Consider the following 55,191-nt stretch of genomic DNA (forward strand, 5'->3'; position numbering starts at 1 on the left):
TCAGCGGTGCAGGAACACTGAACAAAAGCGGTGCAGGTACGCTGACGCTGGCTGGAACCAACGGTTTTGCCGGTGGCCTGGCCATTAATGACGGCACGGTGAGAGCGGCGGGTGACGCGAATGTCGGCACCGGCACCATCCGCATCGGCAATGCCACGCTGGCAGTCACCGCCGATGGCGACATCGACAATGGTGTTGCCCTGAACAGCGCCGCATCCACGGTGAACACCGGCGGCAACGATGTTGCCCTGTCGGGTGCGGTGAGCGGCAATGGCACGCTGAACAAGAGCGGTGCGGGCACGCTGACGCTGGCAGGCGCCAACGACTTTGCCGGTGACCTGGCCATTAATGGCGGCACGGTGAGAGCGGCGGGTGACGCGAATGTCGGCACCGGCACCATCCGCGTCGGTAATGCCACGCTGGCGGTCACCGCCGATGGCGATATCGACAATGTTGTCGCGTTGAGCAGCGCCGCGTCCACCGTGAATACCGGCGGCAACGACGTTGCCCTGTCTGGTGTGGTGAGCGGCGAGGGTACGCTGAACAAGAGCGGTTCGGGTACGCTGACGCTGGCAGGAGCAAACGACTTTGCCGGCGGCCTGGCCATCAATGACGGCACGGTGAGGGCGGCAGGTGACGCGAATGTCGGCACCGGCGCCATCAGCATCGGCAATGCCACGCTGGCGGTTACCGCCGACGGCACCATCGACAATGGCGTTGCACTGAGCAGCGGTCAGTCGACCGTGAACACCGGCGGCAACAATGTTGCCCTTTCGGGTGCGGTCAGCGGTGCGGGTACGCTGAACAAGACGGGCAGCGGCATGCTGCTGCTGAATGGCACCAACAGCCAGGCGGCCACCATCGTTCGTGGCGGCACACTGATCGCCGCGACCAACGAAGCGCTGGGCGCCAGCGATGGCGACCTGACCATCGGAGCCGACAGCCGTTTCCTGACGGGTCAGAACATGGCCATCAGCCAGCGTCTGCACGTCGCAGGTGACAATGCCGTGTTCGATACCGGGGCCAATAACGTCGTCCTAACGGGTGGCGCGGACGGCAATTCCTGCCTGAACAAGCGGGGCAGCGGCCGCCTGTCGCTGCAGTCGGCGGCGTCCAACGACATCGGTGCCTGCGTGTTCGAGGGAACGCTGAGCTTCAACGACGAGTTCGACGGAAAGGTCTGGGTCTATGATGGCGGCGTTGCCAGCGGATCCGGCGAGATCGACGGCAATATGGACGTTTACGGCGTCCTGGCGCCGGGCAATTCGCCGGGCCAGCTGACCATCAACGGCAGCGTGACGCAATTTGCCGGCAGCACCCTGTCGCTGGACATCGATGGCCGCACCGCAGGCAATGGCGCCGGTTTCCACGATCAGCTGATCCTGGCCGGTGCGGACAGTGTCTTTACGGCAGGCGGCACGATTGCCCCCATCGTTCGCGACATTACCGGCGACGCAACCAACAGCTATACGCCGGCAATCGGTTCCCGCCACACGGTGGTCATCGCAGAGGGCGGCGTGACGGGCACGTTCGACAGCATCCTGCAGCCGACCAGCGGCATGATCGGGACGTCGCGTTTCGATGTGATCTACAATCCCCGCAACATCATCCTTTACGTGACGCCGAGCGATTTCGGCACGATGTTCGGATCGGGCAGCATGCGCAACGCAGCGGCCGTGGGTGCGGCGATCGACGATTTCCGCGCGTCACCCGGTGCGATAACCGCTGGTGCCGGTGGTGCCCTGTTGAGCGGACTGTATCCGCTGAACGAGGTCGCCGTGCGCCGTGCCCTGGAGCAGGCATCCGGTGGCATCCATGCCGCCGCCACGGATTCCGTGATGCAGACGACGCGTGCGGCCCAGGCGTCGGTTTCGGATCGCCTGAACATGGCGGTTCACCCGGAAACGCCGCTTAGCCGCCGTATCTGGGGTACCATCACGCATGACGTGAACAAGGTGAAGGGCGATGAATATGGCCAGGGCTATCGCGCCGGTGCCATGAACTTCATCATCGGTGCGGACCGCGCATTCGGCGAAAACGTCGTCGCCGGTCTGGCCTTTGCCTATGGCCGGGGCGAAACCTCCACCGACAGTGCCGGTTCGGCGGTCGCGAAAAGCTATCACGGCATCCTGTACGGCAAGTACGACACGGCAAGCTGGTACACCAATGCCATGGTGTCGGTCGGCGTCGACCGGTACGAGGTAGACCGCGCGGTGCAGCTGGCGGATCAAATTGTCGAGCTTTACGGCAAGAATGACGGCCACACCGTGGCGGGCGATGTCGAAGCGGGTTACAAGGTCCGCTTTGGCCAGGCGACGCTGACCCCTGCCGTCGGCGTATCCTATGGCCAGGTAAACCGGGACGAGTTCACGGAATCCGGCCGGGCCCTGGCGGCGCTGACGTTCGACGATGATGATCGCCGCTCTATCGTGGGCCGTGCGGGTGCCCGCCTGAGCATCGTCTATGCCACGAAAGGCATGGCGTTCATGCCCTATGCCGCCGCCTTTGCGACGCATGAGATGGACGAGCCGTCCGCAACCTTGACGCCCAGCCTGCACGGCGAAAGCTTCAGCATCACCGCGCCCAACCCCGGCCGGACCGCGGCGCGGCTGGATGCAGGTATGGACGTCATGTTGAACCCGGAGGTAACGCTGAGCTTCAACTATCGTTATGGCGATGCCGGCAATCTGAGCAGCAACGCAGTATCGGGTGGCCTCAGCATCCGCTGGTAAAGAATGCCTGATTGACAGCGGGAGGACGGGGCCGTTCCTTGGGGACGGCCCCGTTTCTCTGTCCGGCGTCTTTCTGCCCGGCGATTATCGAAAAGGATCATATCATGTTTTCCGTCCTTGCCGCTTCCCTCCTCGCGCTGGCCCAGGCGCAAGCGGCCGCTCCACCCGCCGCGCCCAATGCGCCGAATGCGCCGATCACAACGGAGGAAACCCCCTATCAGGCGTGGATGATGCGGTGCGAAACGCGCGCACAACCACAGCCGGAGACGACGCTGTGCGGCGTGACCTCAACCGTCACGGCGCAGGTGCAGGAAAATGAGCAGCCCGTTATCCTGACCAAGATCCTGCTGCGCCCGGCGAAAGAGGGCGCCTATCAGCTTTCCTTCGAACTGCCGCTGGCCGTCCTGCTGCCAGCAGGCGCGCAGCTGACCGACGCGCAAGGGGAGGAAATCATCCGCCTGCCCTTCATCACATGCCAGCAGACGGGATGCGAGGCAGGAGCGGTTCTGACGCCCGAACAACTGCAGCAATGGCTGACCAGTCCCGAAAAGGCGACCGTGTTCTATTCGCTGTCGAACGGAAAGCGCATGAAGCTGGATTTCTCGATGGCCGGGATGGACCAGGCCTTTGCCCATCTGGAGCGGGCGACCGCGGAAAATTGATTTCCGCGGCGAAGCCCGTCAATCTCTCGGCTTCCGAGCCTCGAGAATGGAGACACTGATGATCGCCCTCGCTCTTGCCCTTGCCGCAGCCACGCCGAACGGGGGGCAGGTGGAACTGACATTCGATGGGGTAACCACCTCCCACTCCGCAGCGGCTTGCACTACCGAAGCGGAGGGCAGCATGCCCTCGCGCCTGCTGGTCCAGGACATGGACGTGACGCTGAACGCCGTGCGCTCCGACGAAATGCAGATGATCAGCCTGATCAAGGACAATCAGAACTGGGGCGCCACCCGCCTGTTCAACGGCGACAGCTGGACCGACAAGGGCCAGCCGGGGGAGCCTATCGTCCAGGAATGGGGCGAGACCATCCGCGTTGAGGCCGTATTGACCTCTACCCAGGCGGACGGCGAGAAAAACGTGACGCTGGTCGCCCGCTGCCCGTAAACCCCGGTTCCCGCGAAAGCATGCCCCGACCTGATGGGCGCGAGGTATTCGAGGCCGCCTGCCCGGTCGGGCATCCGCGCCTCAGGGCTTGCGGAACGTTGCCCAGATCGTCGGTTCGGGAAGGCCTTCGCGGATGTCGTCGGCGGGATTGGGGTCGATGCCGTTCCCCTGCCGGTGAAGATGCGCCTTCGCGATCATGTTGGCCGTAATCGGCGCCGCGATGAACAGGAACAGCGCGATCAGCAATTCGTGGGCGGAAAAATGCCCCTCATAAACCGGAAAGTAGACCATCGACGCAATGAGGGTGCCGCCCACGCCAAGCGTCGTTGCCTTGGTCGGCCCATGCAGACGGGTCATCAGCGAAGGCAGGCGGACCAGCCCCCACGAGCCGATCAGCGCAAAGGCGCCGCCCAGCAGGATCAGGAGAGAAATGGCGATTTCGGCGATCTGTTCCAGCATCCGTCTACTCCACTATGTCGCCGCGCAGGAGGAACTTGGCATAGGCCACGGTGCCGACGAACCCGACCATCGCCAGCAGCAACGCCGCCTCGAAATAGAAGGTCGTACGCTCGTAGATTCCAAACAGCACGATGACGGCGATGACGTTGATGACCATCGTGTCCAACGCCAGAATGCGGTCGCCGCGCGTCGGCCCCGCGAACAGCCGCCACGCGTTCATCAATATCGCCAGCGCGATCATTGCGAATGCGGCGTAAAGTGCAAGGCCGATCATTGAAATATCCTTATCAGCCGCGCCTCGTAGCGTGACTTTATCCTCGCCACCTCCGCCTCTCTATCGGCGACGTCGAGCGCGTGAACCAGCAGGGAGCGGCCGTCGGCGGACACATCCGCCGAAACGGTGCCGGGCGTCAGACTGATCGTTCCGGCAAGCGACGTGATCGCTTCGGGCTGCCGAACCTCCAGCGGAATGACCAGCCAGGAGGAGCGCAAATCGCGGTTGCGGCGGAAGAGGATGAGCCAGGCAACCTGGAAATTGGCGATGAGAATGTCCCAGATCACCACCCCCAGATAGTCGATCATCCGCCAGCCGAACCTGATCCTGGGCTTATCCTGCCAATAGGTTGAGGTGAACAGAGGCACGACGAACCCGACGACGAATGCGAAAAGGACAGAGCCGGCCGACAGGTTGTTCTGCAACAGCAGCCAGACGAGTACGAGAAGCCCGCTGAGCCCCGGATGCGGAAACAGGCGCGCGATCATATGTCCCCCCTCCGTTCGCCGAGCACCGCGTCGATATAGCCATCAGGTGCGAAGAGCTGCCCCGCCGCCGCCGCCGCATAATCCGTCGCCGGTCCCGCAAAGATCGTCAGTATCGCCAGAAGCGCGAAGATCGCCCAGGCCGGCCCCGTCGTCCAGCGCCTGGGCGGCGACCGCACTTCCGCCGCGCCGACTTTCCAGAACACTACACTACCGGCCCGCGCGAGGCCAATCATCGCGAGGAATGTGGTGACGAGGATTGACCCCCAGATCCACGGCGCGGCAGGCGAGGCACTGGCGGTGGAAAGTATCAGGAGCTTTCCTATGAAGCCCGACAGCGGCGGCAGACCCGCAAGCGCAATCGCCGAGAGCAGGAATAGCAGAGAGAGCTGTCCCCTTCGCGCGAAAGTGCGGCCGGGTTGCAGCCGGTCGTCGAGATCGCCGCGCGCGCGGCCGACGAGGTCCGCGACCAGAAAGAGGATTGCACCCGCAAGCGTCGAATGCGGCAGATAATAAAGCGCCGCAGCAACTGCATCGCGGTCGAACAGGGCCACCGCGGCAAGTAACGTCCCCGTCGACCCGATGACGCCAAAAGCGGCCAGCACGCGCAGGCGGCGCGCGGCCAGCACGCCGATGAATCCGGCGGTAAGGCTGAGCAGCGCGAGCGGCAGCATCCAGCTTTCCGGGGCCCATGCGACCGCACCGGCATCTGCGCCAAAGACCAGGGTCGTCACTCGCAGGATCGAATAAACGCCAACCTTGGTCAGGATCGCGAACAGCGCCGCCACCGCGCCGGACGTGTTCGAATAGGCGCGCGGCAACCACAGATGCAGCGGCAGCAACGCCGCCTTCAGCGCGAAAACGGCCATCAGCACCTGCGCGCCGACGCGGATCAGCGCCTGGTCGCCAACAGGCGCTGCCGCGATGCGAACCGCCATGTCGGCCATGTTGAGCGTCCCGGTGACGCCATAGAGAATGCCGACGGCGACCAGAAACACCGTCGACCCGACCAGATTGACGATGACGTACTGCACGCCGGCCTGCAGGCGGGCGGCGCCCTGCCCGTGCAGCAGCAAGCCGTATGAAGCGATCAACAAAACTTCAAAAAACACGAACAGGTTGAACAGATCGCCGGTCAGAAATGCGCCGTTGAGGCCCAGCAACTGAAACTGGAAAAGCGGATGGAAGTGCCAGCCGCGCCGGTCGAGGCTGGTTGCCACCCCATGCGCGAGCGCGGCCGCCGCCAGCAGGCTGGTCAACAGGACCATCATGGCGGAAAGGCGGTCAAGCACGAGGACGATGCCGAAGGGCGCGCGCCAGTCGCCCATTTCATAAACACGGATGGTGCCGTCCGAAGCGGTGAGGAAGAGCGCCACGGCGATCCCCACCTGCGCGACCATGGCGGCCACCGACAGATAGCGGCCAAGCTGCGTCGCGCGCGAGATTCGCAGCACGCCCAGGGCGGCGATGATGGCCGGCAACAGAATTGGCGCCACGATCAGATGCATGAGGCGCCGCCCTCCTGATCGGGGTGCGTATCCTCGACCTCCGGCGTGCCATCGACATGCTCGGACCCGGTTTCGAGGTAAGTCCGCAAGGCGAGGACGACGACCAATGCCGTCATGCCGAAGGCGATCACGATTGCGGTCAGGACCAGTGCCTGCGGTAGCGGATCCGTGTATTCGGCGCCCGTTTCATAGATGGGCGGCAGGTCGACCTTCAGGCGCCCCATGGCGAAAAGAAACGCATTGATCGCGTAGGACAGCATCGCCAGCCCCAGCACGACCGAGAAGGTTTGCGCCCGCAGAACGAGGTAGATGCCCGCCGCCGTCAGGACGGCAATCGCACTGGCGAGAAGAAATTCGATGCTCATCGCTTTTCCTCCACCGTCCGGCTGGGATCGATGTCCATGGGCTGATCGGAATGTTCCACCTGCTCCGCACGCTGTGCCGCGTTCGACAATTGCCCCAGCGCAAGCATGACCGCCCCCACCACCGTGAGTCCGACGCCGATATCGAACAGCAGCGCGGTTGCCAGTTCCACCTCACCCACCAACGGCACATGAAAATAGTCGAACCCGCTGGTGAGGAAAGGCAGGCCGAAGGCGATCGCCCCCGCCCCCGTCGCCGCAGCGATGAGGACGCCGGCCGAGATCAGCGCATGGCGTTCCGTTTGCCGGCGCTGCTCTGCCCATTCGAAGCCAGACGCCATGAACTGGATCAGCATGGCGATCGAATAGACAAGGCCCGCGATGAAACCGCCCCCGGGCATATTGTGCCCGCGAAGGAATATGTAGAGCGCGACGACGATCGCCATCGGCAGGATCAGCCGACTGGCGACCACCAGCATCATCGGATGACGCTCTGGCGAGCGGATCAAGTCCGGTATCCAGGCGCGCAGGCGCTTCCCCGAGACGCCCCATGGTGCCGTTTGCAGCAGGGCGTAAATGCCGAGCGCCGCAATGCCGAGGACGATAATCTCTCCAAAGGTGTCGAAGCCGCGAAAGTCGACGAGGATGACGTTGACCACATTGGTCCCGCCGCCGCCCGGCTTTGCCTCCGCCCAGTGGAAGGCCGAAATCGGATCCCTCGGCTGGCGCGTCATGACGGACCAGGCAGCCCACCCAACCGCGCCCCCGCCGAGCACGGCGACAGCGCCGTCCCGTACGCGGCGCACGAGGCTGCCTGTCGAGGGCGGCACCTTTGGCAACAGGTTGAGCGCGAGCAGGAGGAGGAGGATGGTGACCACCTCCACCGAAATCTGCGTCAGGGCCAGATCCGGGGCGGAGAGGTAGACGAAACCCAGGGAGACGACGAGCCCGATTACGCTGATATAGATCAGCGCCAGGAAACGGCGCGTTTCGGACATGACGACCGCGACCGTGGCCGCAAGAAGTGCCAGCCAGGCCAGAATCGCGACCGGCGAGGCCGCGAGCGTTTCCCGCGTTCCGGGTTCGTATCCCCCGGCGCTGATGCCCTCTATACCGAGCGCGATCGTGGCGAGGAAGAAAACGAGCAAAGTACGCTGAAGCGAACCGTTGGTGACCGCATCGGTGACCTTGCGGCTGATCGCGACGAGCGCCCCGATGACATGGTCGAACAGGCGCTTGGCCACCGGAACCGGCAGATGCTGCCACACGCGTTCGGCAGGCGCATAACGCCACAGCAGCAGCGCGCCCCCCAGTACCGCCAGCACGCTCATGAAGAGGGCGGGCGTAAAGCCGTGCCACATCTTCAGCGCGAAATAGGGCGGCTCCGCACCGATCACGGCGCCCGACACTGCCTGTACGAGCGGCCCGGCAATCGCGGCGGGAAAAAAGCCGATCAGGACCACCAGCACGACGAGGACAGCCGGCGGCCCCCACAGGCCGATCCCAGGGTCGTGCGGTGGTTTGGGATAATCCTCCCGCCTGGGCCCGAAATAGACGTGAACGACATAGCGGAGGGAATAGGCGACGGAGAGGAGCGCGGCGAGCGTCGCGAGTACAGGAACCAGCCAGCCCGATTCGCCCCAGACGGTATGCGCCGCCTCCTCCAGCATCATTTCCTTGGACAGGAAGCCATTGAACGGGGGCAGTCCGGCCATGGAAAGACCCGCGATCACCCCCAGCGTCGCGGCAATCGGCATGAAGTGCATCAGTCCGCCCAGCCGCCGCGCATCGCGTGTGCCCACTTCATGATCGACGATCCCGGCGTTCATGAACAGGGCCGCCTTGAACGTCGCGTGATTGATGATGTGGAACACGCCGACCACCGCCGCCATCGGCGTGCCGAAGCCGAACAGCATCGTCAGCAGGCCGAGATGGCTGATCGTTGAATAGGCAAGCAGCGCCTTCAGGTCGTCCTTGAACAGCGCGATCGCCGCGCCCACGAACATCGTGACGAGCCCGGTCGTGGCGACGAGATAGAACCACAGATCCGTGCCCGAAAGCACCGGCCACAGGCGCGCGAGCAGGAAAACCCCTGCCTTCACCATCGTCGCGCTGTGCAGATAGGCGCTGACCGGCGTGGGCGCGGCCATTGCGTGCGGCAGCCAGAAATGGAACGGAAACTGCGCCGATTTGGTGAAGCAGCCGACAAGGATCAGCACCAGCGCGAGCGGATATTGCGGCGAGGCCTGGATAGCCTCCCTGGCGGTCAGGATTTCGGTCAACTGATAGGAACCGGCAATATTGCCGAGAACGAGCATCCCCGCGATCAGCGCCAGACCGCCGCCGCCCGTTACCGCCAGCGCCATGCGCGCGCCCTGCCGCCCCTCTGGCAGGTTCTGCCAGAATCCGATCAGCAGGAAGGAGGAGAGGCTGGTGAGTTCCCAAAAGACCAGCAACAGCAGAATATTATCCGAAATGACGATCCCGAGCATCGCCCCCTGAAACAGCATCAGAAAGCTGAGGAAGCGCGCCGAGGAGTCCGCCGCGGACAGATAGAAGGCGGCATAGACGATGATCAGCAGGCCGATTCCCAGGATCAGGCCGGCGAACATCAGGCCGAGGGGGTCGAGGAAATAGCTGGCGTTCAGCCCCAGGGCAGGCACCCATTCCACCTGCGCCGTAAAGACCCGTCCGCTTAATACGGCCGGCGCCTTCGCCAGAACCATCAGGAAAGCGGCAAGATTGAAACCGCCAGCAATCACCGCATGTGCGTTGCGTCCCCTGCGTGCGGCCAGCCCGACTGCAAGAGCCCCCAGGAAAGGGAGCAATGAAATCAGGATCAAGTCCAAAAGATCACTCCCACAAACAAGCTTCGACGCTGCAGAGACTGAGCGGCACCGTGCAGGCTCATAAACTGCGAGGGCCAGGCAGGGCCCGGTCCGTCGACGGTGAGGCCCAGCACCCCCTGCCGGAACCCCCTGCCAGCACGCCAAGGACAAGGCAACTGGTCAGGGTCGCGTCCCGAGGGCTCCCCATGCCATTTCGCATGGAATCAGGCGCGAAGGTGGCGCATCCGACAGCGCAAACGGAATTTTTGGACCATCCGGCACTGCCGCGTCAGGATCGCAGCGCCCCCGATCGCCATGATAAGAGGCTTCTTCCCGGTCGCTGCCGCTTCAGGATCATTCCGGCAGCGGCGCAGCAGGGTTGACCAGTCCGGCCTCCCTCAGTTCGCGCCAGAATTGGGACGGAATCACCTCTTCCAACGCGGCGCGGTCCTCGGCGATGCGGCTGGGGCGGCTTGCTCCGGGAATGACCGCAGCCACAGCTGGATTGGCGAGACTGAAATGTAGCCCCGCCGCCTTCATGCTGACCCCATGACGATCTGCGATCGCCTTGATACGCGCCACCTTGTCGAGAATTTCGGGCGGAGCCGGGGCATATTCGAAATTCGGGCCGCCGACCAGCGCGCCCGAACTGTAGGGACCACCCACGACAATGCCGAAACCACGCTCAGTGGCCTGGGGCATCAGGCGCTGAAGCGCCCGGTCGTGATCGAGCAGCGTATAACGGCCCGCGAGTAACGAGCCATCCGGGCGGGGGCCATCGAGGTCGAGCAGCAACTCTATGGCTTCGACGCGGTTTACGCCAAGCCCCCAGGCCTTGATGACCCCCTCGTCCCGCAGGCGGTCGAGCGTCTTGAACGCGCCCTGCCGGGCAGTCTCGAACATCCCGATCCACTCATCGCCATAGAAATCCTGCGCAAGGTCGTGGACCCAGACGATATCTATATGATCGGTCTGCAGGCGCTTCAGGCTGTCCTCGATAGAACGCAGGGTGGCATCGGCGGAATAATCGTTGATCACCTTGTTGGAGCGGCCGTGTTCGAACACGGCACCTTTTTCGCCATTGTCGCGAGTGCCCTCCTCGAGTTCGTCGAGCACGATGCGACCGACCTTTGTGCTGATCACATATTCATCGCGCGGCTTGTTCCTGAGAGCTTCGCCCATGCGGATCTCGGCCAGGCCCGCGCCGTAAAAGGGGGCATTGTCGAAATAGCGGATGCCCTCGTCCCACGCCGCCTCGACGGTGGCGAGGGCCTCTTCCTCCGGAATCGCGCGAAACATGTTGCCGAGCGGCGCGGCGCCGAAGCCCATAGGGCTGCCGATAATGTCCTTGAGTGCCATATATGTTTCCTCTCCACCCCGCCGATAACCTGTCAGGCCGATGGTGCAAATGCCCGCCTGTCGTGCCAGCCCGATTTCGCCCGCCCTGCCAGCACGAGGACGGAGCCTGCCCGCTATACTCCGGAATTCAGCCGCAGCGGCATCGAGGTAGCGCCGCTCACCATGCCGCTGAGGAGCGGCGTCTATGATTTTCCGGCACTGAACCACGAAACGTTCAGAGGTCTGCCAGGAATGCTGGCCGATAGCCTGCCCGACAAGTTTGGCAACGCGCTGATCAACCGCTGGCTCGCCGAACAAGGAAGAACGGCAGACAGCTTCGATCCGGTCGAACGGCTGTGCTACACCGGGCGCCGGGGCATGGGCGCGCTGCAATTCGAGCCCGCGACCGGTGAACGTCGCGAACAGGGCGGTCCCGTCGATATCGCGCCCCTCGTCGACCTCGCCAACAGGGTCATCGCCGCACGTGAGGTGCTGGTCGGCGTTCTCAAAGGCGAAGATGATCGCCATGCACTCCAGGAGATCCTGCGTGTCGGTACTTCCGCCGGCGGTGCGCGGGCAAAGGCCGTGCTCGCCTGGAATGAACAGACCGGAGAATCTCATTCTGGTCAGCTGGCGGCAGGCCCGGATTACACCCAATGGCTCGTCAAGTTTGACGGTGTCTCTGGCAATGCCGACAAGGAGCTCGCCGACCCCATGGGCTTCGGCCGCCTCGAATACGCGTGCTATCTCCTGGCTAAGGAAGCCGGGGTCACCATGGCCCGTTCACGGCTGCATGAAGAAGGCGGCCGAGCACATTTCATGACAATGCGCTTTGATCGCACCACCGACGGCAAGAAACTGCATATGCAGTCGTTATGCGCTATGCGCCATTTCGATTTCAATCTGGCCCGCGCCTTCAGCTACGAACAGGCAATCGAGACAATCCGCATGCTCGGCATGGGTCGCGAAGCCATCAGGGAGCAGGTGCGGAGGGCTCTGCTAAATGTTTTCCTTCGGAACCAGGACGATCACACCAAGAATATCGCCTTCCTTATGGACCGCTCGGGGCGCTGGAGCCTCTCCCCAGCTTTCGACGTCGTGTACGCCTATAATCCAGAAGGGGACTGGACCAACGAGCACCAGATGTCGCTTGCCGGCAAGACGGATGGCTTCGGACTGGCCGAGCTGCTGGAATTTGGGAAATTTGCCGACCTCAAGACGGGCGAGGTCAAGTCGATCATCGACGATATCCGAAAGGCAGTCGGCAAGTGGGAGGCATATTGCGAGACTGCTGGCGTACCCATTGGGATGGCCCGCAAGGCAAAGCGCGGATTTCGCGAGATCTCCTGACCTCCCGTTGGCGCATTAAAAGACCTGCCGCTCGTAGGTCAGGCCGGATTTGAGCCTTTGACCGAATCTCATGATAGCGAGCACTCGGAATGCATCTCAGGCCCAACGACCGACTTGGCGATCTCCACCAGATGCGGATGGTGGGTGAAAAAACACCTGGGTCGTCCTTGCGACCTTGGCCAATACCCTGAAACCGGCCTCAGCCCGCTGATCATCGAAATTCACGAAGAGGTCATCCGCCAGGAAAGGCAGGCAGTTCCAGCTGGCGGCTGGCCGACCGGAGAAGCACCCGGGATCGAAGCTCAGTTCGCCGAAGCGGGAGTGGCTGCAATGTTGGACACTGGAGACTGTCGGGATTTGGACGGACGGAGCCGAAAGCTGCCCTTCGTTCAGCCGAGCAAACTGAGCCAGCGAACGACGGCTTCGTCGGACGAACCGGAACGGCAGCTTACAAGAGCACCCAGAGAGATAGCGGACGTTTAGGCAGCGATCCAGCATGTCCGCTTCGCGCCCTAATCTCGGTCATTCGAAGAGTCGCCGACGCGACTTGAAAGCCGCCGTTCATCCAAATGGAGCGGACGGCAGCTTTTGGCCCGTGCTGCTCGCAGAGATGCGCATACCGAGCATCTGGATCAGCTTCAGGTCTTCATCGTCCGTTTCGAACTGTCAAAGCCCATCGGCGATGTTCACGGCTTGCTCGACCACGTCCGCATGCAGGCTAAAGCAGATCATGACTGGTCCGCAGCGGTCCGAAGCCTAGATGTCCCGTCCAGTGTGCTGCTTGATCAGCGCGGCATGGGTATGGGGCCGCTCCCGCATTGCCGATCCGAAAATTACCTCTTGAAGACACCTTGCCACGATGACCTCAAGATCGCGCGTCGCGTCTTCCTCATAGCGTTCGTAGTATCGATGATAGTCGCTGGACTCGTAGACATTCGGGGCACCCCCGTGGATGACGCTCGCCCGCAGGCCGAGCAAGAGCTTCAGCCGCTCATAATCGTAGGCCGGACCCATGATAGGCCCGACAGCATCAATGACGCTCTGCGTGGCCCTTCCGGCGTCCCCGTAGATGGCGTCGAGCGCTCCGAACAGCGTTGGAAAACGGCGCGTCGGATCGGGCACCCAAGCGCGGTAGAAATACTCCAGCGCTCGCATTTGGCGCTTGTCGACCTTCACCGGCGAGACGATCTTTTCGGCCAGCACGACCAACCACGCGTGATCTGCGCTTCCGATCACAACGTCCTCCGATAGTGCCGGAGTATGGGGGTCGCTGCTCGTCATGCTTAGTGAGCCGTTGAATGTGGAGAGGCCGCCGAACAGCTTCCGGCCGGTGAAGAGATAGCGTTCGAAGCGGTGAGGCAGGAGCGCGACCGCGCCTAAGATGGCCGCCCGGTTCCGCTTCGCCACCTCTAGGGTGCCTGCCCGCACGCCGAGCCATGACGCCGGAGAATTTCGAACACCATCCCAGCGCCGGAAGGGCGGGAAGCTCTCAACCTGTAGATCGGCATCGACATAGCCCGGTGGCAAGCGATCAAGCGTCAACCCTTCGGGTTTAACGAGGAGGAACTCCGGGCAGTCGAACTCCTGATCGACGCGCACGACCACCAATGGGAAAGCGAAGAGATGGCGAGGTTCGGTAAAGAGATCAGACGCAGATATCGCATCAGCCAGACGCTCCTTCGTGGGCTCTGTAACGAAAGTGGAGAAGGGTGCATCGCTTGCTTGGCCGAGCCCTAGAAAACAACCGTCCCATGCCTCATTGCCGATGATCCAGAAATTGTCGCTGATGAAGTCCGTGAGGGCGCGCTCGACGTCGCTCACAGACAGCGATCGGAGATGCGGTGCCGCGTTTCGACGCATGAAGAGTGCCGCCTGAAGCAGTCCGCGAATGTCGTAGTGCACCTCAAAGCCGGCACCGCCCATGAAGGGGGACCGTCCGGGCTGACTATACATGAAGCTGTGCTGCCGCCGATCGGCGTGGCGTTGGCAAAACATAGCGGCCAGCATTAGATCGATCGCGCGGCGGGGATTGGAGCTTGTCATAGCTCGGGCAATAGCGGATCGAGCGGGGAATGAGACCCCACCCCTACCTAGACCCGCCTACCGCAGCGATGATCCGCCTGGCGGAGCAGCGGCTACGACTGATGTTCAACGAGCCTTCTGAATATCATTCTCTCATCGCGAAGGGGCTCAGCTTCCGCCACCGGCCGAACTCAACCGAGAAGCTGAAGCTTTCCGAGCCCGGCTACTTCTCGCTTGAGCTGTTCGAAGCGCTCATCTGCGGTGGAGAGTCTTACAAGACGGGGCCGCTGAATTTCATCTGGCAGCGGCTAGTCGCCGCTCGCATCGTGCTGCCCGCCTTTGGCCACATGCCGGGTGCGTTCGTGGACCACGCGATCGATACTCCGACCTTGCTGGAGCACTTGCGGGGCGACACGTTCCAAAACCTCTTCGCACCGCCCGCCGCCCTCGCCGATCGCTACAGTGGCGCGCTTCTGGCGATCGACGTGCTGAAGGATGGTGAGCTGTATCGGGGGAGCGGATTCATCGCGCAGACCATCCACGAAGGCACCCCGTTCGTCGTCACCTGTCGTCACAATCTTGATCCGGCCGCGGGCATCGAGATGCAGACGATCACAACAGCTTCAGGCCAAACGGTAGTCACAGGAGAGCCGATCTTTTCTGACCGTTACGATCTCTGTCTGTTGCCGCTGGTCGACAGCGTGCCCGCTCCAACATTCAGGTTCAGCAGTTCAGTGGCCATGTTCGATGAAGTCTACACGCTGGGCTATCCGAACTTGCCCGGTGCATTGCCAGTCCTGATGGGCCACCGCGGCGAGGTGAATGCGGTTGCGGACCTTTATCTTCAGAAGTCGCCGGCGATCATTATCTCAAACTTGGTCGCGCCAGGCAGTAGCGGTTGCCCCGTGCTCCTATGTGACGGGCGCTGTGTAGGTATGACAATCTCTTGGCTGGAAGGAGAGGGTGACGGCGGCGCTAAAACCCGTTTCTCAGCAGCGTTGCCTGCGGAGAAAATCTTAGAATTCGCGACACATCGGGCTTAGCGAAATGCGCATTTGGGGTCTGTTTGCTGTCAGAAGTCGCGCTCCTTAAAGCCGCCTGTCAGCTACCGGCCCAGATCCTGATCGGCAGCAATGCGCCCTAATATTGGACATTTGATCGGTCTCGTCGCGATCCTGAAACCTGCCACTGGACTAGGTAGTAGCTGAGGGCGGCTTCGTGCCCTCAATTCGGAAATCGGAGATACAAATGCCGATCTCGAAAGCCGACATTCTCCAAGTGCAAGGCAGACTGTTCGCGTAAGGCTTTTGACAACACCAGATCAATGATCTAGCAGTTTGACTTCGGGCACTTATTCCGGCGCCCGGTAAGGCAATGCGCCCAAGTCCGGCTCGATGAGCTGTGTGCGAAGGACGCGTTGATGAATTCTCCCGCTAATTCAGGTTCCGTAGAACAAACTCCGATCCCGTTTTCCGAAGGGGTGCGTGTCTGGGCGCGCGTGGCCGCGTTGAGCTTTGGTGGACCAGCGGGCCAGATCGCGGTGATGCACCGCATTCTAGTCGATGAAAAGCGCTGGATCGGGGAGAACCGGTTCCTGCATGCGCTCAATTACTGCATGCTCCTGCCCGGACCGGAAGCCATGCAGCTTGCCACCTATATTGGCTGGTTGCTCCACGGCGTTCGCGGTGGCCTCGTCGCAGGATGCCTGTTCGTCCTTCCCGGCTTCCTCAGCATTATGGCGCTTAGCGTGCTCTATGCCAGTTTTCAGGAGGCCAGCTTCGTCCAGGCGATTTTCTTCGGCATTAAGGCGGCGGTGCTCGCCATAGTCATCGAGGCCCTGCTGCGCATCGGGAAAAGGGCATTGAAAACTTGGCCCATGTATCTGATTGCCGCCGCAGCCTTCGTGGCGATATTCGCATTCGATGCACCTTTCCCGCTGATTATCGCGGCCGCCGCGCTGGTCGGTTTTCTTGGAGGGCATTTCGATCCTGCACGGTTTCTGGTCATTCGCGCCCGTGAAACGACCGAGGACGGGGAGAGCGAGCCGGAAGCCGTGCTTCATACAGGCGGTATGGCGAAAGCGCAGCCTACATGGCGCGGAGCAGTCCGCACGGCCTTGATCTGGGGCAGCATCTGGGCAGCTCCCATAATTGCGCTGATCCTTCTTGTTGGCCCAAATCACGTGTTCACGGAACTGGCGGTTTTCTTCTCCAAGCTCGCGGTCGTGACATTCGGGGGCGCGTATGCCGTGCTGGCCTATATGGCGCAGGAAGCCGTGCAGACGCATGGCTGGCTTGCCCCCGGTGAAATGCTCGATGGGTTGGGCATGGCGGAGACCACGCCGGGTCCACTGATCCAGGTCGTCCAATTCGTGGGGTTCATGGGGGGATATCGCGAAGCAGACATGTTAGGCCCGGTGGCTTCGGGCATCGCGGCTTCGGTCATCGTCACGTGGGTCACGTTCGTGCCGTGCTTCCTATGGATTTTCCTTGGTGCGCCATTTATCGAAAAACTGCGCGGCGTGAAGCTTCTGACAGCGGCGCTTTCGGCGGTGACGGCAGCAGTCGTCGGTGTGATCCTAAACCTTGCCATCTGGTTTGCGCTGCACGTTGCCTTCGCACGGCTTGACGAGGTTCGAGGTTACGGCGCACGCCTGCTCGTGCCGGACTTCGCCACGATCGACGTCGCCTCCGTCGTCATTGCCGCTGCGGCCCTGATCGCCATGCTGCGCTTCAAGATCGGGATGTTGCTCGTTCTCTTCGTGAGCGCACTCATTGGGTCGCTGTATTACCTCGCAATGATGGCTGGCACCTGAAATCACATCCAAGGAGAACTAAGATGAAGCAATTACGCAGAACATTGTTCGTCGGCGGCTTGGCTCTATCGCTATCAGCGATGTCGGCGGCTCTTCACGCGCAGGATAATCTCGGCAATCTCGAGGCACTGATTTTCGAGGCATCGCACTCGGAGGTCACCATGACCGACGATGGGGTCGCACGCATCGGTTGGACGCGCGCCGACGTGCCGGTGATGGTCGACGGCATGCGCCTCGATCCCCCGGCAGGTCTCGGCTCATGGGCTGCCTTCAAACCCGTCGATGGCGGAGTGATGGTCATGGGCGACACGGTCGTATTCGAGGATGAGATAACAGCCGCGATGGACGCTGCCCTCGCCAACGGGTTGACCGTCACCGCGCTGCACAATCATTTCATATTCGACGATCCGCCGGTCTATTTTATGCATATCGGCGGGCATGGGGAAACCGCCAAGATGGCAGCGGGTGTAAAAGCCGTCTGGGATGCCATCAAGGAAGTGCGCGCCGCCTCGCCGACGCCGCAGCGCAGTTTCGGTGGCATGACGCCGGATGCAAACGGCACGATCGAAGCCCTGGCGCTGAGCGAAATCTTGGGCACCGAGCCAAGCATCGCCGATGGTGTCGTGAAATACACCTTCGCTCGCCAAGGCCGCATGCACGGCGTTGAGATCGGTGGTTCGATGGGGCTTACGACCTGGGCGGCGTTCTCGGGCACCAACGACCTTGCCGCCGTGGATGGTGACTTCATCATGACCGAGGACGAAGTCCAGCCCGTGCTCCGCGCACTGCGCGAGCGGGATATCCATATCGTAGCATTGCATAACCACATGATCGGCGGTGAACCGATGTTTTACTTCCTCCACTACTGGGGAGTGGGTCCAGCAAAAGAGCTTGCAGCGGCGATTGCTGCTGCCCGTAACGCACAGGCCGAAACCGGATAGGCGCAACCATTCCGATAAAAATCAGTAAGGCAGCGATCGCTTGCACCTCATTGCGACAGGCATTGTCTTCGAAATGGCAGGGAACGTGAGTTATGTCGCTAGCTGGTGGGCTTGTCTTTGAATGCGATGTGGATGGGACACGGCGCCGCGATTTGAATCGCGACCGGATTGTCCGTTTTCTTAGGAAAGCTCCCGAAACCAGACTGTCTCGAAGCGGCCCCTTTGCAGTCATCGTCGAGCCCCTGAATGTATGGCAGCTTTCGGGGAGCTAATCCGGAGCCGGGAATGACGGCTTTGTTCGCGGCATTGGCCTTGGTAAGTATATGCGGTAAATGGCGGCGATCAGCAAAACGACTTCCCGCAGGCGCTTGCACCCTTATCGCTCCGGCTTTTGCGCGTCCCACCGTTCGAAATGCGGTTTCAACGGGCCGGGCAGCGCCTCGTAAAAGGCGTTGTTGAGCCGATAATGCGGCATGGTCTCCCAGACGGCGTTGAGGAGGGCCATGCCCTGCTTAAGATCCTTTGGTTTCTTCTGCGGATTTCGCTCGGGTTTCTCCGCCATCCAAAGCTTTTGCAGCGCAAACCACCGTGGATCCGGGACTACCATTCGCGCGGCGCCGCCGTCCCGAACGCCGACGATGCGGTCGATCGGTCGGCCGTTGAGAAGCCATTCTTGCTCGGGTAAAGGAACGGGGCGAGGCTTGTCACGCGCAACCTGTCCACCAATCCGGCTGGGAGCAGCCAAAATCTCCATTTCATAGGCCTTGGAATTGCGCGCCTGGAAGGGACGTTCGGCATTGACCGAATAGGTGGTGTCGACCTCTTTCAGCACCTTCCACAAAGTCGGGCGTTGGTCGTCGGCTTCAATCGCAGTCAGGGCCATGTCGAAGTCCATCGTCTCGCTTGGAGCATCCCGGATGAATCCATTGGCCTCCAGCGCATAGGCGGCCAGTGCATTGGTACCTACAACCATAGCTTGAGTGCCCAAAAAGCGCAGTCGATCCGCCTCTCGCAGAATCTTGCCTGCTTCTGCTGGCAGCATCGGAAGGCGCAGCGCTCGGTACAGGCTGCCCTGTTCCTTGAGGGCCGCCTGGCTCTGGGAAAGCCGATCCTTCAGCTCCGCCTTTTCCGCCTTGTATTGATCGAATTCGGCCTGCTTTTCGGAGTTCAGCGGTCCTTTGCTTTTCATGTTTCCGAGCCGGTCCGTCACCTCATAGAGATATTCGCGGCCTGATATTTCCTTGATGCGCATATTATAGGGCAGATCGTTGAGCACACGAAGACTGTCCATCCAGACTTGATACGTCTGTTCGAGGTTGACGATCACTCGGGATTGTTCATCGGAGAAAGGCTGGACTGTCATGGTTTACCCTGCAAATGGGTCGTTGTCATAGTCTACAGGGTAAAATATGTGGATTCAATCGCCGAACACAAGTAAGCTGATCATCAGCACGCTGCTCAAGCCGGCGGCGAAGACGGGACCCTGTCTATCTTCCTCAGGCAAATAGGGGGCAGCCTCAGTTCGACGGCGAGCGACTTTTTGTGCTCAGCGCTCATAATGGCTGCCCTTCGCGCGCCACGTTTGTAAGCAAGCCCGCATGCTCATCTGCATCCGAGCAGCGCAAGGGCAAAATACTAACGAACTCGTTAGTTTCCTCGGCTAATTGCCCCGTGAGCCGCCGCATTTTTGCGCGTGATTTTCGCCAATCTGCGCCTTCATGAAGTATAACAAGGACATCCCAATCACTGTCTGATCCAGCATCACCGCGTGCATGCGAGCCGTAGAGGTAGGCTGCGTCCAGGTCGCGGCCTAGCGCTGTCTCAATTAAATAGCGAATTCGGCTGCGAAGGGCAGCGCTGCCACGAGGCGCCATGATACGGTCGCTCATTTTGCACCTCCTTACATTTGCTTTTCCTACGTACTGTGTATGCGTCAAGCGGATAGGGAAGGGCTCGACCAGGGATTACTAGTCGGTCTTTCAATTCCCCGCGGCACTCACCCATCCGGCTGGGCAGCTGTCGATCAAAGCTTTTGAGATGTAAATCTCTCTGAGCCAGACCAGCTCAACTCCCATATGGCACCCTGTCGGATGTTCTGCACCATCGTCGTCCAAAAAGCGGCCAGGCATACACCGCCTTCGTAACGAACAGAGGGATAGACGGCCCCGCCGAAATCGGCTTCTCGCAATTCGCGCGCCAAAGCCTGCCCCGCTGGATGACCGGCATTTTCATCCGGATCGAGATAATCGGCACCCGTCTCGCTACGGAGATCTACGAATGGTCCGATGAAGCCGGCGATCAGTTCCCGGTACCGCGTGACATTTTCGTAAATGCCGACATTTGCGAGTTCGCGGGTCAGGTGATGCCCCACTTCCGCTATAGCGGTTTGCACGGGTTCGTGAGCGAAAGTGGCGTACCAGGCTCCCCGATCGCTGCCATTGAACCGGTTTCCTTTCGACCGTGTGTAGCAAAAGGCTGCATTCACATAAGTCCAGCCATAGCCATAAGCGGGCGTCAGAAGCTCGTCCTGGCGTACTCCCGCAGGCGGCGGAATATCATAGTTCTGCCGAAGTGATGTCTTTCCTTCCAGGCGCTCTAACACTTCGAGCGCCGCGTCTGTGTCGGCAAGCGGCTGCATCGCCGGCTCATCGAGATAGGCGGTGCTGATCATTCGTATCGTCGCCGGCTCGGCCAATTCAATTAGCGGAAGATCGCGCGGGACAGGTCTTTCTACAAGCTGCACGCCAGGTCACACCCCTCCACGCAAGGCGTCGAGATGCTGGCGCACTGCTATCATCGCAGGAATGCCGCCAGCAATCATCATGTCTACCGGCCGCCGACCACTGTACGGTGCGCCCTTGTTGGCGAGCGTTGGCCAACTGGTCGTGAGAGGTCCGTTGAAAAGGAGACGCAACCCTTTGAAGATACCGATGATGAGGCTGGCCCTCGTGACCTTGTCGCGGTCGAGGCGACCCTTGAACGTGTCCTGCTTCATGCGGTCCCAGGTCGCCTGGGGTACATCGAACAGGGCTGCCGCTTCCTGGCCCGACAAATGCCATTGCCGAGTTGCGCGCACCACTGCCTTTACAATGATGGAAACCTGTTCCCTATCAGCAATAGGGTCTATCCCCGGTCTCTCCAGATCCAGAATGTTCATTGCGGCGCACCTCTTATGACGTAGTTATTAGCATCATATGAGATAATCAAGAGCGTAACAGGATCTGCGGGTTCTCTCTTATTGCGCGTGAACACGAGGACTTCTCGGCAATGAAGATCGCAACATTCAATGTGAACGGCGTCAATGGCCGCCTTGCAGCGCTCCTCCGCTGGCTTGAGGAAGAGAAGCCAGACATTGTTGCTCTCCAGGAGTTGAAGGCGCCGCAGGAGCGGTTTCCTGAAGCAGCCATTCGAGATGCCGGTTATGAAGCGATATGGCATGGGCAGAAGAGCTGGAACGGGGTCGCTCTGCTCAGCCGGGTCGGTGAGATCTTCGCAACACGGCGCGGCCTCCCGAATGATCCAGATCCAAAGCAGAGCCGCTACATAGAGGCAGCGATTAACGGGGTCATCGTCGCCAGCCTCTATCTTCCCAACGGGAATCCTCGTCCGGGTCCGAAGTTCGATTACAAGCTCGCCTGGTTCGAGCGGTTAATTGATCATGCAGCTGACTTTCTGGCCACCGGAGCGCCCGTTGTCTTGGCAGGTGACTTCAACGTCATTCCCACAGAACGCGACGTTTACAAGCCGGAACGCTGGCTCGACGATGCACTCTTTGCTCCAGAGGTGCGCGCCGTGTATTTTAGGCTTCTCGAGCAGGGATGGTCGGATGCACTTAGGGCAAGGCATCCGGAAGAGACGATCTATACGTTCTGGCACTATTTTCGGGACGCATTCGCCCGCGACGCCGGGCTGCGCATCGATCATCTGCTGCTTAGCCCGTCGCTCGCCGACCGGCTGGTCGATGCGCAGGTCGACCGACATGTGAGAGGCTGGGAAAAAGCCAGCGATCACGCTCCCACCTGGATCGACATAACGACGGTGACCTAGGGTGGAGGCGGATGTTTCTCCTACGGACACTCCCGAAACGACTTGCTATGAAAGTCGATGCGAATCATCGCAAAAAGGGGGAATACAATGAAACTTATTGGACTCGCGCTCTGCGCGACGGCTTTCGCATGCGCTGCTAACGCAGAGGAAGTACAGCTGCCGCCTGTCGCGGCGCCTGTTCCAGCCGCTATGGCTCTTGCGCCTGCTGACCCAGCCGTTCTGCGCGTGGGAACGCAGGTGCCACTGAAGGTTGCCGAAGGTATTACGACGAAGGGGAAGAAGCTGAAGGTCGGCCAGCGGTTTCGTCTCGAGACCGCCGAAGCCGTCGTTCTGGGCGGCCAGACGGTTATTCCGGCCGGGAGTCCGGCAATGGCCGAGATTACCGAGGTCCGCAACAAGGGCATGTGGGGCAAGTCTGGCCGCATCAATGCGCGGATCCTGTATGTGCAGGTAAACGGCCGTCAGATTCGGCTCAGCGGCCAGATGGACGACAAGGGGACGACCGGTACGGCAGGCGTCGTGGGCGCCGTTGCCCTCATTCCCGTCGCAGGTTTCTTTGTCACCGGTACAAGCGCAGAGATTCCTTTGGGAGCGCCTGTGATGGGCTTTGTGGACGAGGACGTGCCGCTGGCATTCGCCGCGGCATCTCCTGCCCCTTTGGCTGTTGCCCCTTCCGCTCCGCTCGCTGTTGAGGCAGCGCTGGAAGAGGAAGTCGCCATCGGTGCCGCATCCATCGTGAGCGAATAAAGAATGAGGGAGGGGCCGGTGTTATCCGGCCCCTCATATTTTATGATTGCCGACCTACCCTGCCCCAAATGCAACCGCGACATGAGCGAGTGCGAATGTGAACCAGCCGGCGGCGACGGTTGGCTATGGGCGACCGCCGCGGTGCTCGCAATCACGGCGGTGTCCCTAATCTTCTAAGGGCATTCCCCCTGGGCCGTGTTTCGGCCCTCGCTGGCGCTCAAGGTTGGCCCAATGTGAACAGCACGCCCCGCACTGCTGATCGATCGCCAGCTCAAGATTGCTGCCGGCGGCATAGTTCATTGCAAAGATCGTGATCGGTCTACCGTATTGCTCAAGCCCCACGGCTATTCGGAAGCCTCCCATCGACTGCGGGATGATCTTGATGTTCACCGCCCCGCCTTCCGCACGGGCGCGACGAATCAGAGCGTGCAGGTTCATATTGCATATGAGAACGAAAACGGAACACGCGGTCAATCCGTGGCGAGTGCTGCCATTACTGCTGATGACGCCTGTGGACGCAAGTGCAGATAAAATCGCCTCATGTCGTGGGGATCCGCGAATCTCTTGATGAACCCCGCGGCTTCCAGTTCTTGTACCGCCCGCAAGGCAGTTGTACGGGGAGCCTCCGCCATTAAGACAGCGTCGCACACGCTAACCGGTCGTCCCTCACGGCCTGATTTCAGGAGATAGATAAGCACGTCCCAGGCGATGCCTTTCGGACGAAAAGGCCCGCCGAGTTTGCGCCGCGCTTTTCTTCTCGCCAGTTCCTGATTGAGATAGCTATCGATATCGGAACGCGCAGGCGTTGACGTAGCCAGCAAAGCTCCGAGCTTCTGCGCAATCTCCTCAATCTCGCGCGCAAAATTTTTGTTCGTTTCCGATCCTGCCGAGTTTGCAGATGCCCCCTGCCCTTCGGTCATTCGCAGCCGCCATCCCGGCGACAAATTAGAACTCTGATACTGATTCCCCTACCATCAGGAAGATAACGCTATGGGCATCTTTCCCCCGAATTGCCAAGCACTTTTCATAGGTAAGCACTTAATTTCCCGTTTGGTTTTTCAGAATAGAGAACGTTTGTATTTTAAGGGGCTTGTGCTGGAATTCGACGTCTCGCTTTAGGGCGGCGCAAATTATTTTAACGCGGAAACGTTTCCCATTGGCGATCGTTCTAGTGAGGACCGCTCATCCAAGCGGTCAGCCTGGAGATAGTTTTGCGACAATTAATGCGAGATACCCTCGACGAGACACTCGAGCGTTTTATACGATCCTCATCCGAGCGTCAGGAAAAGGAGCGACAAGCTTCTGAGCTTCGCTCCAATCAGCCTGAAGCCAAACCGAAGCAGTCTCAGCGGTAAGCAGCACCGGCATGGCCTTGGGATGCATCGCACCGACGATCTCGTTCGGATCCGTGGTCAGGAAGGCATAGCGCGACCTCTCACCTTCCACTGGTCGCCAGATGCCCGCGAAGGCGAACAGCGGCGCGTCGCTAAGTTCGAACCAGACCTTGCGCTTCGATCCCTTTTCTCCGGTCCATTCGCAGAATGAGGTGACGGGGACGAGGCATCGGCGGTCAGGGCGTTTCAAGGCAGACAGCCAGAAGCTGCTGGAGAGATTCCGCACGTTCGTGATGGGCCGCTTCACGGCGCCAGGTGGCGGAAAGCCCCAGGTGAACGTTTCGATGACAGGGCCATCACCGGTGCTGCGAACGATGGGAGCGTCCTGATCCGGGTAGATCTCCGGCAGTTCGGGAATGTTGCCCGCGGCATTCTTCGCCCCGAACAAGGTAGCGATTTCACTCGCGTTTGACCGCATGCGGTAGAGGTTACACATCCAACCTTAGTGGCGCCGTCCGTATTCCACGTCCATAAGCGCCTTAGGCCCTGTTGACATAGTGGATTCTCAAACGGGATGAGTTCTGATTCAAGGTTGCCTTTTGTAGGCGGGTTTGGCGCGTGGTGATCTGGCGGACGAACAATGGGCGGTGGGCGCCGCGCTATTGCCGTTGGAGCGCGGCAGGAAGGCACGGCCAGCTCACGACACCGCCAACAGGAGTTCATCCGTTTCTTCGACCGCATCCAGCAATAAATGCCCGCCGACGAGGCGAGCCGCCACGATCTGACCAATTTTGAATGGCGCGTGATCGCGCCGCTACTGCCGAACAAGCCGCGAGACGTCCCGAGGGGTGATCGGCGGGTGCCGAACGGCATTTTCTGGGTGCTCGGTTCGGTGCGACGTGGCGCGACCTAGCCGAACGCTACGGTCCAGGACAACCTGCTACAAGCGGTTCGTGCGCTGCAGAGGGCGGCGTGTGGGACCGTCTGCCGAACGCGATCACAGCGGCCTACGACGGCGATATCCAGATGACCGACAGCACTTCTGTCCGGGCGCACCAGCGGGTTGCGACCGCAAAAAAGGGGTCGAGATCCCGGCCCCAATCGCTCCCGGGGCGGCCCTACGACTAAGGTTCCCTGCGGTCATCGACCAGCGACTTTCGGTCCGGCTAAGTATGAGCGCAGGGCAAGCGCACGATGCTCCCGCCGCAGTGCCCCTGCTTGACTGGCTAGACCCGCGCACCCTCGTGCTCGCCAACAAGTAAAGCTGGTGGGCATCATGCCTTCTATCCCGAAACCGACAGAGCAAACTGAATTCTGCATATCGGAATCAGCATTTCATTGCAGGTCCCGTCCTCGTCAGGGTTCACTGCTCTTCCTTTCAAGAAGCGGGTCGTCATCATTTCCTGAGCGAGACAATCGAGGTCGCTTGCACGTAGTTCTGCTCGGATTGGTGTTCCGGATCCGATGAGATAAACATCGAAGCGAGCCATTTTGCACCTCCCGTTCTACTGACGATATTTAGTTGCGGCCAAAACAGAAATGCTGCGGAATTCGGAATACTGCGCGTCCCCTTCACCACCGTAGTTAGGTGGCTCAGTTGACGCATCGAGAGCGGAACCACGCATTATTTCGACCAGCAGACAAGCCTTATCCCCTGGCATTAACGCACTGGGTGCTCTCCTCAATGGACGTTTGCCTCTTCCTTAGGCACTCGACCCTTCGAATATTTCCCCGCGAGGCCAAATGGGGCAGATGGCCAACTCTGTGATGCACGAGTCGTCCCCTTTCCTGCAAATCCTGCCACGCTGCATCAAGTTTGAAAAGCAAAAAGAACAAATGCAGAACATTGTTCTCGGCAGTTCTTCAGCCAGTCGGTTCACAGAGCCCTTATTTCTCATACACACCATAAAATTTTCCGCGAACCATCATCTGGTTTGCCAATTGCCTAAGCGTAAAGATTCTAACAGGTGCACAGAATGCAGGTAGTCTCTATTGCCGCACTCAAAGAAGCAGGGAAATCGCGCCGCTGATCGGAATGCGAGGCCGTTCCTATTGCTCCCGCGCGGGATTGTTCGCCTCATTTGCACGGTGCAGAGCTTCCGAGGCCTTGCGCCCAGACCCACAACGCAAAAAGCCAAACTTATGAGGCCGATCCTACCGCAAATCTTAACTTATGGGGCAAATCGGGCCCGTTTATGGGGCGCTCATCAATCGTCAAACCGCTTATTTGCGCCATTCCTTATCGTCTCCGGGGACAACTTTTGGGGCGAACGACAGGGGCCAAAGCCAGTTGGCATCATCCGCGCGCGTTATCGTGAAGGACGGGGGGCAGAGCCGAGCCTGCTGATTCCCGGAGAGCCGGAACTCTTTCGTATCGATCTCGGTCATATCGGACACCGCTTCTGCCCGGTCACCGCATCCGCATCGAGATCTCCAGCAGCGCCTACCACATGTTCAATCCCAACCAGAACACGGGCAATCCCATCGCAACCGATGTGGAGTGGCGCACGGCTAGCCAAAGCATTTTCCACGATACGAACCGCCCCTCAGCGCTGGTTCTGCCGGTCTATAGCGAAACCGAGGTGCAGGCGCAGCAGCCTTAGCCGTGATTGGCTAGAGGGCGATCGGAGGGGAGTTGATTCGCGAGGACCCGTTCTGCAGCGATTCAATTTCGGAATTCGGCATACGTCTTGTGTTAGCGCGAAGCGACGTTCAGAGCTGTGCCAACTGAAGCGGTCGGTGAGGTGGTCTCGGAAATTCGGACAGGGTGTTAAGCTCATCTCGACCTGAAGGAACGGACGGGAATGAAGACGACGAGAAAGCGCTACAGCGCGCAGTTCAAGGCGAAGGTGGCCATGGAGGCGATCCGGGATGACCTGACGCTGGCGGAGCTAGGCGCGAAGCATGGCATTCACCATACGATGATAGGGGCGTGGAAGCGTCAGGCGATGAACGGCATGGCTGCTGGTCTGTTCGAGGGTGGCGATCAGAGCTCGAAGGCTGCCAGCGAGGCAGAAATCGAGAAACGGCACGCCAAGATCGGGCAATTGGTCGTGGAGCGGGATTGTTTAGCCAAAGCCTTCGGTCGATGAGCGTGGACCGAAGGCGATTGATGATCGAATCTGCTAACCAGCGCCTGTCGATCACCGCGTAATGTCGGCTGTTGCTGATCAGTCGGTCGTCCTATTACTACGCGCCGGTGCCGGCGACCGATGAGACGCTGGCCCTGATGACGGTGATCGACGAGACGTTCATGGAGTGCCCGTGGTATGGCAGCCGCTAGATGGCGCGGCACCTGCGTCGCAATGGCCGTGATGTTGGGCGACGGCGAACACGGCGGCTGATGGCGAAGATGGGCCTGACGCCGATCTACCAGCGGCCGCGCACGAGGGATCCGCACCCGCAGCATCGGATCTATCCTTACCTTCTGCGCAAACTTGCGATCGAGCGACCCAACCACGTGTGGTGCGCCGACGTGACGTGCATCCCTATGCGCAGGGGGTTCCTCTACTTGGCAGCGATTATGGACCGGGCCACCCGCAAGGTGCTGGCGTGGCGACTGTCAAACACGATGGAGGCTGGCTTCTGTGTTGCTGCGTTGGAAGATGCCCTGGCCTGCTTCGACAAGCCCGAGATCTTCAATACGGACCAAGGCAGCCAGTTCACTTCGCAAGCCTTCACCAGCGTACTGCGCGATGCCGATGTGCGCATCAGCATGGACGGCCGCGGCAGATGGATGGACAATGTGTTCATCGAGCGGCTGTGGCGATCTCTCAAATACGAATGCGTTTCTCTCCACGCCTTCGAACCCGGGTCCGAGCTGCGCGCCGGCCTTGATCGCTGGGTCGCTTATTACAACCATTACCGGCCGCACTCGGCGCTTGGCGGGCGAACCCCGGCCGAGGCATATGGGAGGATCGGCCAATCAGATGATGGGGGGCATGCCCCCATCATCTGATGACCAGCCTGGCGGCATAATTACATCCGGGATGAGCTTAACTTCGCCGCCAACATGTTCAAAAAGGCGGGACCACCTCATTCATCATCAGCAGGGATGCGCCGATTGGCCCGACGCCGGGAATTTGTGCCAACCGCTGGCTGCATTCGTCATTGCGGTGCCATTCCATGATTTTAGCTTCAACCTGCTCGATCTCTCGCAGGAGCTGAGTATATTCCCGCCCGTGAAGCGCAAAGAGTTCACGCGCAAGATCAGGAACCGCCTCATCAGCCGCTATACGCTCGAGCAGAGGATCGATCAGGCACATTCCGGTTGCTGCGGTGATCCCAAATTCCGCAGCGAAGCCCCGGATGGCATTGGCAAGCTGTGTGCGTTTTCGGATGAGCCTGGTGCGCATCCCGACAAGCATGAGAGCCGCTTGCTGCTTTATGACCGGATGAACCCGGTCATTGGCGAGGATGAGGAAGGCCGCGTCGTCTACAACCGCGCACTTGGCGACCTGGCGAGCCATTATGTCTTTTTGCCCGAGGCCTGCCGGTCGTATCGACCCAAGACAAAAGGCAAGGTTGAACGATCGTTCCGCTATATCCGCGCAGACTTCTTTCTTGGAACCGCATTCCGCGACATCGAGGATCTAAACGTGCAGCTGGCACGCTGGCTCGCCGATGTCGCCAGCCCGCGGGTGCACGCAACGACCGGACGCATTATCAACGAAGCCTTCGCCGAACAACGACCGACATTGCAGAGCTTGCCGCTGATCCCGTTTGTTTTTCCTCCCACAGGCTGGGGCCGGCTCGCGCATCAGACAACGCAAGTCCGCTAAACCGCGTGAACAATCACGCAGGGGTTCCGGTAGACAGCTGTCCAGTGCTAGAGTGATCGAAAGGAGACTGAAATGGACAATGATCTTTCGTGCAAGCGTATCGTCGTAACAGGATCGGCGAGTGGCATGGGCGCAGGGATTGCCAAGGCTTTCTCCGGTCTGGGCGCGAATGTCGCCGCGATGGATATTGATAGCCAGACAGGAAGCGGGATCGCGAAGAGTTCAGGTGTGCGCATGTTCGTGCAAACCGATGTGACCGATGAAAATTCGGTTGACGACGCGTTTGCACGGGCGGCGGATGCGCTTGGCGGGATCGATGCTGTTGTCCATGCAGCAGGCGCCGCCCCCCGGGGGACGGGGCAGGATACTAGCCTGGAACTGTGGAACCGCGTGATGGCGGTCAACGCGACCGGCACCTTTCTCGTCAATCGCGCAGCCTTTGCACATCTGAAGGATGCCGGCGGAAACATCGTTAATTTCGCGTCCGCTGCTGGGGTCGAGGGCTACCCCGGTAAATCCGCCTATGCAGCGGCCAAGGGTGCGGTGATTGCCTGGACGCGCAGCGTGGCGCGCGAATGGGGCGCCCATTCGATACGGGTCAATGCCGTTGCCCCCGCGATCTGGACCCCGATGTACGACAAGACCCGATCCGACATGACACAGGAACAGCTGGCAGAACACGACCGCCAGATGTCTGCCGCCATTCCATTGGGCGGAAAACTGGGGCAGATCGATACCGATCTTGTACCCGTGGTCGCCTTTCTGGCGTCTGATGCGGCGCAATTCGTGACCGGACAGGTCCTGCCTGTAGACGGCGGCGTACTGATGATGAGGTAAAGATCGATTGCCACGCGGGGGGCCTGTCATTCCATGGACAAGGGCGGCCAGCCGCCCAGCGGATTTTTAAAGGCGGGCGCATCGTATGTCTTACCCGCTGCCATGCCCCGTTCATCCTGCCACGATAGAACGGCAGGAAGCGGCGGAGGGCAAAACGCGAGCCGTTGTCGGTGCGCACCAAGCTATCGTCATAGCTGCCGATGAAGCACGACGGTCCGCCATCGCCTTGTGCCGCGAAAAACTTCATAACGGTCCACGTCGCGCTCGCGCTGTCGCCATCGAATAATATGACCCGGCGGTGCAGGTTTGCGCAAGAAAGGTCCAGTGTTCCAACGTCATCTGCTATACAGCCGCGATCGGATCGCGGCCATTCAGCGATGGTTTGTGAAACGCGGTGAGCATTCCATCGTGCGCATAGGTTTCGGCCGCGGCCTTTCCATCCGGTTTCATGTAAGCATGGCTGTAGGCTGCGCCCAATCGCTGGAAGGTGTCAAACATCAATTCCTATTCGCGCGGTCAGGATGTCGTGAACAAGGCGTACAGCTTTGATCAGACGACCTGACGATGACCGGTAATAGCTGGAAGAAGCTGTCCATCTATTATTCGGTTACCGAGGATACGATGCTCACCTTTGGGGATGTATCCCCTTGCCATACGTAAGATAATCTGCTATAAAATGGGGTATGAAAACGAAGCCCCTCACGATCCAACAATTCTTCAGGCAGTTTCCTGACGACGAAACGTGCCTCCAGCGTCTTTTCGATGTTCGGTTTGGACAGGGCCACGTTTGCCCTAAGTGTGAGCGGGCTTCTAACTGGTATCGGATAGAAGCCGAGCGGGCCTATTCCTGCCAGTGGTGCGGTCATCATCTGCACCCTACGGCTGACACCCCTTTCGCGCGCACCCGCACCCCGCTGCAAAGCTGGTTCTATGCGATGTATCTGTTCACGACGACGCGCCACAGTGTCAGCGCCAAGGAATTGCAGCGCCAGCTAGGCGTCACGTACAAGACAGCATGGCGTATGGCCCATGAAATCCGCAAGCACATGGCGAACGTCGATGGCGAAAGCCCAATCGGTGGCCCCGGCACGAGCGTTGAAATTGACGAAACGCTTATGGGCGGCGTCAAGAAAGGTACTCACAATCGTGGTAGTGCGGCCAAGACAGTCGTTGTGGGCGCACTCCAGTGCGGCGGCGACCTGATTACGGCGGTTGTGCCAAACCAGCGTCGTGCGACCCTAGAGCCGTTCGTGCTTGAGAACTTGAAGATTGGCGGCAACGCCCACACCGACGAACTTCGCAGCTATACGAGCCTTTCTGTTGCGGGGTGCCGTCACTCCACCGTGAACCACGGCGCAGAGGAATATGCGTATTTCGATTATCGCCTTGGCGACACGGTATCGGTCAACTCAATCGAGAACTTCTGGCGGCACCTGAAATGCTCCGTCACCGAAACGCATATCAGCGTGAGCGCAAAGCACCTTGGGAAATATACCAAGGAATTTGAATATCGAATCAATTGTCGCAGTCGTTCCGAGGCGATGATTTCGGAGCTGCTGGGTCACTTCCCTGAACCATCTGCTTGATAGCATCCTCTAGGGCGTTCTGGTCCCCATCGGCGTCGCAGCGATGCTCTTTGATAAACTCGTCTAACGTGCCCTGTTCGCGGGCTTTACGAAGGGTGGTCATGCCGCCCGCCTATGCCCGTTTCCAGCTTGGGCAAACACAAAGAAAACGTGAGCAACGCGTAGAAATGACAAGCCTGCTGCCACACTAAAAAAGCCCCAAATACACACGACAAGCAGAAAATTCACGCTGAATGGGACGGTGATCTGCTCAAGCGCCCTAAGCGGCATGGAAACCGCAGAGGCAAGCGCTCCCAAAATCATTGCCTCAATAACATAGCGCCTGAACATATCGAAAGTTCGGGTCGTGAAGATTCGCTCTATAAAACCGCCACCTGGCGCAACCGCAAGGACATAAACGGAGAAAAGCAGACCGGTCAGGAGGGTGGATGTATCAAAAACCGCGCTGAACAATTCAGGCACGCTAAGATGGAGTGTTTCAAGCGCACTGGCGGATGGACTGGCATAAACTGCGAGCATCCCGGATGCCGCCATCCCTCCTAAGTAAGGATAGCACCGTTCCCACCATGCTTTCATCGCCTTACGTGTCCATCGCTCCGTATACTCTCGTAATATAGTCAATTTTCTCGTTGAAACAAGCTCTAAGGAATGCCTCACGGACGGCATAATGTTTGTCAGCATCATCGCGGGGGAACTCTCGAGTATCGCGACAAGACAGCTTTTCATCCAAGAAATCTATAGCGTCTGAACCATCCACACCTTCTGCCTTGACGGTTGCTTTTAGCTGACGCACGTCCTGAGTCTTTCCGGCGCCTTTTGTAAAATACTTGATCACGTCGCCCACGAAACCACTATCCAAGAAGCCACCCCGACTGGTTCCCATGCTCACTTCAATGCGAATAATGGGAGCATCGGCAATTTCGCCTAGACGCCTGCCAGCATCAGTAAGAGCTCCCACATCTCCTTCGACGCGTTCCAAGTTCGCGGGCGACGCCAAGGCAATTGCGAGTTTGCGTGGCGATCCATCTTTATAGCGATTCCAAGCGTCTTGAGTGACAAGAGGTTCAAAGGTGTAACCAAAACTGTCGTCAACGAGCTTAAGGTATCGAACGAATTTGCCGACAGACACACCGCGATTGTCAAATTGTATGCACAGCACCTTCAGGCCCGGGTGGTAACGATATGCAATTGCGTGGCCCAGCCCCCCGACACGTAGGGGCGTCAGTCCGGCATCACTCGCCTCAGGGGGAATGTTTTCCGTCTGGACGCGAACGACTTCGCCGGCCACGAATGCGCCAGATTCCTTGTTGCGTTCCAGCCTTACAAGCGCGCCATCAGTAAGTTCTCTTTGGCGCTGCTTCGGCTGCGCTCCCAATGCCAATGCCGCTGACAACGCGTGTTCAAATTCAGGTGCGGCCGCACTCATCTTCTCAACTCGAAAAAAACGTGATGTGATTCTGCTATCCATAAAACCGCTCCCTGTTGTTGGGAGAATTTCTGGCCCGCACCTCTTCCAGAGTCAACTACCTATGCGAAGGGGATACACTCCCACCTTTGAGTTTCGTAGCACTTCGAAGGCGGAATGCATGGCATCGGCTTTGACGATGGCGATCAGTCTGCTCTTAATTTCAGTTCCAGCTTTATGGGACGCAGGACGGCAATTCCATACGCAACACCGATTACTAGTATAAGAGCTCGGGTAATGGCAGACGTTTACGATCTCCCTCGGCGATTATGTGAATGGCTCAATTTCGACCTCGTCCAACAACCGGCGATCCCGCGGGTCATCCCAGCTCGGCCCGGCCCTGTCGAGAACCGCGCGGTCGGCGACGCGGGCGCGGAACTGCACCATACCGCCCCCGTCCCACAGCACAGTTCGACGCCGATCGTTTCGTCCGGAAAGAAAGGTTGGAAAAACGCGCATCGATCGTTTTCAGTGTCGTGCCCGGAGAAGCCCGGTCGATCGCGACCGCAGCAACGCCACAGGTGGCCAGCCCGTGAAGGATCGGCCTCCGGAATTTTGCCCGTGCGGCATAGATAGGATCGGCGTGCAGGGGGTTGCGATACTGGTTGAGCCTGTAGAGTAAGGCGATGTGGGGCGGGTCGGAATCTCGATGGCATGATCAGGCGCGCGATCCGGCACCTCCAAAAATTTATGCGCCGGGCCCGACGCCCCGCCAAATGCGCCATCGGCCCGGCAGAAGACGCTGGAATAACCGATCGCCACGATATCGCCGCTGACCTTGTCGTTGGTGGTGCGCTCGATTTCGATGATTGCGCCCTTGGCGCCCTTGTCCCAGACATCGGTCACCCGGTTTCGCGTTACGGCTGTCCCGCCGATGGGCAATTGCCGCAGGGTTTCAAGGCGCTGTGCCTCATGCACGACCATCGACCGGGTGATGCTTGTTCCCAGCTCGACTATCCAGTTGCCCAAATTACCGATGACCAGCGGCGTCGTGGGAAATACGTGCAAATCCTGTTCATACACATAGCGCAGGTCGCGCGCATTGACAGGGTCGGTGCCCAGCCAAATGGATAGGGCACACAGTATCACGTCATAGTCCGTGACGGCGGTCTCGATCACGGCAAAATCGCGGTTGCGGATATAGTTTGGGTCGAGCGGCATTACAGCACCTCTTCCGTTCCAAAAATCGTCGCGCATGGCTGGAACAACATGCCTCCATTCCGTGCGCCAGTGCCAGCCTGGCGCCGGCGACCTCCCGCTCGCCCGCGCTGCCGGCGCAATTGCGTGACGGCCTCGACCATAGTGAACAGGCCGTACATGCCGAAATGAACATAGGCAGCCCGCCGCCAACGGTGTGTTGACCGCAAGCCATCCACCCGGGGCGATGGCCCCGCCCTCGATAAATTGCGCGCCCTCGCCCTTGGGGCAAAATCTCAGGTCCTCAAGAAACAGAATCGTGTTGATCGTGAATGCGATGCCCCCTGCTTGGCCCGTCGGTCGAAGTCCGCACGACGCAGAATATGCAGTTGGCTATATACGCCCAGCTGGTCCACAGCTTGGTGCCGTTGACGATGTAATGATCGTCTTCGCCCACCGCGCTCATCCGGAGCGATGCGAGATCGGACTCGACGTGCGGTTCCGAGAATACTTAGCGCCACCAGTCCTCGCCCGAAAGGATGCGCGGCAGCAACCGCTCCTTCTGCTCATTCGTGCCGGATTCCGCGATTACGGGACCCAGCACGTCGATCGACGGGATATTGGCACGCGGCACACCGGCCAATGCCGGTTCCTCGTCCCAGAGAAGCCGTTCAAGCGGGCCCCAGCCGGGGCCTCACGATTGCGTTGGCCAGCTTGGTGCCAATCATCCTTTGGCCTGGAGGATTTGCTGCCAGCGCTGGTGATCGTCCTTGGTCAGCCTTTCGCCATGCAAGGTCTTGCGGGCGAACCCGGCCAGCAGTTTCCTGGCTAGGAACGCGCATTTGCTACGCAGCGCCTGTGCCGATGCAGTATAGCACGGTCGGCCGACTGGCTCTACCGCGGCGACCTGCTGCGGCGGCTGCATGCCAGTCCCCTGACCGAGATTGCCGAGGAGACCTATATCGTGGCTGTATTAAACGAGGGCGTCACACTGGAGGATCGAAACGGGGATGCACCCAACCGGCCCCTTGTCGCCGCCGACTGGTTGGTGCTGGCACAAGGACGAGGGCCCGACGACAGCCCGCTGTCCGCAATTGCCGTTTATGGCAGGAACGGCGGACCGTCAGGGTCAGCGCACCATCAGCAGGCCGCCATCGACCGAGATGGTCTGGCCTGTGATGAACCGGCTGCCGTCCCCGGCAAGGAAGACCACTACTGGCGCGAAATCGCGTTCGGGATCGCCAAACTCGCCGCCCAATGGAATGGTGCTGGCCAGCGATGCATCGAGCCGAGCCAGATCCTCGGGCGTCATGTCCTCTCGGGTTGCCTGGTACATCTCGGTAGAAATGACCGGGCAGATGCAGTTGACCGTGATCCCGTACCGCCCCCATGCAGTCGCGACCGATCGGGTCCACGCCAGCACGGCACCTTTCGATGCGGCATAATCCGCCTTGATTGCCGAACCGGTCGACCCTGTCGAAGAGGCGAAATTAACGATCCGCCCCCCCCTCTCCCTGAGATGGGCAAACGCGGCCTGGTTGACTAGCATGGTCCCGCCGACATTGATCCGCAGGACCTGTTCAAGCTGTTCGAACGAAATGTCCTGCGGCGCGGTGGTCGGAGCAATGGCGGCAGCATGGACCACCCCGTCCAGTCCACCCATCATGTTGACCGCGCGCGCGGTTGCATCGAACACCGCATCCTTGTCGGAAACGTCGCATCGGATGAACGACACGTTCTGCGCCAAATCGCCAAGCCGTTCGGTAATGGCTTCTACCCCCCGGCCGCGATAGAAACCGACCACGCTTGCCCCTTCACGGGCAAAGGCCAGCACGCTGGCCGCCCCCATTCCGGTTGCCGATCCGGTCACTAAGAGTTTCTTTCGTTCAAGCTTCACCTTGCGTCTCCTTTGACAATCCACTGGGTTATGAAGGCCCGCAGGCAAGCCACCAAGGCAAGCGGCTGGTCGATCATGACATGGTAGCCCGCCTCGGGAATGGCGGCAAACGGAACGCCGTCGGGATACAGCGCCTGCATATGGGCCAGCACCTCCGCCGTGACGGGACGGAGCGTTCGCCCACGAAGACCGCAACGCGGCAATCGGCCGTGCCCGGATCGGGAAGGTGCGTCGGGTCACGCTCTGCCGATGCCCAGATCTGCGGATCGAAGCGCCATTGCCAGCCGGTTCGCATGGCGTGGTGCGCTGGCGACTGACCGATCTGGCGCGATGGGTGTGGGACGAGTTCGCCATCAGGATCAGCAAGCAGACGCTGAGCCGGGGGCTTCGCGCCATGGGATATCGCAAGCTGTCGGCCAGGCCGCGTCATCATGCCCAGGACGTGGACGCCATTCCGGCTTTTAAAAAAACTTCCCCGGCGAGGTGGCAGCGATCCGAAAGGCGCTCCCGCGCGGCACCCCGATAGAGCTCTGGTGGCAGGACGAGGCGCGCGTTGGGCAAAAGAACGGGATCACTCGCCGCTGGGCACGGTGCGGGACACGGCCATCGGCACCCAAGGACCAGCGCACGACATCGGCATATATCTACGGCGCGATCTGCCCGGCCGAGGGAAAGGGGGCGGCGCTCGTGCTGCCGCGATGCAACACCGAAGGCATGACGCTGCATCTGGAAGAGATCTCGGCTGCGGTGGCGCCGGGCGCTCATGCCGTACTGCTCCTCGATCAGGCGGGATGGCACGGCCCTCGCGCCCTCATAATACCGACCAACATCACCTTGTTGCCGCTGCCGTCAAAATGCCCCGAACTCAACCCGGTCGAAAATGTCTGGCAGTTCATGCGCGACCACTGGCTGTCGAACCGCATCTTCAAATCCTACGCCGACATCCTCGACCAATGCTGCTTCGCATGGAACCGCCTCGTCGATCAGCCGTGGCGCATCATGTCCATCGGACTGCGCAAATGGGCGCATGGGTCACGATCAGTGAGACTTGGTATCGCTCCCACCGCGCACAGGGCTCATAAGGCCTGGGGGGCGAGCCGTCGGCGGCGAGTGCCTGAATGGAGGGCAGCTTTTAACGAGCTACTCCGAAGCAGAGAATGACGGCTATGTCGACGGAAGCGCCCACTCAATTTTTGCCCGCCGTGGCCCTGATTTTACTAGAACGCATCAAGACAAGTGGCTCTAGGCTTATTGCCCCCGGAACGCGCTAACAATATCGGCTGGCGCGATCATTCCCTCGCTTGCGTCTCGCAAACTCTCTGAGAGGCGGTCAAGATCATGCTTCCTATTGGCGATGCCGCTCAGAATGCGTTCGACGAAGTCCCGGGTCGATTTTTCGCCTAGGTTCGAGAGAGCCAAAAGAGTCTTTACGTCATCCAATGAGAAGCCGAGATTCCGGATCCGCTTTATGAAATAAAGCCGTTGTTCCTGCTCTGGGGTAAATTCCCGAAATCTTCCATCTGTCCGCGAAGCAGGATCGATTAAGCCTTCCCGCTCATACAGCCGGATTGTCGCGATACTGACGCCAGTGGCCTTTGAAAGGTCGCCAATCCTCATGAATCGATCTATAGCTCCTACATAGATAGCGATCGACATCAGCTCCCGGGGCAAAGGAATTGGCATCGAAGTGCCTTTTCATTTGCTTGCGCGAGACGCCTCCAGAGTCGACCAGGTGAAGGTTACGAAGTTGGGCCCATGAGCCCGCTCGAGCCGGGCAACACATAATGGTACAACCAATCACGTTTCAAAAACAAACAATCGTTTTAGAAAACAGACAATCGCTTCATTGCAGAGGCCGGGCTCAAACGTCCAGATTGGCGACGGACAGCGCGTTCTGCTGGATGAATTCGCGGCGCGGTTCGACGACGTCGCCCATCAGGCGGGTGAAGATGTCGTCGGCAACGTCCGCCTGTTCCACGGCAACGCGCAGCAGCGAGCGGTTGGAGGGATCCAGCGTCGTTTCCCACAGCTGTTCGGCGTTCATCTCGCCCAGGCCCTTATAACGCTGGATGCTCAGGCCCTTCCGTCCGGCGGTAAAGACCGCATCCAGCAGTTCGGATGGGCGTCGAACGCTGCGCGCCTCGTCGATGCGCAGCGGTGCGGCATAGACGGTTTCGCCCTCGAACAACTGCGCCAGCTTGCGCGCCTCTGCCGACATCAGCAATTTGTCGTCCAGAATATAGGCATCGGTCACGCCGCGCAGGACGCGTGTAATCGTATAGCCCGAATTCTGTACCTCGACGGCCCATTCGCCATCGTCGCTTTCCGCGTTCAGCAGGGTTGCCAGGGCGTTCGCGCCGGCCTCGTTGGCCTGCTTGGCCAGAACGCCGGAAATCGCAGCCGCCTCGACCATGCGGGGGTCGTAGCGTCCGGGTACATAGCCCAGGAACACCTTCATGCGCCGCGCCTGGTTCACCAGCTGGCGCAGATCCTCACCCGCGCGTGCGCCGTCGATGGTTTCCACCGTCACGCCGTTCAGGCCCGCATTGATCAGATAGTCGTCCAGTGCGGCCTGGTCCTTCAGATAGACCTCCGACTTGCCCTTCGCGACCTTATACAGGGGCGGCTGCGCAATATATAGATAGCCCTCCGTCACCAGCTCGGGCATCTGCCGGTAAAAGAACGTCAGCAGCAGGGTGCGAATATGCGCACCGTCGACGTCGGCGTCGGTCATGATGATGATCTTGTGATAGCGCAGCTTTTCCAGATTGAAATCTTCCCGGCCGATCCCGGTGCCCAGTGCCTGGATAATCGTGCCGATCTCGCGGGAGCCCAGCATGCGGTCGAAACGTGCGCGTTCGACGTTCAGGATCTTGCCGCGCAGTGGCAGGATCGCCTGATATTTGGAATCGCGGCCCTGCTTTGCCGACCCGCCGGCGGAATCGCCCTCGACCAGGAACAGTTCGGATTTGGCGGGGTCTTTTTCCTGACAGTCGTTCAGCTTGCCGGGCAGGGACGATACGCCCAGCACCGTCTTGCGGCTGGCCTCGCGTGCCTTTCGGGCCGCCTCACGGGCGACGGCGGCGCCGACGAACTTGTCGACAATGGCCTTTGCGGGCGCGGGGTTTTCCTCCAGCCACTCGCTCAGCTTCTCGCTGATCAGCCCTTCGACGGCGGAGCGCACCTCCGACGAAACCAGCTTGTCCTTGGTTTGCGATGAGAATTTCGGATCCGGTACCTTGACGGACACGATGGCGGTCAGCCCCTCGCGCATGTCCTCACCCGTGGGGGAAACCTTTTCCTTCTTCAGTGCGCCGGACTGCTCCGCATAGGCGCCCAGCGTGCGTGTCAGCGCGCTGCGGAATGCCGCCAAATGGGTGCCGCCGTCGCGCTGCGGGATGTTATTGGTGAACGGTTGCACCTGCTCGTGATAGGAATCGTTCCATTCCAGCGCGACTTCGATGCCGACATCGTCGCGTTCGCCCATGATCAGAACGGGTTCGGGGATGATTGGCGTCTTGTTGCGATCCAGATATTTGACGAACTCGGCGACGCCGCCTTCGTAGTAAAGCTGCACTTCTTCCCGCTCGGCATGGCGTTCGTCGGCCAGCAGCAGGCGCACGCCGGAATTCAGGAATGCCAGTTCGCGATAGCGGTGCACCAGCTTTTCGAAATCATATTCGATCAGTTTGAACGTCGATTCCGCCGCCATGAAGGTCACATGCGTGCCCTTCTGCCCTTCCGCATCGCCGACGACCTTCAGCGGCTCGACGGTGTTGCCGTTTTCGAACCGCATCCAATGTTCTTTGCCGTCACGGAAAATACGCAGTTCCAGCCAGTCGGACAGCGCGTTGACGACGGAAACGCCGACGCCGTGCAGTCCGCCCGAAACCTTATAGCTGTTCTGGTCGAACTTGCCGCCAGCATGCAGCTGGGTCATGATGACCTCCGCCGCGCTGACGCCTTCTTCGGTGTGAATGTCTGTCGGGATACCACGGCCATTATCGGTGACGGTAACGCTGCTGTCGGCGTTCAGCGTCATGGTGACCAGGTCGCAATGCCCGGCCAGGCTTTCGTCGATGGCATTGTCCGACACCTCGAACACCATGTGGTGCAGGCCGGATCCGTCCTCGGTGTCGCCAATATACATGCCGGGCCGCTTGCGAACAGCGTCCAGCCCCTTCAGAACCTTGATGGAATCGGCGCCGTAATCGCCATTGCCGGCATTGCTCGCGACAGCCGCACTGTCGACGGCATCAGGCTGAACCGTCTCGTTATTTTCCGCCAATTTTCGTCCTTCACCCACAAAACAAGGATCGTCCCCCGGCAGGTGCCGGCGGCCATCTGTGCACCCGTCCAACGGCATGACCGCCGGGAAACCGGTTCAGGTCTGGGCCCGAACCTCGGGGACTGCGCGGGCGAGATTTTACGACCGGACCACCGGCACCCCGTCCACCAGCTCTATATAGGTCGCGTCCCCCGGAATTGCACGGAAAAGCGCCGAGTCGGTGCCGGTCATCCAGACCTGCGGTCCCAGCGCGTCCAGCAGGCCGAACAGGGCCGCGCGTCGATCCTCGTCCAGATGCGCCGCCACCTCGTCCAGCAGCAGGATCGGACGCCGTCCCGTCTGTGCCGCCACCAGCCCCGCATGGGCGATGATGATGCCCAGCAGCAGCGCCTTCTGCTCGCCTGTGGAGGCGCGCGCCGCCGCCTGCCCCTTTTCCAGATGGACGACGTCCAGATCGTCACGGTGCGGCCCGATCAGGGTGCGCCCGGCGCGAACGTCATTGCGGCGCGAGGCGGCGAGCGCCGCAACAAGGTCTGCCGAACTGCTCCAACTTTCGCCGTCCAGCGCGATCCCCGCACTCGGGAACGGCCCCTCCTGCGTCGCGAGGGCCGCGCCCAGCGTCGCCACCGCATTGCTGCGGGCGTTCGACACCATGACGCCGAACTCGGCCATTTGCCGCTCGACCGCTGTCAGCCAGGCGTCGGAGCTGCGGCCCTCGCCGATCAGGCGATTGCGCTCCCGCATGGCGGCCTCGTATCGCGCTGCCGCCTGGGCGTGGCCGGGGTGCAGCGCCAGTGTCAGCCGGTCCAGGAACCGGCGCCGGTCGCCCGCGCCGCCCGCGAACAGGCGGTCCATCGCGGGCGTCAGCCACAGGACGGATGTCCATTCGGTCAGGTCGTTTGCGGGCCGGTTCGCGCCGTTAATGCGTACCATGCGCCGCGCAGAACCCGGCTCGATCCCCGTTCCGATCTCCACGGGCGCGCCGCCGCCCGTATCGAGGCGCGCGGCAATGGCGAATCCGCCGCCGCCGTCTGCACGCGCCATTTCAGGCAGGGTTGCGCGCCGCAGCCCCCGACCCGGCGACAGCAGGCTGATCGCTTCCAGCAAATTGGTTTTGCCTGCGCCATTCGGGCCGCTGATCGCGATCAGGCCGCGCTTCAGGTGCAGTTCCGCGCGGGTATGCGAACGAAAATCCGTCAGCATCAGGCGGGAAAGGGCGCGGGCGGCGGCGGTCACGCCATCCTTAATGACGGGAGGAACTGATTTTTAGAAGCGGCGAAAAGATCGCGGGGCTGCGGGGCAGCGGGGCGACGCGGGTGGCGCTCGCCCCTTCTGTCACACCCGCATGGGCATCAGTACGTAGAGCGCGTTCGATTCATCGCTTTCCCGGATCAGGGTGGGTGCGGCGGCATCGGCCAGGTGAACGTCGATCTGGTCGCCCTCGACCTCGCCCAGAATGTCGAGCAGATATTTCGCGTTGAATCCAACGTCGAAGCCTTCGCTGGAATAATCTGCGGGAACTTCCTCGGTCGCCGTCCCGGTTTCGGGGCTCGTCACCGCCAGGATGATTTTGTCCTTTTCCAGCGAAAGTTTGACCGCTTTCGTCTTGTCGGTCGCGATGGCGGAAACGCGGTCGACGCCCTCTGCCAGCGTTTTCGGGTCGACGCGCAGCAGCTTGTCATTGCCGGTGGGAATGACGCGGCTGTAATCGGGGAACGTGCCGTCGATCAGCTTCGATGTCAGGACGGCGGTGCCGGTGCGGAAGCGGATTTTCGACGCGCTCAGCCCGATTTCGACGTCGCCCTCGGTCTCATCCAGCAGTTTTCTTAGTTCGGCGACGCATTTGCGCGGCACGATCACGTCCGGCATGCCGTCCGTGCCCGCAGGCGCATCGAGCGTTACGCGCGCCAGACGGTGGCCGTCCGTTGCGACGGCGAACATCTTGCCGTCGGTGACGTGCAGGAAAATGCCGTTCAGATAATAGCGCGTCTCTTCGGTCGAGATGGCGAAGCGGGTCTTGTCGATGATCTGCGCCAGCGTTTCGCCGGGCAGGCTGAATGTCGTCGGCAGCTCGCTTTCGGCGATCATCGGGAAATCGTCGCGCGGCAGGGTCGACAGTTTCGATGAATAGCGCCCCGCCTTGATCTTCATCGTGCCTTCGGACACGTCCAGCGACACCTGGCTGCCGTCGGGCAGCTTGCGGGTGATGTCGAACAGCGTGTGCGCGGACACGGTCGTGGCGCCGCCCGTCTCCGTCTGTGCGGAGATGGAATCCACCACCTGCAGGTCCAGGTCGGTCGCGGTCAGCTTCAGGCCGCCATCCTCCGCCTCGATAAGGACATTGGACAGGATGGGGATGGTGTTCCGGCGCTCAACGACGGACTGAACGTGGCCAAGGCATTTCAGCAAGGTCGCCCGTTCGACTGTAGCTTTCATAGATGGTCCTGTCCTGCCCCTCGTTACGCGTAACGGGGGTTTAGCGAATTTGGCGCGGCGGGCAAACGCGCAGTTTGCCCCGCCCCGCGCGGGATGCGCCTAAGCGCCGGCATTCATTGTGGCGATGAACTGATTGGCTTCGGCGATCGACTGGTCCAGATCCGCGATCAGGGCGGAAACGTCGCCTTCGATCCGCGCCTGTTCGCCGCGCATCTGCTGAATCGCCTGTGCGTTCAGATTATGCTTCAGGAACAGAACACGGTCGCGAAAGGCCAGCAGCACTGGCTGCATTTTCTCTTCCGACTGCACCAGCCGCGCATCCAGCGCGGCATAGCGCTGGCGCGTCGCGGTCAGGTGCGCCTGCGATTCCGCGCGCAGATTCGCGTCCTGATATTTGTTCAGTTCGCTTTCCCATTCCGCGAACATGTCGGTCGCGACGCGGCGCATCGACTGGATATCGCTGTGGACGGCGTCGGACTTGTCCTTGGCATTGTCGTAGGCGCCGGAAAAATCGTCATAGGCGACCTCCAGCCGGGACGGCTGCGCCGCGGATGTCGAGCGATAGCTGGACAGCGCCGCGCGGAATGCCTCCTGCGCGCCCTTCTGGCTGCCGCGTGCATCTTCGACGCGGTCGACCAGCAGGTCGCGCTTTTCGATGCCGACCTGCTCCAGCGCCGCATAATAGGGCGTCGTCTCGCACGCGGCGAGACCGATCAGGAGCGCGGCCGCCAGCAGGCGTGTCACAGGGCAACCTCGAACCTGGCCTCGGTTTTCGCCTTCACCTCTTCGACGTCGACGCCCGGCGCCAGCTCGATCAGGCGGAACGGGCTGTCATGGTCGGGGCGCTGAAACACGCCCAGATCCGTCACCACCATGTCGACGACGTTCGTACCGGTCAGCGGCAGAGAGCACTCCTTCAGGAACTTGCTCTCCCCCGCCTTGTTCGTGTGGTCCATCAGAACGATGATCTTCTTGACGCCGGCGACCAGGTCCATGGCGCCGCCCATGCCCTTCACCATCTTGCCGGGGATCATCCAATTGGCGATGTCGCCGTTTTCGGCGACTTCCATCGCGCCCAGGATCGACAGGTCGATATGGCCGCCGCGGATCATGGCGAAGCTGTCGGCACTGGAAAAATAGCTGGTGCGCTTCAGTTCGGTAATCGTCTGCTTGCCGGCATTGATCAGGTCGGCATCGACATTGTCCTCGGTCGGGAACGGTCCCATGCCCAGCATGCCGTTTTCCGATTGCAGCGTCACGTCGATGTCTTCACCGATATAATTGGCGACCAGCGTCGGCATGCCGATGCCCAGATTGACGTAGAATCCGTCCTGCAATTCCTTTGCGGCGCGTTCCGCCATTTGGTCTCTTGTCCAGGACATCAGACTTCCGCTCCTGCTGCTGCGCTTACCGTGCGCTGTTCGATACGCTTCTCGTAATTTTTGCCGACGATCAGCCGCTGAACGAAGATACCCGGCGTCTGGATGCAGTCGGGGTCCAGCTCGCCCGGACCCACCAGCTCCTCGACCTCGGCAATGGTCACCTTGCCGGCCGTCGCCATGACGGGGTTAAAATTGCGCGCCGTCTTGCGATAGATCAGGTTACCGGCGGGGTCCGCCTTCCACGCCTTTACCAGGGCGATGTCGGCCGTCAGGCCGGTTTCCATGATATAGGTTTCGCCGTCGAATTCCTTGTGCTCCTTGCCCTCGGCGACCAGCGTGCCGACGCCGGTCTTGGTATAGAAGCCCGGAATGCCGGCGCCGCCCGCGCGGCAGCGTTCGGCCAGCGTGCCCTGCGGATTGAATTCCAGCTCCAGCTCGCCGCCCAGATACTGGCGTTCGAATTCCTTATTCTCTCCGACATAGGAGGAAATCATCTTCCGGATCTGGCGCGTCTGCAGCAGCAGGCCCAGGCCGAAATCGTCGACGCCCGCATTGTTCGATATGCAGGTCAGGTCCTTCGCGCCGGAATCGCGCAGCGCCTCGATCAGCTTTTCCGGAATGCCGCACAGACCGAAACCGCCGGCCATGACGGTGATGCCGTCCTTTGCGAGGCCCGCCAGCGCGCTTTCCGCATCGTCGTAGAGTTTGTTTGCCAAAACTCGTCTCTCCATTCTGTTTGCCTCGCTCATAACGGGGGTGCGGCACGGCGTGAAGGCGGCTAGCGGGGCAAATTATGAACTATTCCACGCTTTATCTCGCCCGCCACGCCGAAACCGTCTTCAACGCCGGGGCGCGAATGCAGGGCCACATGGCCCATACGCCGCTAACCCGGCGCGGAATCGCGCAGGCAGAGGCGATGGGGCAGGTGCTGTTACAGGCGCTGGGCGCCCGGCCGGATATCGACCTGTGGGCGTCGCGATCCGGGCGCACGCTGCAAACCGCCAGCATCGTCGCCGAACATCTGGGCCTGGACTATTTCGACATTCGGCAGGACGAACGCCTGCTCGAAATCGACGTCGGCCTGTGGGAGGGGCGCGCCTATCACGACATCGTGGCAGAGGGGGGCGTTCCCATCGTCGATGCGGGCCGGCGCCTGTTCTGCGTGCGTCCGCCACAGGGCGAATGGTACCCCGATATCCGGGCGCGGCTGGACAATTGGCTGGCAGAGCTTGACCCACAACGGCCAGCGCTCATCATTTCGCACGGCATGACATCGCGTGTCCTGCGCGGCGCGCTGGTCGGGGGAGAACCGATTGAACCCGGCTGTGTGCCGATCGCCGCCGATGCGCCGCAGGGCACCGTGTTCCGCATAGAGGGCGGTAAGGAAACGGCGCTGCCCCTGCTGCTGGATACGCCGCAGAGGGACAATTCCCGTCCAGAGGGTTATTGAGCGCGGGCGGGATCGTCCCGCCACCAGATCCACGATGCGACGGTTATGGCCAGGCCCAGCAGGATCGTGCCGCCGAGGATCACATAAAGGCTGATCGCAGGCGCAAGAAGGGTGGTGATAAGTATGGCCACGCCGATCAGCACGAAGCCGCGTCCCGCCCATAAATGGGTAAGCCGCCAGCTATAATCACTGCTCAGCGTCCACCGCGTGCGGACGCCCAGGGCGAAGTTGCTGCGTGTCTTGGGCAGGAAATTGCCCACCACGATCAGCAGCGCGCCGACCCCCAGATTGACCAGCAGCAGTATCGGAACATCGACGCCGTAAATGCCCAGCAAGATGGTGGCATGAAGTACAGCCAGCAGAAGGACCGTTCCGGCCAGCGTCCAGCTCAGCGCCTTGGTGCTCTGCAGCAGATTTCCCCGCCGTGGCTCTACCCGCGAAAGCAGCAACAGAAATCCTATGATGGCTAGGGCGATGGCAGGCTGGACGAGGAGCGCCTCGAGTTTAGACCCATAGCGATCGACCTGTCCGGCCGCGTTATAGTGCATCGGCACCCTGAGATTGCCCGGAACGAGGAACCAGGAAATTGCGGACGCCAGCAACATCAGCGCGGTGGCGATGCCCGCCGTCCATTTGGCCCAGTCCTGGATCATCGTTTCTTTCAGGTCAGCGTTCCGGGTCATGCTTGTTCCTCGCTCGTCGATGCCGATGTTCGTTCCTTCGTCCCCAGCAGTGCCATCAGGGCGCCCAGCAGTTCATCGCCGACGCTGGCGTTGAAACTGTAGACGATTTCGGTCCCGCGCCGCTCCGCCGCGATCAGGTCTGCATCCTTCAAGACCTGAAAATGCCGCGACATTGTCGGCTTCGACACGTCGAACAGAGCGGCAAGCTCTCCCGCAGTTGCATCCCCCTTGCGCAGGCGGGACAGCACCGCGCGGCGGGTGGAATGCGAAAGGGCTTTCAGGACGTCGTTCACAGATTCTTATTACCTAAATCGCTAATTAGCGTCAACGCTAAATTAAAACCCAAAAAAAGAGGGCTGAACCCCCGAAAGGAGGCGCAGCCCTCTTCGCTTTCAATTTGCTAGAAGCGGAAGGTCATTCCGCCGCCGACACGCACGGTGTCAAAGCTGATCGTGTCGACAGTTATGCGAAATGCCGTCGACTGACCCAGGCCGAATTCGCCGCCGACGCCGACCAGATAGTCGCCGGCCGTGTCGTCACCGGCGGAATTGTTGAACGCGTTGATGAAGTCCTGACGGTCCTGGCCCTGAAAGTTGAAACCGTCGGCGGTCTTTTCGGCCAGACCATCGAAATCGAGGTCCACCCACTGATAGCCGCCCCGCACGAACATCATCGAATTCTGGCCGATCATCGTGCCGACATGCGCCGTCAGGCCATATTCATTGTCGATATCGCCGGTGCCGAAGTTGAAATTGCCTTCGCCGCCGACGATCAGGCTCTCGCCGACGGGCAGGTGAACGCCGGCATATCCGCCGAAGATGAAGCCATCGATGGAAATATCGTTATTGCCGCCCAGGAATGAGGCGTCGATTTCCTCCAGCTGATGATAGCCGCCTGAAATGCCGACATAGGGGATTGCCTGGCCGATATCCTGCGCCATCGCTGCGGCGGGCAGGACAGCTGCTGTGGCAAGGGCGAGAAAAGCAGTTCTGAACATAGGATTCCAACTTTCTATTGCTGCGGCGCCGCGCGAATGGGGGGGCAGCGCCAGCCGAAAGATGGTGAGGCGGTTTGCGCTTCCAATCGGGCAGCGCGCTAATTTTCCCATCTGTTGTATCCGCGCAACGCCGCTGGCTGCGCCTGCTGACAAAGCGGCCCCCGCTCCCTAGATAGGCGGCATGCCGACCGCCGCGATGACCATTCCGGGCGCCCATAGCGCCGTCCCCGTCCCCCGTGCGGCCACGCCGCGCGCCGACGGACGTATCGATCTTGTCGGCCTCGACAGGGTGCAATTGTCGGCGGCCCTGGCTGATGTTGGCTTTGCCGAGAAACAGGTCCGGCTGCGGACGAAGCAATTGTGGCACTGGATCTATCATCGCGGCCTGACGGATTTTGCCGCCATGACCGATATTGCCAAGGGCGATCGCGCGCTTCTGGAATCGCGTTTCGTCATCGGCCGACCCGACGTGACGGAGGCTTTGGTTTCAACCGACGGCACCCGCAAATGGCTGCTGAGGACCGATGACGGCCATGAATTCGAAATGGTGTTTATCCCGGACGCGGATCGCGGCACGCTGTGCGTCTCCAGCCAGGTCGGCTGCACGCTGAACTGCACCTTTTGCCATACCGGCACAATGAAGCTGGTCCGCAATCTGACGTCGGGAGAGATCACCGGACAGATCATGCTGGCCCGCGATGCGCTTGGCGAATGGCCAAAACCGGGCGAGGATCTGACCGGCGAGGCGCGCATGCTGACCAATATCGTCATGATGGGCATGGGCGAACCGCTGTACAATTTCGACAATGTCGCCGGCGCGCTGGGCGTCGTGATGGACGAGGCGGGGCTGGCGCTGTCGAAACGCCGCATAACGCTTTCTACCTCTGGCGTCGTGCCGATGATGGCGCGCTGCGGCGCGGAACTCGGCGTCAATCTGGCCGTGTCGCTGCATGCCGTGAACAAGGAAACGCGCGACGAGATCGTGCCCCTCAACCGCAAATACGGCATAGAGCAGTTGCTCGCCGCCTGCGCCGCCTATCCCGGCGCGTCCAATGCGCGCCGCATAACGTTCGAATATGTCATGCTGAAGGGTATCAATGATTCGGACGAGGATGCCCGCACCCTCGTGCGCCTGCTGAAAATGCACGACCTGCCGGCAAAGGTGAATCTGATCCCCTTCAACCCCTGGCCGGGCAGCGCCTATGAATGCAGCGATCCGGCGCGCATCAAATCCTTCTCAAAGATCGTCTTCGACGCCGGCATCAGCGCCCCCGTCCGCACGCCACGGGGCCAGGACATCATGGCCGCCTGCGGCCAGCTGAAAACGGCCAGCGAAAAGAAAAGCCGGGCCGAGCGCGATCGAGAGGCTGCTCTGGAAAGCGCCGCCTGAGGCGCCTCTCTCCGCGCCTAGCCGTTCAGCCAGGTCCGGATCAGCAGCGCGACAAGGCCCAGCGCCGCGACGCTCGCCGCCCAGATCGCCGCCATCCACAACAGGCGCTGCCATAGCGGCTTGTTCATGATGATCCGCCGCTCCGCAGAACGCCACAGAACTCAGTCATGATAGCCGTCATGGCCAACCTTTCCGCGGAACACCCAATAGGCATAGGCGGTATAGGCGATGATGATCGGCATCATGATGGCCGCGCCGAACAGCATGAATGCCTGGCTCTTTGCCGGGGCGGCGGCGTCGACGATGCTCACCTCGCCCGGAATGATGTCCGGCCACATGCTGATCCCCAGTCCCGCAAAGGTGACGAAGAACAGGGCGAGGCAAATCAGGAAGGGGGCAAGCTCGCGCCCCTTCTGCATCGTCCGGATGAATGCGTAGGCCAGGATGGCCACCAGCAGCGGCACCTGCGCGGTAAAGAACAGGCCCGGAGTCGACAGCCATTTCTCGATATAGCGGCCCGACAGGAACAGCGTCCCGATGCTGACCGCCAGAATGGCCAGTCCGGTCAGCCAGAAACAGCGCCAGGCCAGGCGGCGGGCATGGTCGTTGGCGCGGCCCTCCACCTTGTAGATCAGGAATGTCGCGCCCAGCAGGGCATAGCCCGCGACAACGCTGGCCCCGGTCAGCAGGCTGAACGGGCTCAGCCAGTCCCACCATCCGCCGGCATAGGCGCGGCCCTCGACGGCGATCCCCTCCAGCAGCGCGCCCAGAATGATGCCCTGCGCCAGTGCGGCGACGAACGATCCGGCGGTAAACGCCGCGTCCCACAGGGCGCGATGACCGGGGTCGCGCCAACGAAACTCGAACGCGACACCGCGAAAGACGAGTCCCAGCAGCATGGCGATAATGGGCGGATACAGCGCCGGCAGGATGATGGCATATGCCAGGGGGAAGGCGGCAAACAGCCCGCCGCCGCCCAGCACCAGCCAGGTCTCATTGCCGTCCCACACCGGCGCGATGGCATTCATGGCCTGGTCCCGCTCTTTGCCCACGTCAAAGACGGGAAACAGGATGCCGATGCCCAGGTCGAATCCGTCCATCACCACATAGGCGAAGACGGCGCCCGCGATGATGAATGCCCAAACCTCGGTCAGCGGTACGGATGTTGCCAGCCAGTTCATTTCGCGGGTGCCACTTCGGGGCCATTGTCGGGGTCGGTGTTCATATTGCCGCTGCCGCCCTTGCCCTCTGCGGGGCCGGGTGTGATCCCGGACGAACGGATTGGCGCGCGCGCGGGCTCGTCCTCGCTGATCTGGGGGATCTTGCCGACCAGCCGCAATATGTACCAGACGCCAACGCCGAATACGGCGAAATAGACGATCACGAAGGCCAGGAGAGAGGCGCCCACCGCCGGCGCGCCCAGCGGCGATACGCTGTCCGCCGTCAGTAACTGATTATAGACGGTAAAGGGTTGCCGCCCCACCTCCGTCGTTACCCAGCCGGCCAGCACGGCGATGAAACCCGACGGCCCCATGACAATGGCCGCCCTGTGCAGCCACGGCCAGTCGTACAGACGGCTTCGATAGCGTGCGAACAGGCTCCACAGGCCCAGGCCCAGCATGGCAAAGCCGAGGGCGACCATGATTCGGAACGACCAGAAGACGATACTGACCGGCGGTTCCCGGTCGTCGGCGATGGTATCGAGACCTGCCAGCGGCGCATCCAGGTCGTGCTTCAGGATCAGCGAGGACAGTTTCGGGATCTCGACGGCATAATCGATTCGTTTCTCTTCGGCGTTGGGGATGCCGAACAGGATCAGCGGCGCGCCGTCCGGATGGCTGTCATAATGACCCTCCATCGCCATCACCTTCTGCGGCTGATGTTCCAGCGTGTTTAGGCCGTGCATGTCGCCGGCGAATATCTGCACGGGCGCAACCAGGGCGGCCATCCACATGGCCATTGAAAACATCTTGCGCGCATGGGGGTTCGCGCGCTCCTTCAGCAGGTGCCAGGCACCCACCGCGCCTACCACCAGCGCCGTGGTCAGATAGGCGGCGATGACCGTGTGGACCAATCGATAGGGAAAGCTGGGGTTGAAAATGATGTCGATCCACGGCGCGGCGGGGACATATTGGCCCACCTCGTTCAGCGCGAATCCCACCGGCGTGTGCATCCAGCTGTTGACGCTCAGGATCCAGAAGGCGCTGATGAAGGTGCCCACCGCGACCATTGCGGTGGCGGCGAAATGCAGTTTCGGGCCGACGCGATTCATGCCGAACAGCATCACGCCCAGAAATCCTGCCTCCAGAAAAAAGGCGGTCAGCACTTCATAGGCCATTAGCGGCCCCAGAATCGGCCCGGTCCGATCGGAAAATACCGACCAATTGGTGCCGAATTGGTAGGACATGGTGATGCCCGACACGACGCCCATCGCAAAGGCGATGGCGAATATCTTCAACCAGTATTTATAGAGGGCGAGATAGACGCTGTTGCCGGTTTTCAGCCACAGCCCCTCCAGCACTGCCAGATAGGAGGCGAGGCCGATGGAGAAGGCCGGAAATATGAAATGAAAGCTGACCGTGAAGGCGAACTGGATGCGCGCGAGAATCAGCGCGTCGAAGGCGTCGAACATTTGCGGAACTCCCGCGCTGTTTCCCGTCTCCCGGCCTTAACATATAGAATCGCGCACTGCACACCCGGCGTCAAAACCGCGCAGGGAAAAGATACCAAATCCAATTTGGACAGATGTTTAACTAGTAAACCTGCATCAGTCTTTAGAGTTTCGTTAAGAATTGGCCTTATGTGCAGAATCATCGGAATGCTGCGTTGTGATGGCCCGTTGGTTGGGGCTTCGCTGGATGCAGGGGCACATCTCAGACGGGGGTCCTCAATGGGCAGGTCATTATCTAACGGCGCCATAGCGGCATCGCACGAATTGCTGGGGTCCAGCGCGGCAATTCAGGCCGTCCGCTATTTCGTTCGCGAGGTTGCGGCATCGGACGCGACCTGCCTGATCACCGGCCCGTCCGGTTCGGGCAAGGAGGTGGTGGCGAAGCTGCTGCACCGGCAATCCCCCCGTGCAAAGGCGCCGGTCGTCTCGATCAACTGCGGTGCCATTCCCCGCGAGCTTATCGAAAGCGAGCTGTTCGGCCACGAAAAGGGAGCGTTCACCGGCGCAACTGCGGCGCGGCTGGGCCGATTCGAGGCGGCGGACGGCGGAACGCTGTTCCTGGACGAAATCGGCGACATGCCGCTCGACATGCAGGTGAAATTGCTGCGCGTTCTGGAAGAGCGCGTGTTCGAGCGAATCGGCGACAACCGTACCCGCGCGTTCAACACCCGCGTGGTCACGGCAACGCACCGTGATCTTCCCGGCCGGATCGCCGACGGCGAATTCCGCGAGGATCTCTATTATCGCCTGAACATTTTCCCGATCCACCTGCCGCCCCTCAATCAGCGCAGGGAGGATGTGGCCGAACTTGCGGAACATTTCGCCCGTCACTTTGGCCACGACGCGCCGGCCTTCACGCTGACGTCGGACGCTATTGAACGGCTGACCGATTATGACTGGCCGGGCAATGTGCGTGAGCTGAAAAACTGGGCGGAGCGCGCGTCGGTACTCTATCGCGGCAAGCAGGTCGATGCTGCCGGGACCGACTTTCTATTGTCGTTGGGGCGTATGCGCGAACAGATCGCAGCGGGCGACCAGGTTTCGCCGCTGCCGCGCCCGCAAGCCAGCGGGCATCCCCCGGTGGCCCGTCCCCCCGTCATGGCTTCGGTAAAGTCACCCGCAGATGTACCCGCGCCTGTGTCCACACCGGTCCCCGCAAAGGATACGACCGGCCATGACAGCCCCTGTGATCAGATCGCGCGCGGGAACGTCAACCTCAAGGAAATCCTTGAGGATATCGAAATGAAGTTCATCGAATCGGCGCTTTCCAAAACGCATCACACCATCGCCGATGCGGCCCGACTGCTGGGCCTGCAGCGCACGACGCTTTCGGAAAAGATACGTAAATACAATATACAGCGTGACGTTGCATGACATCATTGTCCGGCGTCACGTGCGCCGGAAACGAAAGGCTCACTCCATGCTGGATGCGCGCGTATAGCTGTCCTCGCGCCGCCGTTGCCGCTGTGACACACCGGCGCTCTTCTTGCGCAGTCGCAGGATATCCTCTGCGGTCTGGTGCGCGCTCTTGAAGATATTCTGCATTCTTTCCAGCTGCGGTATCGCATCGGCATAATCGTCTGGCTGCAGCCTCTCCATGATGGAATCCAGCTCTCTGTGGAACAGGTGCTGGCACAGTAGCGCGCTCTCAATATCCCCTTTGGAGGTCAGCTCCAGCTGCTGCTCGGCGATCAGGCCGAGGTCGGATAAAGCGCGCGCTATACTGTCTTTCATGGCATTATCTCCGTCCACGCGCTGGCGATCTCGTCGATGATCGCATTGACCTCGGTCAGCGCGTTCGGATCGCCGGCTGTTACGGAAGACTGCAGTTTGCGGATGCAATAATCGTAAATCGCACTCAAATCTTCCGCGATCTTGCCGCCCTGCTCCATGTCGAGCGAGGATAGCAGCGCGTATAGAATAGATACGGCGCGACTGGTCAGGCGGCTTCGCATCTCACGTCGTTCCGGTGTCGTGCAATGTTGCAGCGTGCCCAGTGTGGAGCGCAGCTCGTCGAACATCAGCTTGACCAGCTGTGCCGGGCTGGCGCCTACGACGGCGGTTTCGATACCATTATTCGCATATTGGGCGGCGTTGCGGCGTGAAGTCTGAATCATTTGGAATACTCCCAATCACGAATCTGAATTCGACCAGAGGTCGATTTGCTGGTCGAGGAAATCCTGTGTCGCCTTGAACCCGGCGACGGCGGCTTCCATCGCGCCGAACTGAGCGCGCAGGCGGTCCTCATAGGTGACGAGACGCGCTGTCAGCGCGGTCTCCTCCTTGTCGAGATCCGCGCGCTGCCGGGAAAGGCGGCTGATATTGCTGCCAAAGGGGCTGTCCGAATCGGACAGCTCCGCCGCGATCTTTGCCAGCCGGGTGTCGATACCGTGCGACACCTGAACATTGGCTGTCGCGACGTTCTTCGTAACCGTGAATCGCATGCCGGCACCGGGGCTGCCCGCGGGGATCGTCAAATTATTGCCCGTCCCGGTGACGGAAACGCCGTTGATCTGGCCCGTCGCGTCGGTCCCTGCCTGTGCGACGGCGGTATCGAGGCCAAGACGCTGCGACAGGGTTGCATCCATTTCCAGAATGGACACCGCACTTTTTGAACCCGCGGACGACGATCGGATTGAAAATGCCGCCCCGTCCCAGCTGACAGTGGCACCTGCATTGAAGGTGCCCAGCAGGGCATCGCCGCGAATTGCCTCGGTCATCATCGCGGCAAAACCATTGCCATCGGTGTAGCTTCCCTCCACCAGGGGAATGGTCAGCGACCCTCGACCATCGACGCTGACGCGGAATTCGCGGTTGGCGGCGTCGATGACCAGCGGCGTGGAAAAGGCGCTGGACGCATCCTGCCCCGACAGCACTCCAGCGCTGCCCGCGACAATGTTGGTGAAGCTGTACGTCCCGGGTTCCGCGCCCGAGATCGTCCCCTGCAGGGTGATCCCGTCCGCGCCGGCCGCTTGATTATCATGAAACATGCTGGCGATCAGGTCCGGCGCGCTGCGTACGGCGCTTTCCAGCTTGGCCGAATCCACCAGCAGCGATCCATCCCGGCTGATCCTGATGCCGATATCGGAAAGGCGGCTGACGCCGTCGCCTGGCGCCAGAATGTCGGTGGTCAGGCTGCGCAATTCTGCCTGCAACTCTCTCAGCGCACGCGAACCGTTCAGCGGGCCTGCCTCTTCGCCGTCGGCCGCGCGCGCCGAAAATTCGCCCATCAGGCTGTTCATTTCATTATAGGCGGCGGTGAAATTCTGCATCGCCGTCGCCAGTTCGGCCTCATCATAGCTGGCGGCATAATTGACGATCGCGCCTGGCTCCGCCTTCGTCAGGGTCAGCGTGGTGCCCTCGATCAGGTCGGATATGCGATTGCCGGGCCGACTGACCGCGACGCCCTCGACCAGCAATTCGGCATTGGTGGCGCTCTTCGTGGCGGTCATCCCCGTCGCCGTGCCGACGCCGAAGGCCAGCCGTTCCAGCGGGTTGCCCGCGGCGGTGGCGACGTCGATGGTAAATGCATTTTCGGCGCCGTCGGCACCCTTGACGATCAGCCGCTCGGCGCTGCCGTCATTGATGACCGAAGCGGACACGCCCGCATCCGCCTCGTTGATCTTGGCGGCGATGGTGGCAAGATTGTCTTCCCCCTGGGCGATGTCGATGGTCAGGGTGCGGGCGGGCGTGCCCGGCGCGAACGCACTGGGCTGCCCCGCCGCGTCCTGCGTCAGGGTGCCAAAGTTCAGCGTCACTGTACCGGTCCCCAGCGCGCCTGCCTCGGCCGCCGCAAAGCCGGAACTGGCCAGCGTCTGACTGCTGGCAAGCGCCTCGACGCT

Annotated in this window: 55 protein-coding genes and 7 pseudogenes (2 of these 62 only partly in view); 19 read left to right on the top strand and 43 right to left on the bottom strand. The window is 60.8% G+C overall.

The window, feature by feature from the left end; translation table 11 throughout:
- The 3 genes from ACSMXM_RS10775 to ACSMXM_RS10785 form a co-directional block, all read left to right on the top strand.
- Positions 1–2,732, top strand: the 3' portion of a protein-coding gene (locus ACSMXM_RS10775) for an autotransporter outer membrane beta-barrel domain-containing protein (RefSeq protein WP_460316027.1). Its footprint begins 1,624 nt before the window's first position; only the last 2,732 of its 4,356 coding nucleotides appear in the window; its start codon lies beyond the left edge, outside the window; its stop codon occupies positions 2,730–2,732.
- Between the two features lie 104 nt (positions 2,733–2,836).
- A complete protein-coding gene (locus ACSMXM_RS10780) occupies positions 2,837–3,394 on the top strand; it encodes an invasion associated locus B family protein (protein ID WP_460316029.1) in 558 nt (185 codons plus the stop codon).
- Between the two features lie 58 nt (positions 3,395–3,452).
- Positions 3,453–3,839 carry a hypothetical protein gene (locus ACSMXM_RS10785; protein WP_460316031.1) on the top strand — a complete coding sequence of 129 codons (387 nt, stop codon included), beginning with the start codon at positions 3,453–3,455 and terminating at the stop codon, positions 3,837–3,839.
- 81 nt (positions 3,840–3,920) lie between these two features.
- Here the strand turns inward: ACSMXM_RS10785 and ACSMXM_RS10790 are convergent, their stop codons facing one another.
- The 7 genes from ACSMXM_RS10790 to ACSMXM_RS10820 all read right to left on the bottom strand — a co-directional run bounded on the left by ACSMXM_RS10790 (position 3,921) and on the right by ACSMXM_RS10820 (position 11,114).
- Positions 3,921–4,298 (bottom strand): Na+/H+ antiporter subunit G, encoded by a 378-nt coding sequence (locus tag ACSMXM_RS10790; protein WP_460316033.1) that lies wholly within the window; start codon positions 4,296–4,298, stop codon positions 3,921–3,923.
- A gap of 4 nt (positions 4,299–4,302) precedes the next feature.
- Positions 4,303–4,572 carry a K+/H+ antiporter subunit F gene (locus tag ACSMXM_RS10795; RefSeq protein WP_460316034.1) on the bottom strand — a complete coding sequence of 90 codons (270 nt, stop codon included), beginning with the start codon at positions 4,570–4,572 and terminating at the stop codon, positions 4,303–4,305.
- Positions 4,569–5,060 carry a Na+/H+ antiporter subunit E gene (locus ACSMXM_RS10800; protein ID WP_460316035.1) on the bottom strand — a complete coding sequence of 164 codons (492 nt, stop codon included), beginning with the start codon at positions 5,058–5,060 and terminating at the stop codon, positions 4,569–4,571. Before ACSMXM_RS10800 ends, ACSMXM_RS10795 begins: the two co-directional genes overlap by 4 nt.
- Entirely contained in the window at positions 5,057–6,565 is a 1,509-nt protein-coding gene (locus tag ACSMXM_RS10805; RefSeq protein WP_460316036.1) for a monovalent cation/H+ antiporter subunit D, read from the bottom strand. The genes ACSMXM_RS10800 and ACSMXM_RS10805 overlap by 4 nt, the downstream gene beginning before the upstream one ends.
- Positions 6,556–6,930: a Na+/H+ antiporter subunit C gene (locus tag ACSMXM_RS10810; protein WP_460316037.1), complete on the bottom strand. Its 375-nt coding sequence runs from the start codon at positions 6,928–6,930 to the stop codon at positions 6,556–6,558. The genes ACSMXM_RS10805 and ACSMXM_RS10810 overlap by 10 nt, the downstream gene beginning before the upstream one ends.
- On the bottom strand, positions 6,927–9,776 hold the full coding sequence (locus tag ACSMXM_RS10815; protein ID WP_460316038.1) for a monovalent cation/H+ antiporter subunit A: 2,850 nt from the start codon (positions 9,774–9,776) through the stop codon (positions 6,927–6,929). Before ACSMXM_RS10815 ends, ACSMXM_RS10810 begins: the two co-directional genes overlap by 4 nt.
- Before the next feature lie 333 nt (positions 9,777–10,109).
- On the bottom strand, positions 10,110–11,114 hold the full coding sequence (locus tag ACSMXM_RS10820; RefSeq protein ID WP_460316039.1) for an aldo/keto reductase: 1,005 nt from the start codon (positions 11,112–11,114) through the stop codon (positions 10,110–10,112).
- A gap of 57 nt (positions 11,115–11,171) precedes the next feature.
- Between ACSMXM_RS10820 and ACSMXM_RS10825 the strand changes: the two genes are divergently transcribed.
- On the top strand, positions 11,172–12,443 hold the full coding sequence (locus tag ACSMXM_RS10825) for a type II toxin-antitoxin system HipA family toxin (protein ID WP_460316414.1): 1,272 nt from the start codon (positions 11,172–11,174) through the stop codon (positions 12,441–12,443).
- A 756-nt stretch (positions 12,444–13,199) separates the two neighbouring features.
- On the opposite strand, the gene ACSMXM_RS10830 is transcribed toward ACSMXM_RS10825, so the two are convergent.
- On the bottom strand, positions 13,200–14,366 hold the full coding sequence (locus ACSMXM_RS10830; protein ID WP_460316040.1) for a hypothetical protein: 1,167 nt from the start codon (positions 14,364–14,366) through the stop codon (positions 13,200–13,202).
- A 188-nt stretch (positions 14,367–14,554) separates the two neighbouring features.
- Between ACSMXM_RS10830 and ACSMXM_RS10835 the strand changes: the two genes are divergently transcribed.
- From ACSMXM_RS10835 to ACSMXM_RS10845, 3 genes are all read left to right on the top strand, one after another.
- Entirely contained in the window at positions 14,555–15,508 is a 954-nt protein-coding gene (locus ACSMXM_RS10835; protein WP_460316042.1) for a S1 family peptidase, read from the top strand.
- A gap of 377 nt (positions 15,509–15,885) precedes the next feature.
- A complete protein-coding gene (chrA, locus tag ACSMXM_RS10840; RefSeq protein WP_119512568.1) occupies positions 15,886–17,280 on the top strand; it encodes a chromate efflux transporter in 1,395 nt (464 codons plus the stop codon).
- A gap of 23 nt (positions 17,281–17,303) precedes the next feature.
- Positions 17,304–18,221, top strand: a complete 918-nt coding sequence (locus ACSMXM_RS10845) for a DUF1259 domain-containing protein (RefSeq protein ID WP_225081837.1) — start codon at positions 17,304–17,306, stop codon at positions 18,219–18,221.
- A 376-nt stretch (positions 18,222–18,597) separates the two neighbouring features.
- Here ACSMXM_RS10845 and ACSMXM_RS10850 read toward each other — a convergent pair whose 3' ends face one another.
- The 4 genes from ACSMXM_RS10850 to ACSMXM_RS10865 all read right to left on the bottom strand — a co-directional run bounded on the left by ACSMXM_RS10850 (position 18,598) and on the right by ACSMXM_RS10865 (position 21,378).
- Complete coding sequence (locus ACSMXM_RS10850; protein WP_460316044.1) at positions 18,598–19,548, bottom strand: GSU2403 family nucleotidyltransferase fold protein; 951 nt, start codon at positions 19,546–19,548, stop codon at positions 18,598–18,600.
- Between the two features lie 226 nt (positions 19,549–19,774).
- On the bottom strand, positions 19,775–20,110 hold the full coding sequence (locus ACSMXM_RS10855) for a nucleotidyltransferase domain-containing protein (RefSeq protein ID WP_460316046.1): 336 nt from the start codon (positions 20,108–20,110) through the stop codon (positions 19,775–19,777).
- A 134-nt stretch (positions 20,111–20,244) separates the two neighbouring features.
- Positions 20,245–20,892 carry an RES family NAD+ phosphorylase gene (locus ACSMXM_RS10860; RefSeq protein ID WP_460316048.1) on the bottom strand — a complete coding sequence of 216 codons (648 nt, stop codon included), beginning with the start codon at positions 20,890–20,892 and terminating at the stop codon, positions 20,245–20,247.
- A 78-nt stretch (positions 20,893–20,970) separates the two neighbouring features.
- Positions 20,971–21,378, bottom strand: coding sequence for an antitoxin Xre-like helix-turn-helix domain-containing protein (locus ACSMXM_RS10865; RefSeq protein WP_460316050.1), 408 nt, complete (start codon positions 21,376–21,378; stop codon positions 20,971–20,973).
- 110 nt (positions 21,379–21,488) lie between these two features.
- On the opposite strand from ACSMXM_RS10865, the gene xth reads away from it, so the two are divergent.
- Together xth and ACSMXM_RS10875 are read left to right on the top strand one after the other, a co-directional pair.
- On the top strand, positions 21,489–22,268 hold the full coding sequence (gene xth / locus ACSMXM_RS10870; RefSeq protein WP_460316051.1) for an exodeoxyribonuclease III: 780 nt from the start codon (positions 21,489–21,491) through the stop codon (positions 22,266–22,268).
- A gap of 87 nt (positions 22,269–22,355) precedes the next feature.
- Positions 22,356–23,015, top strand: a complete 660-nt coding sequence (locus tag ACSMXM_RS10875) for a hypothetical protein (RefSeq protein ID WP_460316053.1) — start codon at positions 22,356–22,358, stop codon at positions 23,013–23,015.
- 165 nt (positions 23,016–23,180) lie between these two features.
- Here the strand turns inward: ACSMXM_RS10875 and ACSMXM_RS10880 are convergent, their stop codons facing one another.
- From ACSMXM_RS10880 to ACSMXM_RS10890, 3 genes are all read right to left on the bottom strand, one after another.
- Positions 23,181–23,405, bottom strand: a complete 225-nt coding sequence (locus ACSMXM_RS10880; RefSeq protein ID WP_460316055.1) for a hypothetical protein — start codon at positions 23,403–23,405, stop codon at positions 23,181–23,183.
- 80 nt (positions 23,406–23,485) lie between these two features.
- Positions 23,486–23,935, bottom strand: a complete 450-nt coding sequence (locus ACSMXM_RS10885; RefSeq protein WP_460316057.1) for a hypothetical protein — start codon at positions 23,933–23,935, stop codon at positions 23,486–23,488.
- A gap of 337 nt (positions 23,936–24,272) precedes the next feature.
- Positions 24,273–24,845 carry an SOS response-associated peptidase gene (locus ACSMXM_RS10890; protein WP_460316059.1) on the bottom strand — a complete coding sequence of 191 codons (573 nt, stop codon included), beginning with the start codon at positions 24,843–24,845 and terminating at the stop codon, positions 24,273–24,275.
- A gap of 255 nt (positions 24,846–25,100) precedes the next feature.
- On the opposite strand from ACSMXM_RS10890, the pseudogene ACSMXM_RS10895 reads away from it, so the two are divergent.
- From ACSMXM_RS10895 to ACSMXM_RS10905, 3 genes and pseudogenes are all read left to right on the top strand, one after another.
- Positions 25,101–25,608: pseudogene (locus ACSMXM_RS10895) on the top strand (IS5 family transposase); the annotation flags it as partial.
- A gap of 1,143 nt (positions 25,609–26,751) precedes the next feature.
- Positions 26,752–26,952 (top strand): CocE/NonD family hydrolase C-terminal non-catalytic domain-containing protein, encoded by a 201-nt coding sequence (locus ACSMXM_RS10900; RefSeq protein WP_460316415.1) that lies wholly within the window; start codon positions 26,752–26,754, stop codon positions 26,950–26,952.
- A gap of 201 nt (positions 26,953–27,153) precedes the next feature.
- A pseudogene (locus ACSMXM_RS10905) lies at positions 27,154–28,307 on the top strand (IS3 family transposase).
- Positions 28,308–28,374: 67 nt separating this feature from the next.
- On the opposite strand, the pseudogene ACSMXM_RS10910 reads toward ACSMXM_RS10905, so the two are convergent.
- Positions 28,375–28,734, bottom strand: a pseudogene (locus ACSMXM_RS10910) (IS110 family transposase); the annotation flags it as partial.
- Positions 28,735–28,827: 93 nt separating this feature from the next.
- On the opposite strand from ACSMXM_RS10910, the gene ACSMXM_RS10915 reads away from it, so the two are divergent.
- Both ACSMXM_RS10915 and ACSMXM_RS10920 read left to right on the top strand, forming a co-directional pair.
- On the top strand, positions 28,828–29,130 hold the full coding sequence (locus ACSMXM_RS10915; protein WP_460316061.1) for a hypothetical protein: 303 nt from the start codon (positions 28,828–28,830) through the stop codon (positions 29,128–29,130).
- A 72-nt stretch (positions 29,131–29,202) separates the two neighbouring features.
- Positions 29,203–29,967 carry an SDR family NAD(P)-dependent oxidoreductase gene (locus ACSMXM_RS10920; RefSeq protein WP_460316062.1) on the top strand — a complete coding sequence of 255 codons (765 nt, stop codon included), beginning with the start codon at positions 29,203–29,205 and terminating at the stop codon, positions 29,965–29,967.
- Between the two features lie 342 nt (positions 29,968–30,309).
- On the opposite strand, the gene ACSMXM_RS10925 is transcribed toward ACSMXM_RS10920, so the two are convergent.
- The gene (locus ACSMXM_RS10925) at positions 30,310–30,465 is read right to left on the bottom strand and encodes a hypothetical protein (protein WP_460316064.1); all 156 of its coding nucleotides are present in this window, start codon (positions 30,463–30,465) and stop codon (positions 30,310–30,312) included.
- Positions 30,466–30,650: 185 nt separating this feature from the next.
- On the opposite strand from ACSMXM_RS10925, the gene ACSMXM_RS10930 reads away from it, so the two are divergent.
- Positions 30,651–31,553, top strand: a complete 903-nt coding sequence (locus ACSMXM_RS10930) for an IS1595 family transposase (RefSeq protein ID WP_460316065.1) — start codon at positions 30,651–30,653, stop codon at positions 31,551–31,553.
- 99 nt (positions 31,554–31,652) lie between these two features.
- On the opposite strand, the gene ACSMXM_RS10935 is transcribed toward ACSMXM_RS10930, so the two are convergent.
- The 10 genes and pseudogenes from ACSMXM_RS10935 to ACSMXM_RS10980 all read right to left on the bottom strand — a co-directional run bounded on the left by ACSMXM_RS10935 (position 31,653) and on the right by ACSMXM_RS10980 (position 36,192).
- Positions 31,653–32,087: a hypothetical protein gene (locus ACSMXM_RS10935; protein WP_460316067.1), complete on the bottom strand. Its 435-nt coding sequence runs from the start codon at positions 32,085–32,087 to the stop codon at positions 31,653–31,655.
- 46 nt (positions 32,088–32,133) lie between these two features.
- On the bottom strand, positions 32,134–33,021 hold the full coding sequence (locus tag ACSMXM_RS10940; protein WP_460316068.1) for a hypothetical protein: 888 nt from the start codon (positions 33,019–33,021) through the stop codon (positions 32,134–32,136).
- 316 nt (positions 33,022–33,337) lie between these two features.
- Positions 33,338–33,592 carry a hypothetical protein gene (locus tag ACSMXM_RS10945; RefSeq protein WP_460316417.1) on the bottom strand — a complete coding sequence of 85 codons (255 nt, stop codon included), beginning with the start codon at positions 33,590–33,592 and terminating at the stop codon, positions 33,338–33,340.
- Entirely contained in the window at positions 33,487–34,179 is a 693-nt protein-coding gene (locus tag ACSMXM_RS10950) for a hotdog family protein (protein ID WP_460316069.1), read from the bottom strand. The genes ACSMXM_RS10945 and ACSMXM_RS10950 overlap by 106 nt, the downstream gene beginning before the upstream one ends.
- A pseudogene (locus ACSMXM_RS10955) lies at positions 34,179–34,494 on the bottom strand (thiolase C-terminal domain-containing protein). The gene ACSMXM_RS10950 and the pseudogene ACSMXM_RS10955 overlap by 1 nt, the downstream one beginning before the upstream one ends.
- Positions 34,460–34,651 (bottom strand): annotated as a pseudogene (locus ACSMXM_RS10960) (hypothetical protein); the annotation flags it as partial. The pseudogenes ACSMXM_RS10955 and ACSMXM_RS10960, both read right to left, overlap by 35 nt.
- A 15-nt stretch (positions 34,652–34,666) precedes the next feature.
- Positions 34,667–34,837, bottom strand: a pseudogene (locus ACSMXM_RS10965) (acyl-CoA dehydrogenase family protein); the annotation flags it as partial.
- Positions 34,838–34,879: 42 nt separating this feature from the next.
- Complete coding sequence (locus ACSMXM_RS10970) at positions 34,880–35,080, bottom strand: hypothetical protein (protein WP_460316070.1); 201 nt, start codon at positions 35,078–35,080, stop codon at positions 34,880–34,882.
- Between the two features lie 204 nt (positions 35,081–35,284).
- Entirely contained in the window at positions 35,285–36,052 is a 768-nt protein-coding gene (locus tag ACSMXM_RS10975; protein ID WP_460316071.1) for an SDR family NAD(P)-dependent oxidoreductase, read from the bottom strand.
- Positions 36,049–36,192, bottom strand: coding sequence for a hypothetical protein (locus tag ACSMXM_RS10980; protein WP_460316072.1), 144 nt, complete (start codon positions 36,190–36,192; stop codon positions 36,049–36,051). The genes ACSMXM_RS10975 and ACSMXM_RS10980 overlap by 4 nt, the downstream gene beginning before the upstream one ends.
- A 122-nt stretch (positions 36,193–36,314) precedes the next feature.
- Between ACSMXM_RS10980 and ACSMXM_RS10985 the strand changes: the two are divergent.
- Positions 36,315–37,084: pseudogene (locus ACSMXM_RS10985) on the top strand (IS630 family transposase); the annotation flags it as partial.
- A 216-nt stretch (positions 37,085–37,300) separates the two neighbouring features.
- Here ACSMXM_RS10985 and ACSMXM_RS10990 read toward each other — a convergent pair.
- The 7 genes from ACSMXM_RS10990 to ACSMXM_RS11020 form a co-directional block, all read right to left on the bottom strand.
- A complete protein-coding gene (locus tag ACSMXM_RS10990) occupies positions 37,301–37,669 on the bottom strand; it encodes a MerR family transcriptional regulator (protein WP_460316073.1) in 369 nt (122 codons plus the stop codon).
- Positions 37,670–37,913: 244 nt separating this feature from the next.
- Complete coding sequence (gene gyrB, locus ACSMXM_RS10995; protein ID WP_460316074.1) at positions 37,914–40,340, bottom strand: DNA topoisomerase (ATP-hydrolyzing) subunit B; 2,427 nt, start codon at positions 40,338–40,340, stop codon at positions 37,914–37,916.
- 138 nt (positions 40,341–40,478) lie between these two features.
- The gene (gene recF / locus ACSMXM_RS11000; protein WP_460316418.1) at positions 40,479–41,543 is read right to left on the bottom strand and encodes a DNA replication/repair protein RecF; all 1,065 of its coding nucleotides are present in this window, start codon (positions 41,541–41,543) and stop codon (positions 40,479–40,481) included.
- Between the two features lie 132 nt (positions 41,544–41,675).
- Positions 41,676–42,776 (bottom strand): DNA polymerase III subunit beta, encoded by a 1,101-nt coding sequence (gene dnaN, locus ACSMXM_RS11005; RefSeq protein WP_460316075.1) that lies wholly within the window; start codon positions 42,774–42,776, stop codon positions 41,676–41,678.
- Between the two features lie 99 nt (positions 42,777–42,875).
- The gene (locus ACSMXM_RS11010; RefSeq protein WP_460316076.1) at positions 42,876–43,520 is read right to left on the bottom strand and encodes a DUF2959 family protein; all 645 of its coding nucleotides are present in this window, start codon (positions 43,518–43,520) and stop codon (positions 42,876–42,878) included.
- Entirely contained in the window at positions 43,517–44,158 is a 642-nt protein-coding gene (locus ACSMXM_RS11015) for a CoA transferase subunit B (RefSeq protein WP_460316077.1), read from the bottom strand. Before ACSMXM_RS11015 ends, ACSMXM_RS11010 begins: the two co-directional genes overlap by 4 nt.
- Positions 44,158–44,874, bottom strand: a complete 717-nt coding sequence (locus ACSMXM_RS11020) for a CoA transferase subunit A (protein ID WP_460316078.1) — start codon at positions 44,872–44,874, stop codon at positions 44,158–44,160. Before ACSMXM_RS11020 ends, ACSMXM_RS11015 begins: the two co-directional genes overlap by 1 nt.
- Before the next feature lie 77 nt (positions 44,875–44,951).
- On the opposite strand from ACSMXM_RS11020, the gene ACSMXM_RS11025 reads away from it, so the two are divergent.
- Positions 44,952–45,608: a histidine phosphatase family protein gene (locus tag ACSMXM_RS11025; protein WP_460316079.1), complete on the top strand. Its 657-nt coding sequence runs from the start codon at positions 44,952–44,954 to the stop codon at positions 45,606–45,608.
- Here the strand turns inward: ACSMXM_RS11025 and ACSMXM_RS11030 are convergent.
- The 3 genes from ACSMXM_RS11030 to ACSMXM_RS11040 form a co-directional block, all read right to left on the bottom strand.
- Positions 45,602–46,291 carry an SdpI family protein gene (locus ACSMXM_RS11030; protein WP_460316080.1) on the bottom strand — a complete coding sequence of 230 codons (690 nt, stop codon included), beginning with the start codon at positions 46,289–46,291 and terminating at the stop codon, positions 45,602–45,604. The two genes, ACSMXM_RS11025 and ACSMXM_RS11030, sit on opposite strands and share 7 nt — an antisense overlap.
- Entirely contained in the window at positions 46,288–46,584 is a 297-nt protein-coding gene (locus ACSMXM_RS11035; RefSeq protein ID WP_460316082.1) for a metalloregulator ArsR/SmtB family transcription factor, read from the bottom strand. The genes ACSMXM_RS11030 and ACSMXM_RS11035 overlap by 4 nt, the downstream gene beginning before the upstream one ends.
- 107 nt (positions 46,585–46,691) lie before the next feature.
- Entirely contained in the window at positions 46,692–47,288 is a 597-nt protein-coding gene (locus ACSMXM_RS11040) for a hypothetical protein (protein ID WP_460316083.1), read from the bottom strand.
- Positions 47,289–47,469: 181 nt separating this feature from the next.
- On the opposite strand from ACSMXM_RS11040, the gene rlmN reads away from it, so the two are divergent.
- Positions 47,470–48,678 (top strand): dual-specificity RNA methyltransferase RlmN, encoded by a 1,209-nt coding sequence (gene rlmN, locus ACSMXM_RS11045; RefSeq protein WP_460316084.1) that lies wholly within the window; start codon positions 47,470–47,472, stop codon positions 48,676–48,678.
- 17 nt (positions 48,679–48,695) lie between these two features.
- Here rlmN and ACSMXM_RS11050 read toward each other — a convergent pair whose 3' ends face one another.
- From ACSMXM_RS11050 to ACSMXM_RS11060, 3 genes are read right to left on the bottom strand one after another with little or no spacing between them, the layout of a single operon-like run.
- A complete protein-coding gene (locus ACSMXM_RS11050; RefSeq protein ID WP_460316085.1) occupies positions 48,696–48,806 on the bottom strand; it encodes a DUF2474 family protein in 111 nt (36 codons plus the stop codon).
- A 33-nt stretch (positions 48,807–48,839) separates the two neighbouring features.
- Complete coding sequence (gene cydB / locus ACSMXM_RS11055; RefSeq protein WP_460316086.1) at positions 48,840–49,859, bottom strand: cytochrome d ubiquinol oxidase subunit II; 1,020 nt, start codon at positions 49,857–49,859, stop codon at positions 48,840–48,842.
- The gene (locus ACSMXM_RS11060) at positions 49,856–51,310 is read right to left on the bottom strand and encodes a cytochrome ubiquinol oxidase subunit I (RefSeq protein WP_460316087.1); all 1,455 of its coding nucleotides are present in this window, start codon (positions 51,308–51,310) and stop codon (positions 49,856–49,858) included. The genes cydB and ACSMXM_RS11060 overlap by 4 nt, the downstream gene beginning before the upstream one ends.
- A gap of 258 nt (positions 51,311–51,568) precedes the next feature.
- Here ACSMXM_RS11060 and ACSMXM_RS11065 point away from each other — a divergent pair, with 258 nt between their 5' ends.
- A complete protein-coding gene (locus tag ACSMXM_RS11065; RefSeq protein ID WP_460316089.1) occupies positions 51,569–52,723 on the top strand; it encodes a sigma-54 interaction domain-containing protein in 1,155 nt (384 codons plus the stop codon).
- A 39-nt stretch (positions 52,724–52,762) separates the two neighbouring features.
- Here the strand turns inward: ACSMXM_RS11065 and ACSMXM_RS11070 are convergent, their stop codons facing one another.
- The 3 genes in view from ACSMXM_RS11070 to fliD are tightly spaced (at most 15 nt apart) and all read right to left on the bottom strand, a layout consistent with a single transcriptional unit that may run on beyond the window.
- The gene (locus ACSMXM_RS11070; protein WP_460316090.1) at positions 52,763–53,083 is read right to left on the bottom strand and encodes a hypothetical protein; all 321 of its coding nucleotides are present in this window, start codon (positions 53,081–53,083) and stop codon (positions 52,763–52,765) included.
- Positions 53,080–53,466 (bottom strand): flagellar export chaperone FliS, encoded by a 387-nt coding sequence (fliS, locus tag ACSMXM_RS11075; protein ID WP_460316091.1) that lies wholly within the window; start codon positions 53,464–53,466, stop codon positions 53,080–53,082. Before fliS ends, ACSMXM_RS11070 begins: the two co-directional genes overlap by 4 nt.
- A 15-nt stretch (positions 53,467–53,481) precedes the next feature.
- Positions 53,482–55,191 carry the 3' portion of a flagellar filament capping protein FliD gene (fliD, locus tag ACSMXM_RS11080; protein ID WP_460316092.1) on the bottom strand. Its footprint extends 300 nt past the window's final position, so only the last 1,710 of its 2,010 coding nucleotides appear in the window; the start codon falls outside the window, past its right edge; it ends in the stop codon at positions 53,482–53,484.

This window comes from Pacificimonas sp. ICDLI1SI03 (assembly GCF_054740865.1).

Excerpts from the sequence above, each read along its gene's own strand:
- ACSMXM_RS10875 (WP_460316053.1), top strand. The coding sequence starts at position 22,356 with ATGAAACTTATTGGACTCGCGCTCTGCGCGACGGCTTTCGCATGCGCT.
- ACSMXM_RS10785 (WP_460316031.1), top strand. The coding sequence starts at position 3,453 with ATGATCGCCCTCGCTCTTGCCCTTGCCGCAGCCACGCCGAACGGGGGG.
- recF (WP_460316418.1), bottom strand. The coding sequence starts at position 41,543 with ATGCTGACGGATTTTCGTTCGCATACCCGCGCGGAACTGCACCTGAAG.
- ACSMXM_RS10925 (WP_460316064.1), bottom strand. The coding sequence starts at position 30,465 with ATGTTTGACACCTTCCAGCGATTGGGCGCAGCCTACAGCCATGCTTAC.
- ACSMXM_RS11070 (WP_460316090.1), bottom strand. The coding sequence starts at position 53,083 with ATGAAAGACAGTATAGCGCGCGCTTTATCCGACCTCGGCCTGATCGCC.
- ACSMXM_RS10950 (WP_460316069.1), bottom strand. The coding sequence starts at position 34,179 with ATGCCGCTCGACCCAAACTATATCCGCAACCGCGATTTTGCCGTGATC.
- ACSMXM_RS10930 (WP_460316065.1), top strand. The coding sequence starts at position 30,651 with ATGAAAACGAAGCCCCTCACGATCCAACAATTCTTCAGGCAGTTTCCT.
- ACSMXM_RS11025 (WP_460316079.1), top strand. The coding sequence starts at position 44,952 with ATGAACTATTCCACGCTTTATCTCGCCCGCCACGCCGAAACCGTCTTC.
- xth (WP_460316051.1), top strand. The coding sequence starts at position 21,489 with ATGAAGATCGCAACATTCAATGTGAACGGCGTCAATGGCCGCCTTGCA.
- ACSMXM_RS10845 (WP_225081837.1), top strand. The coding sequence starts at position 17,304 with ATGAAGCAATTACGCAGAACATTGTTCGTCGGCGGCTTGGCTCTATCG.
- ACSMXM_RS10830 (WP_460316040.1), bottom strand. The coding sequence starts at position 14,366 with ATGGGCGGTGCCGGCTTTGAGGTGCACTACGACATTCGCGGACTGCTT.
- rlmN (WP_460316084.1), top strand. The coding sequence starts at position 47,470 with ATGCCGACCGCCGCGATGACCATTCCGGGCGCCCATAGCGCCGTCCCC.
- ACSMXM_RS10795 (WP_460316034.1), bottom strand. The coding sequence starts at position 4,572 with ATGATCGGCCTTGCACTTTACGCCGCATTCGCAATGATCGCGCTGGCG.
- ACSMXM_RS10920 (WP_460316062.1), top strand. The coding sequence starts at position 29,203 with ATGGACAATGATCTTTCGTGCAAGCGTATCGTCGTAACAGGATCGGCG.
- ACSMXM_RS11040 (WP_460316083.1), bottom strand. The coding sequence starts at position 47,288 with ATGTTCAGAACTGCTTTTCTCGCCCTTGCCACAGCAGCTGTCCTGCCC.
- chrA (WP_119512568.1), top strand. The coding sequence starts at position 15,886 with ATGAATTCTCCCGCTAATTCAGGTTCCGTAGAACAAACTCCGATCCCG.
- ACSMXM_RS10790 (WP_460316033.1), bottom strand. The coding sequence starts at position 4,298 with ATGCTGGAACAGATCGCCGAAATCGCCATTTCTCTCCTGATCCTGCTG.
- ACSMXM_RS11060 (WP_460316087.1), bottom strand. The coding sequence starts at position 51,310 with ATGTTCGACGCCTTCGACGCGCTGATTCTCGCGCGCATCCAGTTCGCC.
- ACSMXM_RS10885 (WP_460316057.1), bottom strand. The coding sequence starts at position 23,935 with ATGACCGAAGGGCAGGGGGCATCTGCAAACTCGGCAGGATCGGAAACG.
- ACSMXM_RS10780 (WP_460316029.1), top strand. The coding sequence starts at position 2,837 with ATGTTTTCCGTCCTTGCCGCTTCCCTCCTCGCGCTGGCCCAGGCGCAA.
- ACSMXM_RS10835 (WP_460316042.1), top strand. The coding sequence starts at position 14,555 with ATGATCCGCCTGGCGGAGCAGCGGCTACGACTGATGTTCAACGAGCCT.
- ACSMXM_RS11030 (WP_460316080.1), bottom strand. The coding sequence starts at position 46,291 with ATGACCCGGAACGCTGACCTGAAAGAAACGATGATCCAGGACTGGGCC.
- cydB (WP_460316086.1), bottom strand. The coding sequence starts at position 49,859 with ATGAACTGGCTGGCAACATCCGTACCGCTGACCGAGGTTTGGGCATTC.
- dnaN (WP_460316075.1), bottom strand. The coding sequence starts at position 42,776 with ATGAAAGCTACAGTCGAACGGGCGACCTTGCTGAAATGCCTTGGCCAC.
- ACSMXM_RS10855 (WP_460316046.1), bottom strand. The coding sequence starts at position 20,110 with ATGAGCGACCGTATCATGGCGCCTCGTGGCAGCGCTGCCCTTCGCAGC.
- ACSMXM_RS10935 (WP_460316067.1), bottom strand. The coding sequence starts at position 32,087 with ATGGCGGCATCCGGGATGCTCGCAGTTTATGCCAGTCCATCCGCCAGT.
- ACSMXM_RS10970 (WP_460316070.1), bottom strand. The coding sequence starts at position 35,080 with ATGCAGCCGCCGCAGCAGGTCGCCGCGGTAGAGCCAGTCGGCCGACCG.
- ACSMXM_RS10940 (WP_460316068.1), bottom strand. The coding sequence starts at position 33,021 with ATGGATAGCAGAATCACATCACGTTTTTTTCGAGTTGAGAAGATGAGT.
- ACSMXM_RS11050 (WP_460316085.1), bottom strand. The coding sequence starts at position 48,806 with ATGAACAAGCCGCTATGGCAGCGCCTGTTGTGGATGGCGGCGATCTGG.
- ACSMXM_RS10865 (WP_460316050.1), bottom strand. The coding sequence starts at position 21,378 with ATGAACATTCTGGATCTGGAGAGACCGGGGATAGACCCTATTGCTGAT.
- ACSMXM_RS10800 (WP_460316035.1), bottom strand. The coding sequence starts at position 5,060 with ATGATCGCGCGCCTGTTTCCGCATCCGGGGCTCAGCGGGCTTCTCGTA.
- ACSMXM_RS10820 (WP_460316039.1), bottom strand. The coding sequence starts at position 11,114 with ATGGCACTCAAGGACATTATCGGCAGCCCTATGGGCTTCGGCGCCGCG.
- ACSMXM_RS11065 (WP_460316089.1), top strand. The coding sequence starts at position 51,569 with ATGGGCAGGTCATTATCTAACGGCGCCATAGCGGCATCGCACGAATTG.
- fliS (WP_460316091.1), bottom strand. The coding sequence starts at position 53,466 with ATGATTCAGACTTCACGCCGCAACGCCGCCCAATATGCGAATAATGGT.
- ACSMXM_RS10805 (WP_460316036.1), bottom strand. The coding sequence starts at position 6,565 with ATGCATCTGATCGTGGCGCCAATTCTGTTGCCGGCCATCATCGCCGCC.
- ACSMXM_RS10810 (WP_460316037.1), bottom strand. The coding sequence starts at position 6,930 with ATGAGCATCGAATTTCTTCTCGCCAGTGCGATTGCCGTCCTGACGGCG.
- ACSMXM_RS10890 (WP_460316059.1), bottom strand. The coding sequence starts at position 24,845 with ATGTGTAACCTCTACCGCATGCGGTCAAACGCGAGTGAAATCGCTACC.
- ACSMXM_RS11015 (WP_460316077.1), bottom strand. The coding sequence starts at position 44,158 with ATGTCCTGGACAAGAGACCAAATGGCGGAACGCGCCGCAAAGGAATTG.
- ACSMXM_RS10990 (WP_460316073.1), bottom strand. The coding sequence starts at position 37,669 with ATGAGGATTGGCGACCTTTCAAAGGCCACTGGCGTCAGTATCGCGACA.
- ACSMXM_RS10980 (WP_460316072.1), bottom strand. The coding sequence starts at position 36,192 with ATGCAGGCGCTGTATCCCGACGGCGTTCCGTTTGCCGCCATTCCCGAG.
- ACSMXM_RS10860 (WP_460316048.1), bottom strand. The coding sequence starts at position 20,892 with ATGATCAGCACCGCCTATCTCGATGAGCCGGCGATGCAGCCGCTTGCC.